General features: G+C 62.1%; 38 protein-coding genes (1 of these 38 cut by a window edge). 13 read left to right on the plus strand and 25 right to left on the minus strand.

What is annotated here, in order from left to right; translation table 11 throughout:
• On the plus strand, positions 1-595 hold the 3' portion of the coding sequence (locus AB3147_RS28090; protein ID WP_175124805.1) for a LysR substrate-binding domain-containing protein. Its footprint begins 281 nt before the window's first position; only the last 595 of its 876 coding nucleotides appear in the window; the start codon falls outside the window, past its left edge; it ends in the stop codon at positions 593-595.
• A 17-nt stretch (positions 596-612) separates the two neighbouring features.
• Here the strand turns inward: AB3147_RS28090 and AB3147_RS28095 are convergent, their stop codons facing one another.
• The 8 genes from AB3147_RS28095 to AB3147_RS28130 form a co-directional block, all read right to left on the minus strand.
• Entirely contained in the window at positions 613-1,617 is a 1,005-nt protein-coding gene (locus AB3147_RS28095) for an asparaginase (protein WP_367353486.1), read from the minus strand.
• Positions 1,610-2,527 carry a ParB/RepB/Spo0J family partition protein gene (locus tag AB3147_RS28100; RefSeq protein WP_367353487.1) on the minus strand — a complete coding sequence of 306 codons (918 nt, stop codon included), beginning with the start codon at positions 2,525-2,527 and terminating at the stop codon, positions 1,610-1,612. The genes AB3147_RS28095 and AB3147_RS28100 overlap by 8 nt, the downstream gene beginning before the upstream one ends.
• Positions 2,528-2,572: 45 nt before the next feature.
• Positions 2,573-3,394, minus strand: a complete 822-nt coding sequence (locus tag AB3147_RS28105; RefSeq protein WP_367353488.1) for a GNAT family N-acetyltransferase — start codon at positions 3,392-3,394, stop codon at positions 2,573-2,575.
• Between the two features lie 9 nt (positions 3,395-3,403).
• Entirely contained in the window at positions 3,404-4,204 is an 801-nt protein-coding gene (locus AB3147_RS28110) for a ParA family protein (protein WP_105241282.1), read from the minus strand.
• Entirely contained in the window at positions 4,201-4,890 is a 690-nt protein-coding gene (gene rsmG, locus AB3147_RS28115) for a 16S rRNA (guanine(527)-N(7))-methyltransferase RsmG (protein WP_367353489.1), read from the minus strand. The genes AB3147_RS28110 and rsmG overlap by 4 nt, the downstream gene beginning before the upstream one ends.
• Positions 4,887-6,806 (minus strand): tRNA uridine-5-carboxymethylaminomethyl(34) synthesis enzyme MnmG, encoded by a 1,920-nt coding sequence (gene mnmG, locus AB3147_RS28120; RefSeq protein ID WP_367353490.1) that lies wholly within the window; start codon positions 6,804-6,806, stop codon positions 4,887-4,889. The genes rsmG and mnmG overlap by 4 nt, the downstream gene beginning before the upstream one ends.
• A 3,355-nt stretch (positions 6,807-10,161) precedes the next feature.
• A complete protein-coding gene (locus tag AB3147_RS28125; RefSeq protein ID WP_056566091.1) occupies positions 10,162-10,368 on the minus strand; it encodes a cold-shock protein in 207 nt (68 codons plus the stop codon).
• 233 nt (positions 10,369-10,601) lie between these two features.
• Positions 10,602-11,627: an AbrB family transcriptional regulator gene (locus AB3147_RS28130; RefSeq protein WP_367353607.1), complete on the minus strand. Its 1,026-nt coding sequence runs from the start codon at positions 11,625-11,627 to the stop codon at positions 10,602-10,604.
• Between the two features lie 111 nt (positions 11,628-11,738).
• Here AB3147_RS28130 and AB3147_RS28135 point away from each other — a divergent pair, with 111 nt between their 5' ends.
• The gene (locus tag AB3147_RS28135; protein ID WP_175124809.1) at positions 11,739-12,905 is read left to right on the plus strand and encodes a pyridoxal phosphate-dependent aminotransferase; all 1,167 of its coding nucleotides are present in this window, start codon (positions 11,739-11,741) and stop codon (positions 12,903-12,905) included.
• Between the two features lie 154 nt (positions 12,906-13,059).
• Here the strand turns inward: AB3147_RS28135 and AB3147_RS28140 are convergent, their stop codons facing one another.
• The 5 genes from AB3147_RS28140 to AB3147_RS28160 form a co-directional block, all read right to left on the minus strand.
• Entirely contained in the window at positions 13,060-14,586 is a 1,527-nt protein-coding gene (locus AB3147_RS28140; protein WP_343738072.1) for a tripartite tricarboxylate transporter permease, read from the minus strand.
• Entirely contained in the window at positions 14,583-15,020 is a 438-nt protein-coding gene (locus tag AB3147_RS28145; RefSeq protein WP_175124811.1) for a tripartite tricarboxylate transporter TctB family protein, read from the minus strand. Before AB3147_RS28145 ends, AB3147_RS28140 begins: the two co-directional genes overlap by 4 nt.
• A 114-nt stretch (positions 15,021-15,134) precedes the next feature.
• Positions 15,135-16,100, minus strand: coding sequence for a Bug family tripartite tricarboxylate transporter substrate binding protein (locus AB3147_RS28150; protein ID WP_239215877.1), 966 nt, complete (start codon positions 16,098-16,100; stop codon positions 15,135-15,137).
• Positions 16,101-16,251: 151 nt separating this feature from the next.
• A complete protein-coding gene (locus tag AB3147_RS28155; protein ID WP_438861015.1) occupies positions 16,252-17,736 on the minus strand; it encodes a sensor histidine kinase N-terminal domain-containing protein in 1,485 nt (494 codons plus the stop codon).
• A complete protein-coding gene (locus AB3147_RS28160) occupies positions 17,726-18,403 on the minus strand; it encodes a response regulator (RefSeq protein WP_056566075.1) in 678 nt (225 codons plus the stop codon). The genes AB3147_RS28155 and AB3147_RS28160 overlap by 11 nt, the downstream gene beginning before the upstream one ends.
• Positions 18,404-18,937: 534 nt before the next feature.
• Here AB3147_RS28160 and AB3147_RS28165 point away from each other — a divergent pair.
• Entirely contained in the window at positions 18,938-20,272 is a 1,335-nt protein-coding gene (locus AB3147_RS28165) for a ClcB-like voltage-gated chloride channel protein (RefSeq protein WP_367353491.1), read from the plus strand.
• A 55-nt stretch (positions 20,273-20,327) separates the two neighbouring features.
• Here AB3147_RS28165 and AB3147_RS28170 read toward each other — a convergent pair whose 3' ends face one another.
• From AB3147_RS28170 to mnmE, 7 genes are all read right to left on the minus strand, one after another.
• Complete coding sequence (locus AB3147_RS28170) at positions 20,328-20,801, minus strand: GNAT family N-acetyltransferase (RefSeq protein ID WP_367353492.1); 474 nt, start codon at positions 20,799-20,801, stop codon at positions 20,328-20,330.
• A gap of 16 nt (positions 20,802-20,817) precedes the next feature.
• A complete protein-coding gene (locus AB3147_RS28175) occupies positions 20,818-21,597 on the minus strand; it encodes a DUF6708 domain-containing protein (protein ID WP_367353493.1) in 780 nt (259 codons plus the stop codon).
• Positions 21,598-21,818: 221 nt separating this feature from the next.
• Positions 21,819-22,541 (minus strand): DUF6708 domain-containing protein, encoded by a 723-nt coding sequence (locus tag AB3147_RS28180; RefSeq protein WP_343738593.1) that lies wholly within the window; start codon positions 22,539-22,541, stop codon positions 21,819-21,821.
• 83 nt (positions 22,542-22,624) lie between these two features.
• Entirely contained in the window at positions 22,625-25,900 is a 3,276-nt protein-coding gene (locus tag AB3147_RS28185) for a T6SS effector BTH_I2691 family protein (protein WP_367353494.1), read from the minus strand.
• Positions 25,897-26,844 (minus strand): hypothetical protein, encoded by a 948-nt coding sequence (locus AB3147_RS28190; RefSeq protein ID WP_367353495.1) that lies wholly within the window; start codon positions 26,842-26,844, stop codon positions 25,897-25,899. Before AB3147_RS28190 ends, AB3147_RS28185 begins: the two co-directional genes overlap by 4 nt.
• A complete protein-coding gene (locus AB3147_RS28195) occupies positions 26,841-28,913 on the minus strand; it encodes a type VI secretion system Vgr family protein (protein ID WP_367353496.1) in 2,073 nt (690 codons plus the stop codon). The genes AB3147_RS28190 and AB3147_RS28195 overlap by 4 nt, the downstream gene beginning before the upstream one ends.
• Before the next feature lie 179 nt (positions 28,914-29,092).
• Positions 29,093-30,445, minus strand: a complete 1,353-nt coding sequence (mnmE, locus tag AB3147_RS28200) for a tRNA uridine-5-carboxymethylaminomethyl(34) synthesis GTPase MnmE (RefSeq protein WP_367353497.1) — start codon at positions 30,443-30,445, stop codon at positions 29,093-29,095.
• A gap of 116 nt (positions 30,446-30,561) precedes the next feature.
• Here mnmE and AB3147_RS28205 point away from each other — a divergent pair, with 116 nt between their 5' ends.
• From AB3147_RS28205 to AB3147_RS28250, 10 genes are all read left to right on the plus strand, one after another.
• The gene (locus tag AB3147_RS28205; protein WP_218342480.1) at positions 30,562-32,148 is read left to right on the plus strand and encodes an ABC transporter substrate-binding protein; all 1,587 of its coding nucleotides are present in this window, start codon (positions 30,562-30,564) and stop codon (positions 32,146-32,148) included.
• 19 nt (positions 32,149-32,167) lie between these two features.
• Complete coding sequence (locus AB3147_RS28210) at positions 32,168-33,142, plus strand: ABC transporter permease (protein ID WP_367353498.1); 975 nt, start codon at positions 32,168-32,170, stop codon at positions 33,140-33,142.
• Positions 33,139-34,059: an ABC transporter permease gene (locus tag AB3147_RS28215; protein WP_367353499.1), complete on the plus strand. Its 921-nt coding sequence runs from the start codon at positions 33,139-33,141 to the stop codon at positions 34,057-34,059. Before AB3147_RS28210 ends, AB3147_RS28215 begins: the two co-directional genes overlap by 4 nt.
• Before the next feature lie 11 nt (positions 34,060-34,070).
• Positions 34,071-35,081, plus strand: coding sequence for an ABC transporter ATP-binding protein (locus tag AB3147_RS28220; RefSeq protein ID WP_218342478.1), 1,011 nt, complete (start codon positions 34,071-34,073; stop codon positions 35,079-35,081).
• Positions 35,078-36,094 carry an ABC transporter ATP-binding protein gene (locus AB3147_RS28225; RefSeq protein WP_175136951.1) on the plus strand — a complete coding sequence of 339 codons (1,017 nt, stop codon included), beginning with the start codon at positions 35,078-35,080 and terminating at the stop codon, positions 36,092-36,094. Before AB3147_RS28220 ends, AB3147_RS28225 begins: the two co-directional genes overlap by 4 nt.
• A 111-nt stretch (positions 36,095-36,205) precedes the next feature.
• The gene (locus tag AB3147_RS28230) at positions 36,206-37,405 is read left to right on the plus strand and encodes a M20 aminoacylase family protein (protein ID WP_367353500.1); all 1,200 of its coding nucleotides are present in this window, start codon (positions 36,206-36,208) and stop codon (positions 37,403-37,405) included.
• Positions 37,406-37,583: 178 nt separating this feature from the next.
• Positions 37,584-38,486, plus strand: a complete 903-nt coding sequence (locus AB3147_RS28235; RefSeq protein WP_175136953.1) for a TauD/TfdA dioxygenase family protein — start codon at positions 37,584-37,586, stop codon at positions 38,484-38,486.
• 43 nt (positions 38,487-38,529) lie between these two features.
• The gene (locus AB3147_RS28240) at positions 38,530-39,570 is read left to right on the plus strand and encodes an ABC transporter substrate-binding protein (protein ID WP_367353501.1); all 1,041 of its coding nucleotides are present in this window, start codon (positions 38,530-38,532) and stop codon (positions 39,568-39,570) included.
• 1 nt (position 39,571) lies between these two features.
• Positions 39,572-40,402 (plus strand): ABC transporter ATP-binding protein, encoded by an 831-nt coding sequence (locus AB3147_RS28245; RefSeq protein WP_175124828.1) that lies wholly within the window; start codon positions 39,572-39,574, stop codon positions 40,400-40,402.
• An 11-nt stretch (positions 40,403-40,413) separates the two neighbouring features.
• The gene (locus tag AB3147_RS28250) at positions 40,414-41,292 is read left to right on the plus strand and encodes an ABC transporter permease (RefSeq protein ID WP_175124829.1); all 879 of its coding nucleotides are present in this window, start codon (positions 40,414-40,416) and stop codon (positions 41,290-41,292) included.
• 138 nt (positions 41,293-41,430) lie between these two features.
• Here the strand turns inward: AB3147_RS28250 and AB3147_RS28255 are convergent, their stop codons facing one another.
• The 5 genes from AB3147_RS28255 to rpmH form a co-directional block, all read right to left on the minus strand.
• Positions 41,431-42,876: a catalase gene (locus AB3147_RS28255; protein ID WP_175124830.1), complete on the minus strand. Its 1,446-nt coding sequence runs from the start codon at positions 42,874-42,876 to the stop codon at positions 41,431-41,433.
• Between the two features lie 283 nt (positions 42,877-43,159).
• Positions 43,160-44,836 (minus strand): membrane protein insertase YidC, encoded by a 1,677-nt coding sequence (gene yidC / locus AB3147_RS28260; RefSeq protein ID WP_175124831.1) that lies wholly within the window; start codon positions 44,834-44,836, stop codon positions 43,160-43,162.
• A gap of 48 nt (positions 44,837-44,884) precedes the next feature.
• Positions 44,885-45,157, minus strand: coding sequence for a membrane protein insertion efficiency factor YidD (gene yidD, locus AB3147_RS28265; RefSeq protein WP_056566024.1), 273 nt, complete (start codon positions 45,155-45,157; stop codon positions 44,885-44,887).
• Positions 45,154-45,525, minus strand: coding sequence for a ribonuclease P protein component (locus AB3147_RS28270; RefSeq protein WP_239215855.1), 372 nt, complete (start codon positions 45,523-45,525; stop codon positions 45,154-45,156). Before AB3147_RS28270 ends, yidD begins: the two co-directional genes overlap by 4 nt.
• Before the next feature lie 107 nt (positions 45,526-45,632).
• Positions 45,633-45,767, minus strand: a complete 135-nt coding sequence (gene rpmH, locus AB3147_RS28275; protein ID WP_006228069.1) for a 50S ribosomal protein L34 — start codon at positions 45,765-45,767, stop codon at positions 45,633-45,635.
• Positions 45,768-46,204: the final 437 nt, after the last annotated feature.

Genomic DNA, 46,204 nt, shown 5'->3' on the forward strand with positions numbered 1-46,204 from the left:
GCGATTGGGTGCACCGCTGGACGTGGCGGACACGATCCTGCCGACGCTGCTGACGCACATCGCACGCGTCGCGCCCCGCGTGAAACTGGAGATCCGGGTGGATCGCAGCCCTTTCCTGATGGACGCGCTGCGCGCCGGTGAAATCGATCTGACTATCTCAACGCGCTTTGACCAGGACTTCGAGGGCGTGGCGTTGCGCACGTCGCCGACGGTATGGTTGGCGTCCGCAGATTACGTGCACGATGCCCACTCACCCGTACCCCTGGTGCTGGCGGACGAGCCCAGCATCTTCCGCCGGCTGGCGCTCAATGCACTGGAGCAGGCGCAGGTGCGCTGGCACACGAACTACGTGGCGCCGAATCTGGTGGGGATCAAGGCGGCGCTACGCGCGGGCCTGGGGGTGACGGCGCGCAGCGTGGAACTGCTGGGGCCGGAGATGCGGGTGCTGGGAGAAAAGGAAGGACTGCCACCGCTGCCGGATGTGACGTACTTCCTGTGGATAAGGCGTGATCTCATCAATCCGCTGACGCGGCAGGTGTACGACATGCTGCGGACCAACCTGGGGCTTGCGCAGCAAGGCGCCGCGACGGCCTAGCCGCCGCGGTCCATGGTTCAGTAACGGTCGAAGATCTGCTGCAGGGCAGTCGGATCGCGCGTGACCGTCAGGGCGAGCATCAGCAGGATGCACGCCTTCTGGGGGTTCAGGTCGCGCGCCGCGACAAAACCCAAGGCGGCGTCGTCGACTTCGACATCGCGCGCCACGAATCCGCTGCCGGTGCGGCTGGACCGCACGACCGCCACGCCATCGTCCGCCGCGCGGCGCAGGCCTTCGATGGCCAGGTCGGTGGCGTTGCCATCGCCCACTCCCGCCAGCACGATGCCGTCAGCCGCGCTGGCTAGAAAATCGATCAGATCGGCCTGCAGGTTGGCGTACGCGTAGACGATGTCGACACGCGGCCAGCCGGTCTTTTCCAGCAATGCGAGTGAAAACTCGCTTTGCTCGCCGAACGTGGTGGCGTTGCGCGAATAGAAATTGGGCACGCCGCCGTGCATGACGCCGGCGCGGCCGCGATTGGGCGACGAGAAGGCGCACAGACCCGCGCTGGCGATCTTCTGGATTTCGCGGGCGTAGTGGATGTCTTCGTTCATGACGACGAGCGGCCCGCGGCCGCGCGCGTCGGGGTGACGCGCCAGCGCCACCGCGTTATACAGGTTGGCCGGGCCTTCGGCGCCAAGCGCCGTGGCCGGACGCATCGCGCCGACCAACACGACGGCCTTGTCATGGCGGTTGACCAGGCTGAGGAAATACGCGGTTTCCTCGAGCGTGTCCGTGCCGTGGGTGATGACGATGCCGGCCACCGAGGGGTCCTGGCAAAGCGTGTCCACGCGCTGCGCCAGTGTGCGCCAGACGTCGTGCGTCATGTTCTGGCTGCCGACGTTGGCCACTTGTTCGGCGCGGATTTCGGCGATGCCGGCAAGCTGCGGCACCGCACCAAGCAGATCGTTCACGGAAAACGTGCCGGCCTTGTAGCCCGCGGACGTGGCGTCGGCCTGGGCCCCTGCGATCGTGCCGCCCGTTGCGAGCACCGCAATGACGGGCAATGCGCGTTCAGGCATCCACGGCTCCGGAAAGGCCTTGGCGTTCGAGGAGCGAGTTCAGGTGCTCCCAGCCGTGGAAATCGATGACGATCTGCCCCTTTTCCTTGGCACCCACTTTCAGCGCGACGCGCGTGCCCAGGTGGTCGGACAGTGCTTCTTCAAGACGCGTCAGGTCGCGCGACACGCCGTTGGTTTTCTTCTTGGGCGAGGCCGACGCTTCGGCCTCCTTGGCGGTCTTTGCGACGAGCTTTTCAGCTTCGCGCACCGACAGGCGGCGCGCGATGATGAGGTTGGCAAGCTGGATCTGCGTAGCCGCGTCAACGGCAAGCAGCGCGCGGGCATGGCCCATATCGACGTCGCCGGCCAGCAGCATGGTCTGCACGGGCGCGGCCAGGTTCAGCAGACGCAGCAGATTGCTGGTGGCGGAGCGCGATCGGCCGATGGCCTGCGCGGCCTGTTCGTGCGTCAGGCCGAACTCATCGAGCAGACGGCGCACGCCGTGCGCTTCTTCCAGCGGATTCAGGTCTTCGCGCTGGATGTTTTCGATCAGCGCCATGACGGCCGCGTTTTCGTCGGCGACCTCGCGCACCAGCACCGGCACTTCCTTCAGGCCGGCAAGCTGCGCGGCGCGAAAGCGCCGTTCACCCGCGATGATCTCGTAATACCCGGGCGCGTCGCCCAGCGCACGCACGAGAATCGGCTGCATGATGCCTTGCGTGCGAATTGATTCGGCCAGCTCGCCCAGGGCCCCCTCGTCCATGCGCGTGCGCGGCTGATACTTGCCGGCGCGCATCTTCGAGATGGGCAGGGTGGACGGCGGACCCTCGGGCTTGGCGACAGCCTTGCCGATGTTGTCGATGGCGGGCGCATCGGCGCCCAGCAAGGCGTCCAGTCCGCGACCCAATCCCTTGGGTTTCTTGGTGGCCATAATTAAATCCTCTTTCCTTCTGTCTTTGTATCCTGAGCGCCAGGCTCAGGTGTCCGCCTGCTCGGCGGGCAGGCGGTACCAATACGCGTAACAGTCTTTGAATCCGTAGCGGGCGTACAGCGTCCGCGCCGCGGTGTTTTCCGGCTCGACCTGCAGGTAGGCCGTCCTGGCGCCGCCGGCGGCCCCTTCGGCCAGCAAATGCTCCATCAGGACGGCGGCGTAGCCTTTGCGCCGATGTCCAGGATGGGTAACGATGTCGAACAGGCCGAGCAAGTCACCTTCGCGCACGGCCATGCCCGCGACAACCACCTGCCCTGCCGCGTCGGTGGCAAGCACCGGCTGCTTATCCACAGCCAGGCCTTGCAGGCGAGTCTGATGTTCTTCGATGTGCGCGGCTGACGAGCCGCGCAGCGCCCCGACCGCCGCTGCGAAGCGCTCGGCATCGACCATGCTGAAATGCAGATCGCTCCTGACGCTTGCGCGCGGAGCGAGCGGCGTGCTCATGACGCGAGTCTCACCGGTATAGATATAGCCGCGGGCCTCCAGGTCGGCGTCGAGCGAAAAATCGGGGCCGATGGAGGTGATGCGCAGCACCATGGGCAAACCCTGGCGCGCATACAACGATGAACAATACGCCAGCCGCTCATCCAAAGGACGTGTGGATAACCCCAGCACATTGACGCTGCGTACCCGCTTGGCCGGCGATTGGGCGAAACGCACCAGCCAGCCATCATAGATCACCTGCGCGCCGACGGCGGTGGCATTGAGCGCCGCGTCTTCCAGCCGCACGCGCAGCGCATCACGCACGTCGGCGGGCGGCGTGCAGAGGGCTGTCTGGGGCGGAAAAAAGAGCGCGGCGTCGGACATGGGGGACGGCTAGTTCAGGTCCTTCCTGACGCGCTCTATCATTTCGGCGCCGAATGAAATGTAGGCCTGCGCGCCGCGTGACGCACGGTCATACACGACGCCCGGCATCCCGTAACTGGGTGCTTCGGCCAGACGCACGTTGCGCGGCACGACGGTCTTGAAAACCTTGTCGCCGAAGTGCGATTCGAGTTGCGCGGACACCTGCTGTTGCAGCGTCATGCGCGGGTCGAACATCACGCGCAGCAAGCCGATGACGCGCAGGTCGTCGTTGATGTTTCGATGCACGCGCTTGATGGTGTTGACGAGGTCGGACAAGCCTTCGAGCGCGAAGTATTCGCACTGCATCGGAATGATGACGCCGTGCGCGGCAGCCAGACCGTTGAGGGTAAGCAGGGACAACGTGGGCGGGCAGTCGATGAGCACGAAGTCGTACTGGGTCGCGACGGTGTCGATGGCGGCCTTCAGTTGGCGCTCGCGCTGTTCCATCTGCACCAGATCGATCTCGGCGCCGGATAGTTCACGGTTGGCGGGCAGCACGTCGTAACCGCCGGACTCCGACTTCACGCGTGACTGTTCAATGGAGGATTCGCCGATCAACACCTGGTACAGGTTGGACTCCAGCGAATTCTTGTCGATGCCGCTACCCATCGTGGCATTGCCCTGCGGGTCCAGGTCCACCAGCAGCACGCGCTGATTGTGCGTGGCAAGGCCCGCCGCCAGATTGATGGCGGTCGTCGTCTTGCCCACTCCGCCCTTTTGATTGGCAATGCAGAAGACGCGGGCGGATGTGCTGGGGGGTATGTTCTTCATAGGGTTCCTTGACTGCGGCGCATCCAGATCAGGCAGCGTTCTGCTTGCAGCTCCGGGACCTGGAGCGGCTGAATATGGTCGACTTGCCATTCCCCGCGCGCGTGCAGCGCCTGGATTTCTTCTTCGGGGAGCTTGCCCTTCATGGCGACGAGGGTACCATTCTTGGCTACGTGGCGACCCGCGAGTTGCGCAAAATCATCCAATGATGCAAACGCTCGCGACGTCACGATGTTGCACTCGGCAGGATCGATCGTTTCGATGCGCGCATGCTGCGATTGCAGGTTGGGCAGACCCAACGCGCCGCTCATCTGACGCACGAACGCGGTCTTCTTTTCGACAGCGTCAACGCAGGTCACGGACCACTGGGGCCGCATGATGGCCAGAACGACGCCAGGCAGCCCGCCGCCCGAGCCGACGTCGTAGACCTTGGCCGGCGCATCGGGCGCAGCCAGCGCCTCGCTAAAGGGCTTTACGGCCGCAAGGCTATCGAACAGATGCTGCACAAGCATCTGCTGCGGATCGCGGATGGCGGTCAGGTTGTACGTGCGATTCCAGCGCTGCATCTGCGCCAGGTAATTGAGCAGTTTGGCGATGGCGCCGTCATCGGCGGTCACGCCCAGCTGCTCGCATGCGCGAGTGAGTCGGCCGGCCATGTCGATGCCGGCCTGATTGGCGGGCGCGCTCATGCCGCTTGCTTGCGCGAGCCGTAATGCAGGCGCTTCAGGTGAATGAGCAGGAGCGAAATGGCAGCCGGCGTGACACCGGAAATGCGCGCGGCCTGGCCGATCGTTTCCGGACGATGCGTCTTGAGTTTCTGGCGCACTTCGAAGGACAGGCTGGTCACGGCGTCGTAGTCGACGTCCGCCGGGATCGGCTGCTGTTCATGGGCGATGTGCTTTTGCACTTCGTCCTGCTGGCGCGCGATATAGCCGGCGTACTTGACCTGGATCTCGACCTGCTCCGAGAGCACGTCGTCGTCGACAACGCCCGGGCCGGCCAGCAACGTGCCGTCCGCGCTCTGGGCGGCCATCAAGGCTTCGTAGGTCACGTTCGGCCGTTTCAACAGATCTGCTAGTGAGTACTCACGTTCAATCGCCTTGCCAAGCAGCGGTTCAGCCACCTCGGCCGGCAGCAGACGCGGATTGACCCACGAAGACTTCAGGCGTTCGACTTCGGCAGCGACTGCGTCGCGCTTACGGTTGAACGCATCCCACCGCGCATTGTCGACAATACCGAGCTGGCGGCCGATTTCGGTCAGGCGCAGATCGGCATTATCTTCGCGCAGGCTGAGGCGGTATTCGGCGCGAGACGTGAACATGCGGTACGGCTCGGTAACGCCGCGCGTGACCAGATCATCGACGAGCACACCAAGGTACGCTTCGTCGCGGCGCGGTGTCCACTGCTCGCGGTCCTGAGACTTCAGTGCGGCATTGACGCCAGCCAGCAGCCCCTGGGCCGCGGCTTCTTCGTAGCCGGTGGTGCCGTTGATCTGCCCGGCGAAGTAAAGCCCTTCAATGGCCTTGGTTTCCAGCGTGCTCTTGAGTCCACGTGGATCAAAGTAGTCGTATTCGATGGCGTAGCCGGGCCGCATGATGTGCGCGTTTTCAAGGCCGGGCAGCGAATGAATCAGATCCAGCTGCACATCGAACGGCAGGCTGGTCGACACGCCGTTGGGATAGACCTCGTGCGTGTCCAGCCCTTCCGGTTCCAGGAAGACCTGGTGCGACTGCTTGTCGGCAAACCGATGGATCTTGTCCTCGATGGACGGGCAATAGCGAGGACCCACGCCCTCGATGACGCCGCTATACATCGGCGAGCGATCGAGGCCGCCACGGATGATGTCGTGGGTGCGCGCGTTCGTATGAGTGATCCAGCACGGCAGCTGGCGCGGGTGCATGGCCACGTGGCCCATGTACGAGAACACGGGGACCGGGTCCAAGTCGCCGGGCTGTTCTTCCAGGATGGCGTAATTGATCGTGCGTCCATCGATGCGCGGCGGCGTGCCGGTTTTGAGGCGGCCTTGGGGAAGCTGCAGTTCCTTCAAGCGCTGGCCCAACGAAATCGCGGGCGGATCACCAGCGCGACCACCCGAGTAGTTCTGCAGGCCCACGTGGATCAGACCATTCAAAAACGTACCGGCGGTCAGCACTACCGTCTTGGCACGGAACTTCAGCCCAACTTGCGTGACGGCGCCGACGACACGATCACCCTCCACCATCAAGTCTTCGACAGCCTGCTGGAACAACCAAAGGTTCGGTTGATTCTCGAGGCGTCCGCGGATGGCTTTGCGGTACAGGACACGATCAGCCTGCGCCCGCGTTGCGCGAACGGCCGGACCTTTCGATCCGTTCAAGATGCGGAACTGGATGCCGGCCTCGTCGGTTGCCAGAGCCATGGCCCCGCCCAGCGCGTCCACCTCTTTGACGAGGTGACCCTTGCCGATTCCGCCGATGGACGGATTGCAAGACATTTGGCCAAGGGTCTCGATGTTGTGCGTGAGCAGCAGCGTCTGCGCACCGGTACGGGCAGCAGCCAGTGCCGCCTCGGTGCCGGCGTGGCCGCCACCGACGACAATGACATCGAATTCGCGGGGATAGTCCATGATGGGGGGAGGTAAAGAAGAGAGCGATCGGCGCTCATTATAGAGGCAGGGGTTGCATGTTTCACGTGAAACATGCGGGCTGGTTGTTTTATGTGATGTTTGAAGCGCGGTGGCTCGGGGGGATTTGATCCTTAGCGTGGGGTAGCCAGGAATATCGGCATTTGCCGGTGTTTATCGGAGTGTTCCACGTGAAACACTTGGGTCGTTTGTCGACTGAGTACGAGGCTCCAGTCGGTAACACGTTTCACGTGGAACAGGGACGGCTATCGAGAGTAGCTGGACCGAGGCGCTCTGAACTGGGGAGCGAGCCGAGTGTGGTCTCTCTTATGATGTCGGCGGCGTTGGTAGTGGCCTAAGCAAGCTCGGCTGCCGTAGGTGTCGCCAAGCGCGAGCTTCGAAGGCCAATGAGGGTGACCTAGCCGATGTTTCACGTGAAACATCCCGGAGCACTAGAGGAATGACTCGGCCCGCCCTTCCCTGCTGCAACTGACCTGAATGATCGATAACAATTGAACATTCAATATTCGGCGGCCCGATACACCCTGGTCCAAGCAATCCCGCAAGTCCACCGCAGGGCCTGTCTGGCAAACGTATTGGCCCACACGTCGCAAGTTTTGCACATATCCAAACTCTGGTCGCTGCGAAGTTTCACGTGGAACATCGCACACCCAATTGGACCCCGCTACACGCGGCCGTCCCACACTGCGGATATCAGAGATCGCCGACGCGGGAGTATCGGACAGAGGCCGTTGCCAAGTGCGTCCGGCTATAGGCAGAACGCTCCCATCACTTGCCAGGTCCCGCGATTACGTTCTGTAAGGGGCATCCAAGTCCATTTGGCTGCCCTATTCCGTATCCTGCTCTAGGCGCGCGCAAGAGGTCCGCTTATGCACGGAACCCCGGGCAGCGACACTCCACCTGGTTAGACTGAGGAGAACGTCTCAGCGCGCGCGGGGAAATACTGTTAGCCCCTCTACCTTCATTCATCGGTTGTGGTTCCCTGCTCTCGCAGCCGACGGCCGCTCGATGTTTCACGTGAAACAACGACTTAGGTCGACTGCTACGTCGTTCAACCGTTCACCGGAACGTCAAACGTGCCATTCTCTGCAGTCGGCCGTCCGCTGAGAGCTGAAGACAGCGTATCGCGACGGGATGTACGCTGCATAAACTCGCTAAATCGTGCGAACGCGCTGGGCATGGGTGCGATAACGCGTGGCGAAGTCAGAGGAGAAAGGCTGTTTCACGTGGAACACTGCCCGGCCTGCAACATTGAGAAGGCATATCACTACCGGGATACGTCGAGTCTGGCGGTGAGCCACGCAGGCCGTCGCCTCTTCATTGGAGCCAAGGCCGTATCAACGCTTCTGACCTTTCCAGAAATGAACGCCGATATTGATAGCTATAAAGCGCCCGCTGCGCTCCAATGAACAACCCCAAAAGCCGATTCCCCCACGCGTCCTTGCTTCGTAGAGGATGTTCCACGTGAAACACATTGACGGGCATGAGGAAAAGTAGCGTCGGTGTTTCACGTGAAACACCCTCAGAGCGGTCCGGGCTTTAACCGTCTGAGTCGGGATCTCAGTTGCCGCAGGTGCCAGCCCGCATGCGGATAGCTGCCCACACGGCCCACCAACCATAATCGCGACTGATCGTCGATACCTGACGTCACCGCGGCGAAACGGTAAGAAAGATGAAAAATATCGATTTATTCCCCCCTTACCTACCCCTTACCCGAAAATTCATATTTTTTTAGTTCATGGCTCGCTGACTGTGAGCGATAGCCCAAACCAACGGCGGCAGGTCGCTTCTGAATTTGCATGTCGGCGCGTGCTCGCCGAAGTGTTAACCACAGCGTTGTCCACAAACCAGATCAAGCTGCCAACTGTCCTTCGTCCAAAGAGTACGGCGACGCGAGCAAAATTCGAGATGTCGGCCAGGTCCGGCTGTAATGCTCCCAATCAGACGTATGGTTTATCCACAGACGCCTAGCAACGACGGGACCCTATGAAAAGAATCGGATGACGAAGCGCAAAGCCAGGGTTACGCACATTCTTATCAACAGGCAAGCCCGCGAAATGACCAGGACGCAGCGACCGAATCACCACAGGAACACACAGGCGGGCCAGTCAGCCCCGAGAAGCCGGCCGCCCGAGTATCTTCCCTGACTCGCCCATTTCCTCTATTCAGAGAGAGATGTCTTATCCACAGCGTCGAAGGCAACGAGTTCAAGACGGCAATGCGGTGCACACCGATGCACGACAGCAATTCGTTGCCGACAGACCCAAAATCACGAAAGCAATTCCGCGTTAGAAATCAAAGACAAAGCCGAAAACCGAAACCTGAGGCCACTGCGGAAGCGGAGTTCAATAACCGCTGAACTCTTCCACGAGTGCACGGTCAAATCGCGCGGCCTGAACATCGGGGCGATTTATTCACAAAATTATCCCCACCCCAATATTGAATGATCGGTTCGCGGCCATCGGGCATGGTCACTGACCCGAAGCTAATCTTGCTCGCACTCCCGCTGCGCCGCCATCATCCATATGGGCGAGGCGCCTATGGCTTCATGTGAAACCTGTGGACAGGTCGCAAGGAGAATTCCGACGCGAAAACTAGATTGCCCAGCGCAGCGCGCAACCCCCCAACCGGTCAACCCGAGCCGCCGAATCATCCGCAATTCCTGTTCCCGCGACCTCACCCTTTCGGCGATATCCCCATTTCTATCCACAGGCGCAGACCGTCAATTTGGATAGTGAGTGGCGTAATTCTGTGCATAACCGGCATGGGGATATCTTTGTGAACAACAAACGCCAAACCACGAATTTACGCACGATGACCGACGCCAAAGTCGCATGTCAGACGCTCGGATTCGGGTAAACAAACCTCGCGAACACCCGGACAAAAGACGAGTTTCCCTATGAAAACGTTGATTAAACGGCTTCTAAGCACGCCTGACACAAGCAGGGAATCTATTCACGGGGAGCAAAAAGACATCGCCTGCATTAATGCAGAAATCTGTGCAAAACCCCGTTCACTGAAGCGCGATTGCTTCATAACTGATCACCCGCGAGCTCATGTCCGGAAATAATTATCCACAGAGTTATCCAGTGCTCGAGGATATGTTAGTGAACACTAACAGTGTGAAGATACACGCCAGGGTCGAGGGCTGCAGGGCACGTCGCGACGCGAGCGGTTCAGCGTTATTGAGCAGATAGAAACGAGCGCTGCAGAGCTGCAGCAAAATCACTTCACGAACCGAAATGGCTGCCCAAATGAAACAACGCCCCAGACCGGAAGGTCTTGGGGCGTTGTAGCCAGGCCTAGCCTGGCTGACGGGAAATTGGGATTTCCCGATTTAGAGCGGGCGAATTTCGGCCGCTTGAGGTCCTTTCGGACCATCTTTAACTTCGTATTCGACTTCCTGGCCTTCGTTCAGGCTGCGATAGCCGCGACCCTGGATGGCGGAAAAGTGTGCGAACACATCGGTGCCGCCCACGTCCGGCGTGATGAAACCGAAACCCTTGTCAGCGTTGAACCACTTGACTTTGCCCTTCTGAGCCATTTTCTCTAGCGTCCTGTAATTAAATCGAAATGCAATGAATCAAGGACGCCGTGCGAACTGAACGATCGGTGCAAAACCAGTGTTCCCGCTTGTCGCCAGAGCGGCAGAAACGAGTCTGCTCGCGCTTGAATCAACTGCGGAATCAGCATACTCATCCGGCATTACCGAGTCATATAGTTGTTTACCCCAATGTCGCTTTTTTTTCACTGAAACGGCAGTACCGCCAGGCGGAATTAGCCATGCCGACGCGCCAAAATCGTATAAATGGGACCCGTCACGATCACCACAAAAACCATGCGCGTGACGTGAAACGCTGTCACCACCGGAACGCCCAGCTGCAGCACCTTGGCGGTGATCGCCATCTCGGCAATACCGCCCGGCGTTGTGCCCAGAATCAAGGTGGGAATGGGCGCAGCAGACCACAGCGACAGCAAGGCGCCCACGCCGAAGGCCAGCGCCAATGCCAGCACCGTAAAGCCCGCCACTGCCGCCATGAAACGCGGCGCTGCGCGGAAAAAGTCTGGCCGGTACCGATCGCCAAGTGACCAGCCGATAAGCAGTTGCCCTGCTTTCGGCACATAGTCCGGCAATGCGGAAAGCTCGATGCTGGACGCGGTCAGCACCATTGCGACGAGCATGGGCCCAAGCACCCAGGGATTGGGCAACCGCAGCTTCGTAAACGTGGCACCGCCCATAATGGTCAGGGCCACCAACCCGGCCAGGCCAAGCGCATGCACGTCGCGCGGTCCCGGCACGGTGGGATCCAGGCCAGCCACGCCCCACCACTGGAATATGAAGGGCACCGTCACCACCACCAGCAATACGCGCACGCTGTGCGCGGTGGCAACGCGATCGATCCGCGCGCCATGGCGTTCGGCCAGGTTGGCCATTTCACTTGCGCCGCCGATGGCCGATGAGAACCACGCCGTCTTGAAGTCCACATCCGTGAAACGCCGAAGAATGGCGGTGCCCAGAAATGCGAGCGCCAGCGCGAACAGCATCCCCACGACAATAGGGCCTGCGTTGCTGCCAATGTGTCCTATAACCTGTGGCGTGAAATACAGCCCCAGCGATGCGCCGATGACCCATTGGCCCGCATTGCGCGCCGGCCGCGGACACGCAGTGCGCATGCCGGCAATCCGCGTGGCCGCAGTCAACAGCAGCGCGCCCAACATCCATGGCAGCGGCAGGTGGGCCCACACCGCAAGCAACGCGCCGGCCAGCGCAATACCAAACCCGCCCAGCACTCGCACCCGCATGTTCTGAACCACAATCCGATCCGCGTTAGAAGCTCATGAAAAATGAATTATGAGTTAGTGGGATACTTACGAAAACTTTCCTCGGCTACCCGTGTTCACTTCGCGTCCAACATGATCCGCTCCAAACTCCCCGACGTCGGCACCACCATATTCACCGTGATGAGCCGCCTGGCCATCGAGCACAAGGCCATCAACCTGGGCCAGGGCTTTCCTGACTTCGATCCGGACCCAGCGCTGTGTGCGCTGGTCACCAAGGCGATGGCCGACGGCCACAACCAATATCCATACATGCCGGGCGTCGCGCCGCTACGCGAAGCCATCGCGGCCAAGACGCGCGAACTCTACGGCCATGCCTACGATCCCGAAACCGAAATCACGGTGACCAGTGGCGCCACCGAGGCGTTGATGGCCACGGTATTGGCGGCGGTAGGCAGCGGCGACGAAGTGGTGGTGATCGAGCCCTGCTATGACTCGTACCTGCCGGCGATTCGCCTGGCCGGCGGCACCGCCGTCCCCGTGCCGCTGCGCGCGCCCACCGAAGCCGATCCGTACTACCGCATCGACTGGCAGCGTGTGCGCGACGCCATCACGTCCAAGACCCGTCTGTTGATGCTGAACTTTCCGCACAACCCCACCGGCGCGGTGCTTGACGAGAGCGACCTGGACGCGCTTGAAGCGATCGTCCGCGATACGGGCGTGCTGCTGGTCTCGGACGAGGTCTACGAGCACATCGTGTTCGACGGCAAACCTCATGCCAGTGTGGCGCGCCGCCCGCTGCTTGCCGAACATGCGTTCGTGATCTCGTCGTTCGGCAAGACCTATCACACCACCGGATGGAAGATCGGCTATTGCTGCGCACCGCGCCAACTGAGCGCCGAGCTGCGCAAGGTGCACCAGTTCATGGTGTTCACGGTGCCGTCGCCGATGCAGTTTGCGCTGGCGGAATTCATGCGTGATCCCAAGCCTTACCTGGATCTGCCGGCGTTCTATCAGGCCAAGCGGGACCGCTTGTCGCAAGGCCTGGCGCAGACGCGATTCCGGCCGCTGCCCAGTCCCGGCACGTTCTTCCTGCTGGCTGACTACAGCCAGATCTCCAAACAGAACGAAGCCGACTTCGCGCGCGACCTGACCGTCAACCATGGCGTGACCGTGATTCCGGTGTCCGCGTTCTATCGCCAGCCCGACGCGCCTGAATCGAATCATCGGATCGTGCGCTTCTGCTTTGCCAAGAAGGACGCAACGCTGGACGCGGCGCTGGAGCGTCTGAAGCAGGTCTGACGGCTCAATATCTGAGTAAAAGCTCACATGTGAAAATGCGGTCGAATCGACCTCATTATGTTTAAAAAAAAGGGGCGCCAAAAGGCGCCCCTAAGCATTTGCCGGTCCCGCAATGCGTCAGCCCGCGCACCGGCCGGTGCGCGGACCCGCTTCATCAGACCGGCCCAGCGGCAACCTTTCTTGCGGCGCGCACACGGCGCAAAATCTGCGGCACGATCACCACTGCCGCCGCGCCCACCCACAGGGCGACCGACACGGGGCTTGCGAACAGCACGCCCACGTCGCCGTCCGTCATCGACAGCGCACGGCGCAGGTTCTGTTCCATCATGTTGCCCAGCACGACACCCAGCACCAGGGGCGCCATCGGCACACCGAACTTGCGCAGGAAGTAGCCCAGCGTGCCGATAGCCGCAACCAGCAGCAGATCGAAGGTGCCCGCGTTGATTGCATAGACGCCGATGTAGCTGATACACAGGATGCCCGGCACCATCAGCCAACCCGGCACGGACAGCACTTTGGAGAAGAACCGCACCAGCGGCACGTTCATCACGAAGAGCAGCACGTTTGCGACGAACAACGATGCGATCAGGCCCCACACCAATTCGGGCTTGGTATCGAACAGGACCGGTCCCGGCGTGATGTTGTAGAGCGTCAGCGCACCCATCATCACCGCGGTGGTGCCGGAACCGGGCACGCCCAGCGTCAGCATCGGAACGAAAGAACCGATCGCCGACGCCGTGGCGGCGGCTTCCGGCGCGACGAGTCCACGCATGTCGCCCTTGCCGAACTTGGCCTCGGGATCCTTGGCTTCGATGATGCGCTTTTCCTGCGAGTACGCGACCGCCGCGGCCACACTGGCACCTGCGCCGGGCAGCACCCCCACGCCGAAGCCTACGAACGCACTGCGCACCACGCTCCACCACGTATAAGCCATCTCCTTCAGGTTGAAGAGCTTGCGGCCGCTGGGCTTGACCTCGACGCTGTGGCCGGCCATCACCTTCTCAAGCATCTCCAGCATCTCGCTGACCGCGAACAACGCGATGACGACCACGACAAAATCGATGCCGTCGGCCAGATGCACGGACTCGAAGGTATAGCGGTAAACGCCCGAATTCGAATCCACGCCCACCACCGAAATGGACAGGCCGATCATCGCCGCCAGCACGCCCTTGACCGGCTGCTTGCCGAGCAGGCTGGTCAGGCAGCAGAACGCAAAGATCATGAGCACGAAGTATTCGGCGGGGCCAAATGCGAGCGCCCATTTCGCCAGCAGCGGCGCGAGCAGGATGATGCCCACCACCGACACGATGGCGCCAAAGAATGCGGACCATGCAGACAAGGACAACGCCACGTTGGCCAGGCCCTGCCGCGCCAGCGGATAGCCGTCCAGCGTCGTCATGATGGCACTCGCTTCGCCCGGCACGTTCAGCAGGATCGCGGTGATGCGGCCGCCGTACTCCGCGCCCACATATACCGCGGCAAGCAGGATCAGCGCCGTTTCGGGCGGAAGATTCATGGCGAAGGCGATGGGGATCAACATCGCCACGCCATTGACGGGCCCCAGCCCCGGCAACACGCCCACCATGGTTCCGATGAAGGAGCCGATGGCAGCCACCAGCAGGTTCGTCAGCGAAAACGCGACGCCAAAGCCTATCGACAGATGATCGAGAATGCCGCTCATATCAGGTTCTCCAACAGTCCGCCGGGCAGGACGACGTCCAGCACCTTATCGAACAGCACGAAAAAGAAAATGCTCATGACGACGCCGCCGATCGCGCACTTGAGCCAACTGCCGCCAAACAGGCGGCCCACGAAGATCGTCATGAGCGACGTGGCGACAATGAAGCCCAGCCACTGGAAGAGAAACGCATAGGCGGTCACGAACACCACCATCAGCGCGATGCGCCCGTTGGCGCCGGCAGGGTTGCGCTCGACAGCATGGCCGCCTTTGTAGACGAGCCACAGCCCGCACAGGCCGATGATCAGCGCCAGCAGCAGCGGGAAGGCGCGTGGCCCGACGGGTTCGTAGGCGAAAGGCGCCTCGATGCTCCAGCCGGCGGCCGTCATGAAGACGGCCAGCGCCAGGGCGGCAATGCCCAGAATTCGATCGTTCATGGTCCAGGTTCCGTTCAAATCCGATCGCGCGGCGCAGCGGGACCTGCCGCCGGCCTGAAATGGCGGCAGGTGTGCCCTGGCGGGCGCGTTCGGGGGTCGGGCCTTGCGGCCGGCTTACTTTTTGATCAGGCCGAAGGTGTCGGCCAGTTCGCCGTACTGCTTGACCTGGTTTTTGACGTAGGCGTCCAGTTCGGGGCCGGTCTTGTTGAAGGGGAACAGGCCCTGCTGCTGGCGCAGCTTCTCGAACTCGGGTGCGGCCGTCGTCTTGTTGAACGCGTCCACCCAGAACTGGTAGTCGGCGTCAGACACCTTGGGACCCACGTAGAAGCCACGGATGATCGGCCAGACGATGTCGTAGCCCTGTTCCTTGGCGGTGGGCACGGAACCCAGCTTGCCCGGCAGGCGCTGGTCGTTGAAGACCGCAAGCACGCGAATCGGGGCGCCGCCTTCCAGCATCGTGAATGCTTCGGCCGCATCGCCCATGTAGGCCTGGATATGGCCGCCGCGCAGCGCCGTTACGGCCTCGCCGCCGCCTTCGAAGGCGACAAAGCGCATCTTCTTGAAGTCCACGCCGGCCGCCTTGGCCGTCAGCGCTGCCTTCATCCAGTCCTGGCTGCCCACGGTGCCACCCGCGCCCAGCACGATCTTGGTCGGATCCTGCTTGAAGGCGTCCATCAGGCTCTTCAGGTCGGTGTACGGCGAGTCGTTGCGCACCACGGCCACGCCGTAATCGGTGCCGATCGCGGCCAGCCAGCGCACGTCGTTGACGTTGTACTTGCCGAACTTGCCCTGCGCCAGGTTGAGCAGCGAGCCGCCGGAGAACGCAACGATGGTGCCCGGCTCATTCGGATGCTGGGCCACGATGTTGTTGTATGCCACCGCGCCAATGCCGCCCGGCATGTAGACGATGCGCATGGCGCTCTTGAGCGCCCCACTCTGCTTCAGGCCTTCGGTGGCCAGGCGGCACGTCAGGTCGAATCCGCCACCAGGCTGCGCCGGCGCAATGCACTCCGGGCGGCGGGGTTCATCGGCCGCATGGGCCGCGCCGAGGGACAGGGTGATGGCGCCAAGCGCCGCCATGGCTGCGATGCGCAGCTTCAGGGTCGTCTGCATTCTTGCGTCTCCAGGATTTATAGGTCTAGGTATCGCTGGCAGCGGCGCTACGGCGAATGATCGCGTCCAGCGGCTCCAGTGGACGCAACCGTACAAAACCGAAGCTTTCCATAAGCTTTCAATTCCGGCCGATTTCGTGACGCGGCGCAGCATCGGGTCCCATTTGCAGGGTAAACACCAACGCCGCGCGCAGGCCCGGCTGCCCCACCCGGTTCTCAAGCACGAGCCGGGCGCCCAGGATTTCAGCGATGGTGCCAACGATCGCCAGGCCCAGGCCGGCCCCGGTGGTGTTCTTGCCTGCCGCGCCTCGCCGGAAGCGTACGCACGCCCGGGCGATGTCCTCGTCCGACATGCCCGGTCCGTCGTCTTCCACCAGTAGCCGGGCCTGGTCTGTGCCGGTCTCGATCCGGACGGTGACCACACCACCGGCGCACGCATAGCGGATGGCGTTGTCGACCAGGTTGCTGACCGCTTCCCGCAACAGCCACTCCGCCCCGCCGACGACAACGGGCCTGCAGTCCGCCTCCAGGCCGATGTCCAACTGCCGGCCTCGGGCATTGGGTAATTGGGTACGGATCACCCCGTCCGCGAGGTCCACCAGGTCCACTGATTCGGGCGCCAAACCGCCTTCGGCCAGAGAAGCGTCTTTAGCGCGCGCCAGCGCGAGCATCTGGTTGGTGGTGCGTACGGCCCTGTCCAACCCCTCTTGCATCGCCAGAAGGGCTGTACGGACCTCCTGGGGGTCTGTTTCGCGCAGGGCATAGGCGGTCTGGGTCCGCAAAACGGACAAGGGCGTGCGCAATTGGTGCGACGCGTCGTCCAGGAACTGCGCCTGCACCCTCCCCAAGGCCGCAAATCGGGCCATATGGAGGTTTACGGCCGCCACCAGGGGCAGGACCTCCCCCGGCATGTCGGACGCGCTGACGGGGCTTAAATCGTCTGCAGAGCGGCCTTTGACTTCCTGGCGCAGCCGCTCCAGGGGGCGCAGGGCCATGAAAACGCCCAGGATGATCACCAGGACGCTGATGAGGATCACGGCAAGGTCCCGCTCCACCGACCGCACCAAAACCTTGTGGAGGAACGCCTGACGGCTTTCCAGACCCTCCGCGACCTGCACGATCACCCGGCCGCCCTGGTTCGCATACAGCGGCGGATCCATGGGCCGGGCCAATGCCGCCACCCGGACGGGCTGGCCCTGGTAGGTCGCATAGAAAAATCGCGGCTCGCCCGACACCAGGGGCTGCTCCGGCAGGGGCAGCCCAGGATGGCCGATTTCGGCCAGCCCGTCTTCGGTTGCCACCCGGTAGAACACGCTGCCATTGGCCGTCAGCTCGAAAAATTCAAGCATCAGGTAGGGCTGCTCCATGGCTAATCCACCGCTGGCTGTGGATATGTTGTGGTCGATCGCGCGAAGCGCTCCGGCGAGAGACCGGTCGTAGGCATTGTCGACCTGGTTGCGCAGCTGGTGGTTGGACAGCCAGAGCGCACCCATCATCACGAAGACGAGGGTCGGAATCAGCCACCAGAGCAACTGCGTTTTCAGCGTTCGGGCGCGTTTTTTCGCCGAAAAATCAACGCTGTTTTGCGGACTTCTAGTTGTCAACAAGGTTCTCCAGGCAGTAGCCCATGCCGCGCATGGTCACGATCTGCACACCGGTTTCCGCCAATTTTTTGCGCAATCGGTGAACCAGGACCTCGATGGCTTCCAGGTTGATGTCGGCATCGTCCGTGAGGATGCGGTCCAGGATCTGCTGCTTGTTGATGGGTTCGCCGCTTTTCTGGATCAGCACCCGAAGGACCGCATGTTCACGTGGGGATAACTGCAAAGGCTGTCCATTGACCGTGAATTTCTGCGCGGAAGTTTCAAAAACCAGGTTTCCCAGTGCGAGGCGCGGATGTTCGCGCCCGCGGCTGCGGCGAATCAGCGCAATCAATCGCGCTTCCAACTCTTCCACAACAAAGGGTTTCGGCAGGAAATCGTCCGCTCCCTCGTGAAGTGTTCCGATTCTCTCGGCCAGTGAATCGCGCGCGGTCAAGACCAGCACCGGCGTACGGTCGTCCCGCGCGCGAATCTTCGCCAGCAAAGTATGGCCATCCATGCCGGGAAGTCCGAGATCCAGGATGACCGCATCGAAATCTTCGACGGCCAGCCTTCTTTCGGCGACCAGTCCGTCATCAGCCCATTCCACGACAAAGCCGGCATGTCTGGCCAGGCTTCTGGACAGCCAGCGGGCAAGTTCAGCTTCATCTTCGATCAAGAGGATACGCATGGACGCAGTCCGGGGGGCGGTGGATGGGCGGAATGGGAAAGCATGTTTGGCTTTTCCTTTTTTTTTCTTTATATAAAGACTAATGATTAATAAGGGCTGTGGATAACTACCTTAACCTTGAAAACCTCTTTCTTTTCATTGCCTTGCGTCCGTTTTTGCTTGTGCAAGAACTCTGTGTGGGAAAAAAGCTGAAGTTGGACAAGATTTTGGACCGCGTCCGAAACCCCTGCTTGTTCAACTTGCCTCCACAACATGTGCACAAGCGCGCTACTTAGGAGTTATCCACAGGGCGTTTCTGGCAACTGGGTCCCGAGAAGCGCCCTTTTACCCCGGAAAACCGCCCTTCGCCTACCCGGATTTTTGCCCTTGCAGCGCCCCAAAACGGGCCGCTACGCGGTGATCGGAATCGGGTATTCGAGGGGTGACCTGGGCGGTTTGTTGACGGTGTGCTGAACAAAAAGTGAGCAGGATCCGCCGTAGAATCCGGCCATTGATAGCGACTTGAAACTGCGCCGACCGGCCGGGGCCAGGCGGTTGAAACGCGGACTTTTGGCGGAAAATTTAGCCTTGACGTTGTGTGCGGCCGCGTTGATTGGCGCCCTGGGTGCGCTGGCAACGGTGGTGTTTCGCGAACTGCTTGGCTGGATGCAATTGTTGGTAGGGGGCGGCGAGGTTCCCCACGGCATGGTGTCGCTGGCGCGTGGGCTGGACCCCTGGCAGCGCTTTCTGATGCCGGCGGCCGGGGGCGCGATCGCCGGCCTGATCCTGCAGGCTGCCACCCGATGGCTGCCCCGGCGGGGGGCAGCCGACTATATAGAAGCCATCTCGATCGGCCGTGGCGTCATCGGCTTTCGCCAGACGGTCGCGCGCAGCCTGTCCTCGATTTTTTCGATCGGATCGGGCGCATCGATCGGCCGCGAGGGACCGATGGTGCAACTGGCGGCAATGTGTGCATCATTGACGGGCCGCTATCTGGTCTTGCCGCCCCGCCATCTCCGGCTGCTGGTGGCCTGCGGCGCGACGGCGGGCATCACCGCGGCGTACAACGCGCCGATTGCCGGCGCGGTGTTCATTTCAGAGATTGTGTACGGCGTGATTTCAACCGCGACGCTGGTGCCGCTGGCCGTCGCCTCCGTGGTCGCCAACATCGTGACGCGCCAGGTGCTGCACTACGACGCGGTCTTTCAGATGCCGCACTTCGAGTTCGTGTCGGGGTGGGAAGTGATCAATTACCTGGGACTTGGCCTGATTGCAGGTCTGGCCGCGCCCCAATTCCTGCGATTCCTGGATTTGTCCCGCGCGGCGTTTCGCCGGTTGCCGTTTCCGATCTGGGCGAGGATGGCGGTAGGCGGGCTGGTTGTCGGCGCGCTGTCCGTGATCGATCCCGCGGTGTGGGGCAACGGTTACAGCGTGGTCAACAGCATGTTGCATACGGATTGGGCGTGGCAGGCGGTGGCCGCCCTGCTGTTGCTCAAGACATTGGCTACGGCGGCCAGTGTCGGGTCCGGCGCTCTAGGCGGAGTCTTCACGCCGACCTTGTTCGTGGGGGCGGCGCTGGGCGCCTTGTACGGGACTGCGCTGCAGGGCCTGTTTCCGACCGGCAGTTTGTCGGCGGTGTCCAGTTATGCCGTCGTGGGAATGGGCGCGCTGCTGGCGGCCACCACGCATGCGCCGCTGATGTCGATCTTGATGATATTCGAGATGACGTTGAGCTATGAAGTCATGTTGCCGTTGATGCTGGCGTGCATGACGGGGTACGTCATTGCGCAGCGCATCCGGCCGGAGTCCGTCTATTCGAAATCGCTGGCGAAAAACAGGATCGCCGCGCATTTGATGGCCAGAAAAGGCAGCCCGATAAATTATGAGTAAAAGCTCATATTTTCGAATCGGCTCTTTGGATATTTGAGAGTTTTGCGAGAGCCCATTAATCAAGGGGCTTTTGCATGAAGACGCGCTTCAGTCCAATCTCCGTGGCGCGATGCGTTTCCACATAGCCGCGCCGCGTGTAGATGGCGATGTTCTCGCTCATCACTTCCTGGGTGTAAAGCCGGATGCGTGAAAAGCCGGCGCGGCGCGCGGCGTCTTCGGCCCACTGCAGCAGTGTCCGGCCGTGGCCCTTGCCTTGCGCGGTTGGCGATACGGCGATGTTGTCCAGCAACATGCAGCTGTCGTCGGGTTCTGGAATCAGCACGATGAGGCCTTCGATGCCGACTTTCGATTCCAGGACGTGAACCACGCCTTGCGCGACGCGTGCCGGATAGTCGTCCAGCATGGGACCGGGCGTGGCGCCGTTGCGTGCGATGTAAGGGGTGTACGCATCGCGGACGATGCGCTCGATGCGGGCGACATCAGCAGGCTTTGCGACGCGGATATGAAAAGGGGTGGCATTCGTATTCATGACGACGCGCCTCTGGTTATCTTCCCGACGCCAAAGCGGTAGATGCAATCTGACCGGTCGAATCTAGCACGGAGTCCATGTCCGGCGCCGTACGAGATTCAAGATCCATCTCCGCGGGCCATTGGACTCTGGGAGCCAGGCGCAAAGCGATGTTGTAGGGAGCGACGTCATTGGCATCACGAGGTTCGACACGATCTGGGTCGAGGCCATTAATGCCGTTTTGCATGTAGGCACACACGTATGCCCAGAAATTGGAGGTGTTCGCAGCGTCGGTGTTCAATTGGAAGCGTGCCACGACGTTGCTCGTGCCCGGGTCCACCACCCCGATGGAGACGCCTTCTTTGATGATGAGCCCGCCGCCAGGCGTCGCGCCACGGACTTTCCATTCTTCCGCGCGCAGATTTTCCCAGTCATAGCTGGCGGTGGTCACGTATGCGCGCTCGAAGGGATTCCACCATACAGAATGGAAGTCATAGATGTATACCTTGCGGCGTAGTCGATTGAATCGAAGCGGAAGACCGCGGGGCGGGGAGACGTCGGCCCGATAGATAACCCATACTGCCCAGACACAGATGGCAATTGACATCGCAAAAAGCAGAAGAATGCCGACTTCAAGCACGCCCACTCCCGCCGATGTCAGCGCGTGGATAGTATTTGCGACCAGGCCTGAATGCTCGAGGAAGGACCAAGGGATAAGCAGTGAAAGAACGAAGGGAACACCGCGAATACTCGACGTATTCCGAGCAAATTCAACATACGTCTCATCCATATGAGCCGGCGCCTGCCAGAGCAGCATGGGAGCCTCATCTGGAGGATCATTGGGGCCTGGCAGATCGCGTTGCCAGCCGCCGCAGGGCGGGCTCAGTTGAGGTCTTGCCATCAGAGTTCCTTTGTGATTTCGATGGCGGAGAAGCTTGAGTTCACCAACGATTGCATCGGGGCTGTGGAGCCGCAGTAGGCCGGCTGGCGATCGGTCCCTTCTAGGAATCAAATCCAGTCTTTGGGCCTCGACTGCGTTTATGGCGCCGTTCTTGATTCAAGGTCCATATCCGCGGGCCACTCGACTCTAGCGGCCAAGCGCAAGGCGATGTTGTACGGAGCGATGTCGTTGGCGTCACGCGGTTCGGCACGATCGGGGTCGAGGCCTTCGATGCCGTTCTGCATGTAGGCGCACACGTAGGCCCAAAAATTGGAGGTGTTCGCGGCGTCCGTATTCAAGTGGAAGCGTGTCACGACTGTGTTGGTACCCGGTTCCACCACCGCGATGGAGACGCCTTCCTTGATGATGAGTCCTCCGCCCGGAATCGCGCCGCGAACTTTCCACTTTTCCGCGCGCAGATCGTCCCAGTCATAACTTGCCTTGGTTACGTGCCCGCGATCGAATGGATTCCACCAGACTGAATGGAAGTCATAGACGTAAACCTTGCGGCGTAGACGATTGAAACGAAGCGGGAGATCCCGGGGCGGGGACACCTCGGAACGGTAGATAACATGAGCAGCCCAAGCGTTCAGGGAGAGTGTGCTCACGTGCAGTAGGAAAATGCTTGCAACTTCAAGCGTGACATCCTCAGACGCCGCGCTTATCGCATAAATATCCCATCCAGCGAATACCAAGAGCAGGAGGAACATCAATCCGAGCAGCAGTGAAAGGAAAAAGCAAACACCGCGCAAACTCGACGTGTTCCGAGCGAACTCGACATACGTTTCATCCATGTGCGTTGGCGCCTGCCAGAGCAGCACGGGGGGCTCAATGAGTGGGTCATTGGGGCCGGGCAGATCACATTGCCATCCGGCGCAGGGGGGAGTTAGCTGTGGTCTCGCCATCAAAGTTTCTCCGTGATCTCGATGGCGGCGAAGCCGGTGTCGTCGTTTTTATCCGGCCAGAATGCGACGGCAAATGTTGCCGATTTGATCTTGTTGATGGGATCCAACCAGTATCGGCCGCTAAGAATTGGCCGCCCGGATGTTGGTTTCGTCTCGCTGACCAGCGTGTAATCCGGATGGTTCAGGGCAGAAGTTTGCATGGCATGGGCGGTATCGTTGACTTGCCCACATGCCATGACGTGAGAAGACAGAGTAGGCTTACGTATGTCGTCGTCGTGTGCGAGGCCAAAGCGCTCGGTGGTGAGGGTGAAGCGGTAGCGGGATCGTTCGGCATCGAAACCAGGTAATGTCACGCTGTAACCAAGCGCTTCTGTCGTCACGACTGCGCCGCGGTTCTTGAGTACTTCGATGTCTTCGGTGTAGAGCTCATCTATCGAGCTCGCTCGATCTTCATTGTAGAAGCGGAGGTCGACCTCCATGCCGAGCACTGCGGCGTTAAGCGCAGCAATGGCGACGTCCATATCGTCCGGATTGCGCCAGCGCTCATTCGCTTCTGTTCGGCCGAAGTAGCAACGCCGAGCCCACTTTTCCATCGCGTCCGATTCGAGGTTTTTCGCAATTTTCGTCACTACGAAGGCAATGAGTACGATAGCAATGCCGGCACCCAATCCCCCGAATAACGAGAGTGATCGCACTGCTCCCCAAAACACCACAAATCCTCCAGTAATTGATAACCCACCGGCAAATATGTGGTAACGGCGGGCATCTACATCTCCAGCCTTCGATAGGCGTATGGCCGCATTGAAACTCGCACCGGCATCCGCGATCCCCGCCAAAGCCGATATCGCTCCACCAACCATCACCATCCTCGAACCCAGCGCCACGACACGAGTGAACACAGGAGTTTTCTCCGCGCCCCAACGCAGCACGAAATCCTTGGCAGCGTCCGCCGGTATCTTGATCGCCAAGCCCGCCGCCTCAACACTCGCTCCTAGGAAGCCGAGCGAAACGCTGTAAAACGCCGCGACGGCCTCGGGATGCTGTGCTCCCACCTTCGCATCCAGGTCGGCAATCGCGCTTTTCAAACTGTCCCGTAGAAAGTACAGGCCGATAAAAGACAAGCCGCCATCCACGCTACCGACGGCCAGGCTCTTCAAGCTTGCAAAGGTGCTGCCGGCGACACGACGAGCTCCCGCTGCGCTCACCTTCATTTCATTCAGCACCGCGGCGGCAGCGGGCTCCAGATTCTTCAGGCCGGCGTTGACTTGACGTAAGACATGTTGGGCTTCCCTTTTGACCTCCTGTCCAAGTGCGCCGGCCGCCTGCTTGATGTCCTGCGCGCCCTCCTTGGCTTCTTTACTGAAATCCAGGATGCGCTTCTTGACCTCTTCGGCAGTTCCATGCGCCCATAGCGTGACGTTGATGAGCACATTGCGGACGTCGGCATTGGGGATGGTGATCAGACTGCCCAGCAGCATGGCGCGTGCGCGCTTGCCAGTTGCCTTCTGGGCCGAGTTGGCATGCTCGCGGATCTCGTTCGACAGCAGCTCGAAGCACTCTCCCACCGTGAGCTGGATCGTGACCTGGGTGAACTTGGCCTTACCGTACAGCCAGGCGGCGCCGGACTGAAGGTTGTCCAACGCCGCCTTGGCGCCGATGCTCAGGGTATTTTCGAGGCGGTTGCTCGCATCGTGTATGGCCGCCAACAGTTGATCTGCAGCTTCAACAACAAGCGCGCTGCGCCAATCGCTACCCTCCTTGCTGGTGGCGACCATTTTTATCGCGTCAAAGTACTTTTTGCCTGCCTCGGAGGGCATTGCGTCCGTGAACTGCGGTTCGAAGGCTTGCTGCAAGTCGGTGTGTTGCCCGTTGAGTGCGGTATAGGCCGGGCTACCACCGTCGGACAGAAGGTCTTGCCAAGCCTGACTGCTGGGACCCAACACTTCCGGAGTGGGCTTTTCGCTGGGTTTGCTCTCGTCAGCCGTTGTTGCCCGCTGGGGCGGGGCATCCGTGATGCCGCCCGCGAGACAGGCCGCGGCGGTGCTCAGTCGGCATTGCTGCGAACGCGCATCGGACTCCGCATAGTCCAGGGCCATGATCCGGCGCCAGCCAGCGCCAGTCACCACGTCGGCCCAGTCGCTTGCATAAGCGTCGATCTGCTTTTGAAAGTTCTCGTCTTCCTTGTCGTACGCATCCTGAAAGGTTTGCCGTCCTGCTGGGCCGGTTTCCCAGTAACGTTCTTCCAGCCGGGCCCTGCGACGCCTGGTCTCGCTATCGACCGCACGGGCGCGATCCTGTGCCGGGTCACTGTATACGGGCGGGACGCCGGATTCGCTGGAAGTCCAGTAGTCGCTGGCTGGCGGCGGCGGCGGGTGTGCAGCCTCGACTTGCTGAGCGATGTAAGCCTTGATGCCGAGCAGGCACTGAGAGGTGAGGTAGGCATACCGTCTTGTGGGTTCTTCACGCCATCGCTGACGCATCGTGTTGACGGAGAGCCGCAGGCTGTTGAGTTCTGCCGCCATGCCCACCGGGTCGGGTAGGATGAGGCCGGCTACCCCCTTTGGAAGCCCATGCTGCATTTCGAGCATGCGCAGTTGCGCCTGCATGGCTTCCAAGCGCGCATGACGGGGATGCCAATCATGGACGCTGCCGAAATCGCGGGTGCCGATCGCGTACTCGGCGACATGCTGGCGGAGATCATCGCCGTTCTCAAGGGCAAGCGCCTGGTTGCCACCAGTCGGATCTTGCTTGAGCGTCAAGAGGTTGACCACCCTGAACCGTTCACGATAATCAGCGGGCAGTGCCTTTCCATCAACGTATTTACCGGTGCGATAAGCATCGAGCGTCGCCTTCGGCCAAGGATCCTGTGAAAACGCGATCCAGGCCTGCTTATGCGTTGCGGTGTCGATATTGATGAATGCCGCGCGCAGATCATGGCCCGCGTCCACGCATGAGGTGGCTAGCGGCTCGGGCTTCGCCCGCGGCATGGAGAATGGATTGAACTGGCGTAAGTACCCTTCCGGGGTGACCTGATAGGCATGCCAGATTTCTTTGTCCAGCAAGACGTAGACATAACCTTGCCGCAGTACGCGCAATGCAGTCTGAATTGACCCGTGGTGCAGTTCGCCATGATGTTTGAGCCCGTCGGTAAGAGGCATGACTGCAAGCCGAAGCGGGAGGATCGGTATGCCCGTTCGTTCACAGGCGCTGCAATTACCGGTGGGATTGGGCGCCGCCTGACGGCGCGCCTGAGTCAGAGTCTTGCTGGTGCTCATGAATAGTTCGCCGCTGGAGATAACGATGCAACGATGCGCTTCCACGCATCGTCGTCGTAGGTTTCAAAACGCGCTTGCAACGTGGACCGGCCTGCGGCTGCGGCCGCGATATCGGCTTGAACTATTGGATGCAGTGGCAGGCCGGGATGAATGAACGCGCGATGTGTGCACAGGTCGAAGATGTCTGCGCTCAGGCGCAGTCCAAGGTGATGGGCGTTGCGGATCATGCGGAAGGCATGCACTGCGGCTTGCGGCGGCAGAATCGTGACGCCACGCCAGCGCATGGGGGCATACGTCATCGGAAGCGTTAACGCCAGGCGCCACACATCCAGGAAGTCGCCGACGAGCGGTGCTAGTTGTTGAGCCTGTCGAGCTAGCACGAGTTCTTCCGTGCCGGCCCCGGTGGGAGCACCGCGAAGCAAGGTGTAGGTGCCCCAACTTGTCGGGCAGAGCCAACGCTTTATTGGCCATACGAGCCCGGAAATGTCACGCCCGATTGATGCCGCCAGCAGTTCGAGTCGCAATGGTTCGAACCAGGGTATCGCGCGCATCCCGCCTACCGGCGTGGGGACATCCAGGCAGCGCGCCGTGATGTGCTCGGCGAGCGCAGCAAGGGGTTGATCACTGGTCAACCATCCGCAGACATAGCGCTTCTTCTGACTGGCGTCCTCACGCGCAGCACGTTCAGCGGCTGCGAGCACAGAAGTGTTCGCGATGTCGCCTGGCGCAGCCAGCTGTACAAGCGCCGGACATGCGTCAGGCGTATGCGCCAGGTCGGGCCGCATTACGGGCGCGATCGACTGAGCGCCCAACGCTTGGGTCAGCGATTGGATACTCAGGGAATCTGTTGGTGCGCACGGCGCTAGCAGGTCCAGCAAGAGGTAAAGATGGTCGTTGGATGCGCGCTCTGTTCGGGCGAATTCTTGTACGGCGCTCCGCTTCATCTGGCACGCTCCAGACAATCAGATAGTGCACCTTCTAGCACCGCGCTACCCAATGCAAGCTTGTTGCCGCCGCCGCCACCTTGCTTCTGGAGGGGGCCTTTGACCTGGATGGAGATAGCGTCAAGGGTTATGCCGGCGCCATCTATTCGAATGGTTCCACCAGGCCCTTTTATGACCAGCTCATCTCCGGCATACAGGGCATATTCCTTAGTCCGATGGCGGATACCCTGGCCGGCCTGCAGCTCGGCGTGGCCCTCGACGGTGTGTTCCTGATGCCCGCCAATACTCACCCAATGGTTCGCCGCGGTCTTGTCGCGGCGGTTATTGCCCACTTCCTCGGTACGGTCCTTGGTGGTGTAGGTCGTGTGATTGCGCCCTACGGTCAAAAAGTCATCCCGCCCGATATCCTGCCGCCGGTCCTGGCCGATGTTGACCTGTTCGTCGTTGCCCACCGTCTCTTTGCGGTCGTGGCCGATCGTGATGGTCTCGTCGTTCTCGACCTGTTCGCTGCGGTCGTGACCCACAAACGTCGACTCGTCGTTGTTGACGTGGACGTTCTGGTCCTTCTGCGCGTGGACGTAGATTTCTTCCTGATCCTTCTCATCCTCAAATCGCAGTTCGTTGTACCCCTCGCCTTTGTGGGTCTTGCTCTTGATCGTCATCCGCGTCTTGTGGCGCGGTAGCTCGTAAGGCGGCAATTGCAGGCGGTTGTAGACGCGGCCGGTGATCACGGGCTGGTCGGGGTCGCCGTCGAAGTAAGAGACCATGACCTCCTGTCCGATGCGCGGGATGGCCATGTGGCCCCAAGTGGCGCCGGCGATGTTCTGCGAGACGCGAATCCAGCACGAGCTGTACTCGTCCTCCTTACCGAGCCGGTCCCAGGAGAACTGGACCTTCACCCGGCCGTATTCGTCGGTATAGATCTCTTCATTGGGCGGGCCGACCACCACAGCGTTCTGCGGACCGTCGATGCGCGGCCTGGGTAGCGGTTCCGCGCGCCATTCGGCGTCGTCAGGAACCAGCTCCGCCTCGTAGCTGTAGTGCGTTCCCAGCTGGGCTTGTGCACTTTCCTCGGCCTGACTCGTGTGTTGGATGCCACGGTGGACGATGCGCACCGGGCGCCAGCCGCGGTTCAGGTCTTCGCGCGGATGCCCAGCAAGGGTGAACGAAATGCCCGGCTGCAGCCGCGGGTCATCGCCTTCAACAAAAGCGACGCGCGAATCGCGGCGATGGCCGCGCAGGCGGTTCTCCGCGAACGGTCTGCCGGCTTCGTCGAATTTTGCGCCGGCGGGGTAGTCATAGCGTTCGTAGCGGCGGCCCTGATGGTCCAGATCTCGTCCGTCGCGGCTGTGCTGGTGGGTGTAGCGCGGATGGTGAAAGGTGTAGTCGCGCTGGGTCTGGCGCGCGGTGCGCACGTTCTCGGTGTAGGAGAATCGCCGCAGCGCTGGCTGCGGCTGGTCGCCGCCCGGTGTGGGGTTGTATTGCACCGGCTCGTCGCCGACGCGGCCGTGAATGAACAGGCGGTCGCTGTGGATCAGCTTATGGCCTTCGGCACTATGTCGGAAAGAATAGAAGAAGCCCTCCTCGCGCATGATGCGTTCGACAAAGTCGTGGTCAGTGTCGCCCGCTTGCACGCAGTACTCGCGCGCCTGATGTTCGGTGGTGCCGCGAAGCTCGTAATCCTGAGTAAGACCATGCGCCTTGAGCACCGCCTCGGTGATCTGCGGGACGCTAAGCGACTGAAAGATGCGCCAGTCGGAACTAAGCTTTAGCCGCGCCAGGCGCGGCTCGACAATCGCCGAGTAGCGCGTACGCCGAAAACCCGTGTCGCCCTGAACGAACGACGAGACCGCGCCGTGCACGTAGCGCACGGGCGTGGCGCCGTGCCAGATCGTAAGCAACGCGGCGCGGTCCAGGACTACGCCGAAATCGATGGCGGGGTTGCCGCTGGTTAGGTCCACCTCCAGCAGAAAGGTCTCGGACAACCCTTCTTGCAGCGTAAATTTGATGACCTCAAACGATTCGTCGCCGACAGCGAACGTGAAACGCAGATCGGATTGGGTAGGCATGGCGAGCTTCCGGTTGCGACAGACCGCACGGGTCGTCCTTGGTGCCAAAGGGCACCACCGGTTTTAAAAGCCGCCGATATTTCGTGTAAATCAGAGGAGTCTTATTAATAAAGAAAACTGATCTGTTCACGCATGTTGAAGCAGTTCCGCAATGCTGCATTGCGGGCTGAAGTGCCCCCTCACTTCCCGATGCAGAAACTCGAAAAAATCTCCCCCAGCAGATCATCGCTGGTGAACTTGCCAGTGATGCTCGACAAGCTGTCATGCGCCAACCGCAGTTCCTCGGCAAACAAGTCCAACACCCGGTCATCCTGGCTGGCATGCGCGGCAGCCAGTTCCAGATGCTCCGCCGCCTCCTGCAACGCATGCAAATGACGTTCGCGCGCCAACCAAGGCGATTCCGCACCCGGATTCCAGCCCGCAATTTGCAGCAGCTCCGCGCGAAGCGCATCCAGGCCGGCGCCGCGTTTGGCCGAGATGCCCAGTTCGCCGGGGCCGGCGACGAAAGGCTCGGGTAACAGATCCACCTTGTTGAACACCTTCAGCACCGGCGTGCGCGGCGGCAGCCGCGCTGTGATCTGCGCGTCCAGCTCGTCGCCTGGCTGGGTGGCATCCTGCAAATGGAGGATGACGTCGGCGCGCTCGATCTCTTGCCAAGTGCGAGCAATCCCGATGCTTTCCACCGTGTCTTCGGTTTCGCGCAGGCCGGCCGTGTCGACAATGTGCAGCGGCACGCCATCAATATGGATTTCCTGCACCACTTTGTCGCGCGTGGTGCCGGCGATGGGCGTGACGATGGCGATGTCGTCGCCGGCCAGCGCGTTGAGCAGGCTCGACTTGCCTACGTTGGGCTGGCCGGCCAACACCACATGCAGGCCTTCGCGCAGGATGACGCCCTGCCGCGCCTGGGCAATCAATGCGGAAAGATCGCCCGCCAGCGCGTCCAACGTCGGACGGGCTTGATACTTTTCCAGGAAGTCGATTTCTTCTTCGGGGAAATCCAGGGTCGCCTCGACCAGCATGCGCAGATGAATGATGCGATCGGACAGGTCGTTCACACGCGCCGAGAATTCGCCTGACAACGACGCCATGGCGCCGCGCGCGGCCGCCACGGACGAGGCTTCGATCAGGTCGGCAACCGCCTCGGCCTGCGCCAAATCCATGCGGTCGTTCAGGAACGCACGGCGCGTGAATTCGCCGGGTTCGGCCAATCGCACGCCCAGATCTCGGCCGGCGACCAGACAGCTATCCAGCACACGTCGCAGCACGGCCGGGCCGCCGTGGCCCTGCAGTTCCAGCACGTCTTCGCCGGTGTAGGAATGAGGTCCACGAAAGTAGATGGCAATGCCTTCATCCAGCAGTTCGCCGTCCACCGTCTTGAAGGGAAGATAGTGCGCATGGCGGGGAGTGAGATCGCGCTGGAACAGGCGCCGCACCAATCCGGACAGGTCCGCACCAGAAATGCGCACGACGCCGATGCCGCCTCTTCCGGGGGCGGTGGCGATGGCGGCGATGGGGGCGTAGGCGGACATATCAGGGGCAGAAGGCAGGGCTAAACAATAGGGGAATATAACTGTTGCGCGGCGCGTTGTTTGCTGGTTACTGTGGCCCCGAGGTTCAAAACCCGAAACAACTCTGGGAGATCACGATGGCATCTCGGTTTTCGCGTGTCTTGGCCTGCGGCGCTGCCGCGGTGGTGATGGCCTGTGGCACATACAGTTCGGCCATGGCTCGCGACCTGGTGATCGGGTTGAAGACCGAGCCCTCGTCGATGGATCCGCAATACCACGCGTTGACCCCGAACACGCAGATCTCCCAAACCATTTTCGATACGCTCGTTGCCACGGACGCGCAACTCAAGCCGCAGCCTTCGCTGGCGGAATCGTGGACCGTGGATGGCAAGGTCTGGACTTTCAAGCTGCGGCCGAACGTGAAATTCTCGGATGGCACGCCGTTTACCGCCGAGGACGTCGTCTTTACGTATGACCGCGTCCCGAAGGTGCCGAACAGCCCGTCGCCGTTCACGCTGTATCTGGGGTCCGTCGCCAAGACCGAAGCGGTGGATCCGATGACCATCCGCATCACCACCAAGGAAGTTGCGCCGAACCTGCTGGTCAATCTGGCGCAGTTGCCCATCCTGTCGAAAAAGGCCGCGTCGGGCCCGGCTGCGGAAGGCAAGACGACGACCGAATTGAACAGCGGCGATGGCCTGATCGGAACCGGACCCTACAAGTTCGTGTCCTGGAAGCGCGGCGCGGAATTCGTGCTGGCGCGCAACGACAACTACTGGGGCAAGAAGCCCGAATGGGATCGCGTGGTCTACCGTCCGATCAGCAACGCGGCCGCGCGCGTGGCCGCGCTGTTGGCGGGAGACGTCGACATGATCGAAGATCCTCCCACCGATGACCTGCCCAAGCTCAAGTCCGACAAGAAGCTCTTTGTCGAGGAAACGCCGTCGGTGCGCGTGGTGTACGTGGCGCTGGACCAGTACGCGGAGCCGTCGCCCGGCGTGCAAGGCACCGACAAGAATCCGATGAAGGACAAGCGCGTGCGCGAAGCCTTGTCGCTGGCGATCAACCGCGATGCGCTGGTCGAACGCGTGATGGGCGGTGTCGCCCTGCCCGCGGGCAACCTGCTGCCGTATCCGATGTTTGGCGCCAGCAAGGAACACTCGAAGGCGCCCAAGGCCGATGTGGAAAAGGCCAAGGCGCTGCTCAAGGAAGCGGGCTATCCGAACGGCTTTTCGATCACGCTGGGTTCGCCGTCCGGCCGGTATGTCAACGATTCGAAGGTGGCGCAGGCCATTGCATCGATGTGGACGCGCATCGGCGTGAAGACCAGCGTGGACGCGATGGCGCCCCCGGTGTTCTTCAAGAACCGCGACAGCTATTCGTTCTCGGCGTATCTGGCGGGATGGTCGGTGACGAGCGGTGAAATGTCCAACGCGCTGACGTCGCTGCTGATGACGCGCAATCCGGAAGCCGGCCAGGGCACGACGAACCGCAGCCGCTATTCCAATCCCAAGATGGACGAGCTGGTGAAGCAGGCCTCGTCCACAATGGACGACGCCAAGCGGGCGGAACTGCTGTCGACGGCCAGCAATATCGCGATGGATGATTTCGCCATGCTGCCCGTGCATTTCGAGCTGTCGGTCTGGGCCATGAAGAACGACATCCGCTACCAGGGCCGTCCAGACCAGGTCACGCTGGCGCAGAACGCAACGCTGAAGAAGTAAGCGCGCCGGGCGATCTCTCGTGCTTGCAACCATTGTCAGAAGGCTGCTGCAGACCATCGTCGTCATGCTCGTCATGTCGGCGTTGGTCTTTGCCGGCATTTACATGGTCGGCGATCCCGTCTCGATGCTGGCCAGTCCCGAAGCGACCGAGGCGCAACGCGCCGCGATCAGCGCGTCGCTGGGACTGGACCAGCCGTTGTGGCGGCAGTACCTGATCTTCATGAGCCAGGCCGTGCGCGGCGATTTCGGGAGCAGTTTCCTGACCGGCGAGCCGGCCATGCATCTGATCCTGGAACGCATGCCCGCAACGGTGGAGCTGGCCTGTGTGGCGATGCTGCTGTCGGTGCTGATCGGCGTGCCGCTCGGCATTCTAGCCGGTCTGAAACCTGCAGCAGTGGGTTCGCGAGCGATCATGACGGGCTCGGTGCTGGGGTTCTCGTTGCCGAACTTCTGGGTGGGCCTGATGCTCATCATGGTGTTCGCGGTGATGCTGGGCTGGGTGCCGGCCGGCGGCCGTGGCGACACGGTCAGCATCGGCTCGCTGCAGTTGAGTGTGCTGACGTTCGATGGCTGGCTTAGCTTGGCGTTGCCTGCAGCGACCATTGCCTTCGCCAAGTGCGCGATGATCATTCGCGTAACGCGGGCCGCCACACGCGAAGCGCTGCCCATGGATTACATCAAGTTCGCGCGCGCCAAGGGCCTGTCCGAAAAGCGCGTGCTGGGCGTGCATCTGCTCAAGAACATCCTGATTCCGGTGGTGACGGTGGCGGGCCTGGAGTTCGGCCAGGTGATGGCGTTTGCCGTCGTGACCGAGACCGTGTTTTCGTGGCCGGGCATGGGCAAGCTGCTGATCGATTCCATCATCAACCTGGATCGTCCGGTGGTGGTGGCGTATCTGCTGCTGATTGTGTTCTTTTTGGTCATGTTGAATCTGGTGGTGGACATCATCTACACGGTGCTGGACCCCCGCGTACGTTTGGATAGCCGCCGATGAACTCGCCCGCCACCGTCGCCTCTCCCGCGGCCCCGACGAAAGAGCAGACGCCCTGGCGCCGCTTCGTGTCGGATTTCTTCGCCAGCAAGCTCGCCACGCTGGGGCTGGTGATGTTGATCGTGATCGTGGGGGCGGCGTTGCTGGCGCCCTGGATCGCGCCGCAGAATCCGTACGATCTGGCCAGCCTGGACATCATGGATTCAAAGCTCAAGCCTGGCAGCGAAAGCGGGGATGGTTCGATGCGCTACTTGCTAGGCACCGACGGCCAGGCGCGCGATCTCTTTTCCGCCATTCTGTACGGCATGCGCACCAGTTTGATGGTGGCCACGGTGTCGGTGCTGGCCGCCTTCGGCATTGGCGCGACGGTTGGGCTGATTGCCGCCTATTTTGGCGGACGCATCGATGCCCTGCTGATGCGGGTTGTGGATATCCAGTTGTCGTTCCCGGCGATCCTGGTCGCGCTGATGCTTCTTGCGATTCTGGGCAAGGGTGTGGATAAGGTGATCATCGCGCTCATCGTCGTGCAGTGGGCGTATTTTGCGCGGGCGGCACGCGGCGCGGCGCTGGTCGAGCGCGGCAAGGAATATGTGGAGGCGGCGCGCTGCATGTCGCTGTCGTGGTCACGCGTGCTGTTCCGACATGTGCTGCCGAATTGCATGCCGCCGCTCATCGTGATCGCCACGATCGACCTGGCGCACGCGATCGCGCTGGAAGCCACGCTGTCGTTTCTGGGTGTCGGCGTGCCGGTGACGGAACCGTCGCTCGGCATGCTGATCTACAACGGCTTTGAATACCTGCTGTCGGGCCAGTATTGGATTTCGTTCTTTCCCGGCATTGCGCTGGCACTGGCCATCATCGCCATCAATCTGGTGGGCGACCACCTGCGCGATGTGCTCAACCCGCGGCATGCGAATTGAGGACAGGAGCGATGCAGACACTTGCGGCGCAACGCCCCCTGCCTGACCGTTCCCCGGTGCTTGATGTGCATGGGCTGAAGACGCATTTCTTCACGCGCAACGGCGTGGTCAAGGCCGTGGACGGCGTGGACCTGACGCTGGCCGAGGGCGAAATCCTGGGCCTTGTCGGCGAGTCCGGATCGGGCAAGAGCATCACGGGTTTTTCCTTGATGGGCCTGTTGGATGAACCCGGCCGTATCGTCGAAGGCCAGGTGCTGCTCAACGGCGAGGACCTGCGCGCGGCCACGCCCGCGCGGTGGCGGCAGTTGCGGGGACAGGAGATCGCGATGATCTTCCAGGACCCGATGATGACGCTTAACCCGGTGCTGCGCGTGGATACGCAGATGATCGAAGCGGTGCAGGCGCACGCCAAGGTATCGCGCGACGCGGCGCGACAGCGCGCGCTGCAGACGCTTGCCATGGTTGGAATTCCGTCGCCCGAAGAGCGACTGCGGACGTATCCGCATCAGCTGTCGGGCGGCATGCGCCAGCGCGTGGCCATCGCCATTGCGCTGTTGAATTCTCCGCGCCTCATCATTGCGGACGAGCCCACGACGGCGCTGGATGTCACGATTCAAGGCCAGATCCTGTTCGAGGTGCAGAAACTCTGCCGCGAAACGGGGACCGGTCTCATCTGGATCACGCATGACCTGGCCGTGGTGGCGGGTCTGGCCGATCGCGTGTCGGTGATGTATGCGGGGCGCGTCGTGGAAACCGGCAGCACCGAGGCGGTCATCCGCCACCCGATGCATCCCTACACGCACGGGTTGATCGCGTCGATCCCGACGCCGCAGTCGCGCGGCAAGCCACTGGTGCCGATTCCCGGGATGACGCCGTCGCTGCTCAACCTGCCGCAGGGCTGTGCATTCCGAGGGCGGTGTCCGCGCGCGACGGACGCCTGTCTGGTCGAACCGCCGCCTGTCGAAGTCCGCCCGGCGCAATGGGTGCGCTGCTGGCATGCTGGAGCGCCGGACACGATATGAACGACGCCCTGAACAATCCCACGCCGATCCTCGCCCTGCGCGACGTCGAACTACGCTTCGTGCAGCCGGTGGACCTGGCCGGCCGCATCGCCAACCTGCTGGGCGCGGGACTGAAGACGCAGGTGGTGCATGCCGTGGCCGGTGTGGACTTGGCGGTCCGGCCGGGCGAAGTGATCGGCATCGTCGGTGAATCAGGCTGTGGAAAATCCACGCTGGGCCGCATCGTGTCGGGCATCCTGCCGCCGACCGCCGGGCAGGTGGACTATCAGGGCAAGCCCGTGCAAGCCATGAAGGGCCCGGAGCGGCGCGCGTACGAGCTGGGCGTGCAGATGATCTTCCAGGATCCGTACGCGTCCCTGAATCCGCGCATGCGTGTGCGCGAGATCATAGGCGAGGCGCCCGCGGCGCATGGCCTGATCCGGTCGCGGGACAAGCAGGAGTACGTGGCCGGTTTGATGCGCCAGGTGGGGCTTGATCCGAGCTTTGCACAGCGTTATCCCCATCAGTTTTCGGGCGGCCAGCGTCAGCGCATCGGCATTGCGCGGGCATTGGCGCTGAAACCATCGGTCATCGTCTGCGACGAGGCCGTGGCCGCGCTGGACGTGTCGATCCAGGCGCAGGTGCTGAATCTGTTCGAACGGCTGCGCGATGAGCTGGACCTGACGTATCTGTTCATCAGCCATAACCTCAGCGTGGTCAGCCATATCTCGGACCGCGTGGCGATCATGTATCTGGGACGCATCGTCGAGCTGGCCGATACCGATACGGTGTTCGCGCGCGCCAATCATCCGTACACGCAGGCGCTGCTCAAGGAACTGCCGACGCTGGTGCCCGGGCGGCGTGCGTATCAGCCCATCCGGGGCGAGCTGCCCTCGCCGCTGGATCCGCCCACGGGGTGCGCGTTTCACCCGCGGTGTCCCCATGCCATGCCGCGCTGCAAGGCCGAGCGCCCGCTCCTGCGCGAAATCGCGCCAGGCCAGTTCAGCGCCTGCCATTTGAACGATGCCGCCTGACCTGCGCCGAAAAAGGGCTGGACGCGGCACGCGGGGCGGCGCGAGAATTCCCCGACCAGCAGGCCTTTTGCGCGTGCGCCCTCCTTCAATCCAGACAGCTTATCCACAGCCATGAAAACCATTGCCGAAATCGAACGCGTACACGGGGATCTGACGGCCCTGCGACGCGACATCCATGCGCATCCGGAACTGGCGTTCCAGGAAACGCGCACGTCCAACCTGGTGGCCGAACGCCTGCGCGGCTGGGGACTCGAAGTCCACACGGGGCTGGGGAAAACCGGTGTGGTGGGCATTTTGCGCGCCGGCAGCGGCGGCAAGACCATCGGCCTGCGCGCCGATATGGATGCTTTGCCGATGCCGGAACACAACCGGTTTGCCCACAAGTCCACGATCAGCGGGCGCATGCACGGCTGCGGCCATGATGGGCACACGACGATGCTGCTGGGCGCCGCGCAATACCTGGCCACGCATCGCAATTTCGACGGCACGGTCGTGTTCATCTTCCAGCCGGCCGAGGAAGGCGGCAATGCCGGCGCGCGCGCCATGATGCAGGATGGGCTGTTCGACAAGTTTCCCTGCGATGCGGTGTTCGGCATCCACAACATGCCGGGCATGCCGGTCAATCAGTTCGGCTTCCGGTCGGGGCCGACGATGGCCTCAAGTAACCGCTGGGACATCGTGATCAAGGGCGTCGGTGGCCACGCGGCCCAGCCGCATTCGTCTGTTGACCCCATCATCGTGGCCGCCGACATGGTGCACGCGCTGCAGACGGTCATCTCGCGCAGCAAGAATCCGCTGGATCAGGCGGTGCTGTCGATCACGCAGATTCACGCGGGCGATGCCTACAACGTGATTCCCGGCGAGGCCGTGCTGCGCGGCACGGTGCGCACGTATTCCGTGGAGACGCTGGACAAGATCGAAGCCGACATGCGCCGCATCGCCACCACCCTGCCGCAGGTCTATGGCGGCACGGGCGAGCTGGATTTTGTGCGCGCGTACCCGCCGCTGGTGAACTGGGAAAACGAAACCGCCTTCGCAGCCAAGGTGGCCGAAGACACCTTTGGCGCGGAAAACGTGCTGCGCGACATGCCGCCGTTCATGGGCGCGGAGGATTTTTCGTTCTTCCTGGAATCCGTGCCGGGCTCGTATCTGTTCCTGGGCAACGGCGACGGCGATCACCGCATGGAGTCGTATCACGGCATGGGTCCGTGCCAGCTGCACAACCCCAACTACGACTTCAACGACGCGCTGCTGCCCGTGGGTGCGACGTACTGGGTAAAGCTGGTCGAGGCCTTCATGCCGGCCAAGTAAGGACCAATACGCTATTTGCTTATATGCGAATGGCCATGAAGCCGCGGGGGCGCCCCGCGGCTTTTTGCTATATGACGTAAAGCTTTGATCAAACGCCGATATCTTCGTTTGAGATACATGGCGCGGTTTCCATAATCGGTCGTTCCAGCCATGCCGCAAGGCGAATTCGGAGCGATCGATGTCCCAGAGCAATGCCTTGCGGCGCGAAGCGCACGCCGCCCCCCAGCCGCAGTCCTTTGACGTGCGCCCCCTGCCCGGTCCCCTTGGCGCGGAGATCATCGGCCTGGACCTGTCGCAGGAACTGGCGCCCGCCGATTTTGCGCGCGTGCACAAGGCGCATCTGGACCATCACCTGCTGGTGTTCCGCGACCAGCGCATCACGCCCCAGCAGCACATCGATTTCAGCCGCCGCTTCGGCCGCCTGATGATCCACGTGCTGCACCAATTCCACCTGCCGGGCCATCCCGAGATCCTGACTGTCTCGAACATTCTGGAAGACGGCAAGCCCATCGGATTGGGCGACGCGGGCAAGTACTGGCACTCGGACATCTCGTACAAGGAACTGCCCAGCCTGGGGTCGCTGCTGCATGCGCAGGAATTGCCTGCCGAAGGCGGCGACACCCTGTTCGCGAACATGCACCTGGCCTACGACACCTTGCCGCAGGCGCTGAAGGACGCGATCGACGGCAAGCGCGGCGTGCATTCCTACCTGGCCCAATACGGGCAACTGCAGAAGGAAGGCAACTGGCGCCCGAATCTGAGCGCGCAACAGATTGCGCAGGTGCAGGAGGTGGTGCATCCGGTGGTGCGCACGCATCCGGAGAACGGCCGCCGCGCGCTGTTCGTGAGCGAAGGCTTCACGACGCGCATCGAAGGACTGCCCGAAGACGAGAGCCGCGCGCTCCTCGCCGAGCTGTTCGCCCACAGCGTGCGGCCGGAACACATCTACCGCCACAAATGGCAGCCGCATGACCTGGTGTTCTGGGACAACCGCTCGCTGATCCACCTGGCGGGCGGCACGCCGGATCACCTGCGCCGCAAGCTCTACCGCACCACGATCGAAGGCGATGTGCCGTTCTGACGCGCGCATGTCGGCCTTAAACCACTTATCCACAAGGAACGCCATGCGTTTGACCTCCACGCTACGGGATCGACTGGTCCAGACCGCCACGGGCGCGGGCCTCGCGCTGATACTTGCCGTGCTGGCGCTGGCTTCGCCGACGCCGGCCATGGCCGAAGGGCGCATCCGCATTGCCGAACAGTACGGCATAGTCTATCTGCTGCTGAACGTGGCGCGAGACCAGCAACTCATCGAAAAGCACGGCAAGGCCGAAGGTGTGGATATCTCGGTCGAGTGGGCCAAGCTGTCCGGCGGCTCGGCGGTGAATGACGCGCTGCTGTCGGGGGCTGTGGATATCGCGGGGGCGGGCGTGGGACCGCTCTTGACGATCTGGGATCGCACGCACGGCAAGCAGAACGTGAAGGGCGTGGCGTCGCTGGGCAACTTTCCGTACTACCTGGTCACCAACAACCCGAACGTGAAGACGATCGCCGACTTCACGGACAAGGACCGCATCGCCGTGCCCGCCGTGGGCGTGTCGGTGCAATCGCGCGTGCTGCAGCTGGCGTCGGCCAAGCTGTGGGGCGACGCGCAGTACAACAAGCTGGACAAGATCTCGGTGGCGCTGCCGCACCCGGACGCCGCGGCGGCCATCATCGCCGGCGGCACGGAAATCACCGGCCACTTCGGCAACCCGCCTTTCCAGGAGCAGGAGCTGGCCGAGAACCCCAAGGCGCGCATCGTGCTCAATTCGTATGACGTGCTGGGCGGTCCCAGTTCGTCGACGGTGCTGTTCGCCACCGAGAAATTCCGCCGCGACAATCCCAAGACCTACAAGGCCCAGGAAGCGCTGAAGGAAGCCGCCAGTTTTGCCGCCGCCAATCCGGAGAAGGCCGCGGACATCTACCTGCGCGTCACCGGCGCCAAGCAGGATCGCGACTTCCTCATCAAGGTCATCAAGAATCCCGACGTGCAGTTCAAGCTGCAGCCGCAGAACACGTTCGCGCTGGCGCAGTTCATGCACAAGGTCGGCGCGATCAAGAACGAACCGGCAAGCTGGCGCGACTATTTCTTCGACGATCCCGTCACGGCGCAGGGCAGCTGACATGGCTGTGAGCCCCGCCGCCCCTGTGGATAACGTTCAACGGCCCACGCCTTTGCTGGCTGTGGATAAGGTGTCGATCGAATATAAGACGCGCGAACGGCGTGTGCGCGCGACGCATCAGGTCAGTTTTGACGTGCACGGCGCCGAGCGTTTCATTCTGCTCGGGCCGTCCGGCTGCGGGAAATCGACGCTGCTCAAGGCGGTTGCGGGCTTCATCGAACCCACTGAGGGACGGATCGCGATCGACGGCAAGACCGTGCAAGGGCCTGGCCCGGACCGCATCGTGGTGTTCCAGGAATTCGACCAGTTGCCGCCCTGGAAGACGCTGCGCCAGAACGTGGCGTTTCCGCTGCTGGCCTCGCGCAAGCTCAACCGGCGCGAGGCCGATGAACGGGCGATGCATTACCTGGACAAGGTGGGGCTGGCGGCCTTTGCCGATGCCTATCCGCATACGCTGTCGGGCGGCATGAAGCAGCGCGTGGCCATTGCGCGGGCGCTGGCCATGCAGCCGCGCGTGTTGCTGATGGACGAGCCCTTCGCGGCGCTGGATGCGCTGACGCGGCGGCGCATGCAGGAAGAACTGATGGCGCTGTGGGACGACGTGCGGTTCACGCTGCTGTTCGTAACGCACTCGATCGAAGAGGCGCTGGTGCTGGGCAGCCGCATCCTGTTGCTGTCCCCGCATCCGGGCCGCGTGCGCGCCGAACTGAATGCGCACGGCTTTGACCTGCACAGCCAGGGATCAGCGGCGTTTCAGGCGGCGTCGCGCCGCATTCACGACTTGTTGTTCGAAACCGCCCCGCTGGCTCAGGCCGAGCGCGCGGCGGCCTGAAAGGAGCGCGCATGAGCATCAGCCATGCCGGATCGGCGTTCATTCGCCCCGAGGTGGAATACGACCTGCCGCCCCTGCCCCCGCAGGCCGCCGAAGCGCCGCTGCCGTGGCACGAGCGGCTGTGGCAGCACGCCGCCCTGCGCAAGGGCGTGATCCTTGTCCTGTTGGCGGCGGTGTGGGAGCTGGCGGCGCGTTATACCGACAATGATCTGCTGTTGCCCGGCGCATGGCAGACCGCGCAGGCCTTTGTCGATGGCGTGACCAGCGGCGAGCTGCTGGCGCGCGCCGGACAGTCGATGCGCGTGCTGGTGCAGGGCTACCTGGCGGGTGTCGTGCTTGCCTTTGTGCTGACGACGCTGGCGGTGTCCACGCGGTTCGGCCGTGATCTGCTGTCCACCCTGACGGCGATGTTCAACCCGCTGCCGGCGATTGCCCTGCTGCCGCTGGCGCTGCTGTGGTTCGGGCTGGGCGAAGGCAGTCTGGTGTTCGTGCTGATCCACTCCGTACTGTGGGCGCTGGCGCTGAACATGTATGCGGGCTTTCTGGGGGTGTCTGACACCCTGCGGATGGCGGGGCGCAATTACGGGCTGACCGGGTTGCGGTACGTCCTGCAGATTCTGGTGCCGGCTGCCCTGCCCGCCATCCTGGCCGGATTGAAGATCGGCTGGGCGTTTGCGTGGCGCACGCTGATTGCCGCCGAACTGGTGTTTGGCGCGTCCAGCGGCAAGGGCGGGCTGGGCTGGTACATCTTTCAGAACCGCAACGAGTTATACACAGACCGGGTGTTCGCGGGCCTGGCCGCGGTGGTCATCATTGGCCTGCTTGTGGAAAACCTGGCGTTCGATACGCTGGAGCGGCTGACGGTGCGGCGGTGGGGGATGCAGCGGTGATTGACGTGCGGCTCGCGGCGGATGCCGCGGGATGATTACGGTGATTGTTGCAGCGATTGTTGCAGCGATCGTGCGATCAGAATGAAAAAGTGGGGCGGCCATGATGCCGCCCCCCTTCTCATGGATGGTGCGAAGCGCTTACAGCTTCAGCCCCAACGCCTTGGCGACGCCTTCGGCATAGGCCGGATCGGCCTTCCGGAAGTGATCCAGCTGGCGGCGCTGGATGACTTCCGGCACGCTCGCCATGTGGCGGCCGATGTTGCCGAACAGCAATTCCTGCTGGGCCGGCGTCATCAGGCGGAACAAGGCGCCCGGCTGCGAGTAATAGTCGTCGTCGACGCGATGGTTCCAGCGGGCTGCGGCCTGGCCGTCCAGCGCCAGCGGCGGTTCGGCCGCCGAGGGCGTTTCCTTCCATTCGCCCGCGCTGTTGGGCTCGTAGTTGATCGTGGCGCCGGCATTGCCGTCCACCCGGCCAGCCCCGTCGCGATGGAAGCTGTGGAACGGGCACTTGGGCGCATTCACCGGGATCTGGTGATGGTTGATGCCCAGGCGATAGCGGTGCGTGTCGCCATACGAGAACAGGCGGCCCTGCAGCATCTTGTCCGGCGAGAAGCCGATGCCCGGGACCACGTTTGCCGGCGTGAAGGCGGCCTGCTCGACCTCGGCGAAGTAGTTTTCGGGGTTGCGGTTCAGCTCCAGCACGCCGACCTCGATCAGCGGGTAGTCGCCATGCGGCCAGACCTTGGTCAGGTCGAACGGGTTGATGTGATACGTCGCCGCTTCGGCCTCGGGCATGATCTGCACCTTCAGCGTCCACTTCGGGAAATTGCCCTCCTCGATGTTCTGGAACAGGTCACGCTGCGAGCTTTCGCGGTCGTGGGCGACGACCTGCGCGGCCTCTTCATCGGTCAGACAGGCGATGCCCTGCTGCGACTTGAAGTGGAACTTCACATAGAAGCGTTCGTTATTGGCGTTGATGAAGCTGAACGTGTGCGAGCCAAAGCCGTGCTGCTGGCGCAGGTTGGCGGGGATGCCGCGATCGCTCATCAGCGTGGTGACCTGGTGCAGCGATTCGGGGTTGAGCGACCAGAAATCCCACGCCGCGGTGGCGTTGCGCAGGTTGGTCTTGGGATCGCGCTTCTGGGTGTGGATAAAGTCGGGGAACTTCAGCGGGTCGCGGATGAAGAAGACGGGCGTGTTGTTGCCGACCAGATCCCAGTTGCCTTCGTCGGTGTAGAACTTGATGGCAAAGCCGCGCACGTCGCGCTCGGCATCGGCCGCGCCGCGTTCGCCGGCGACGGTCGAAAAGCGCAGGAAGAGCGGCGTCTCTTTGCCGACTTTGGAAAAGATGTTGGCGCGGGTGTAGCGGGTGATGTCGTGGGTGACGGTGAACTTGCCGTAGGCGCCGGAGCCCTTGGCGTGGACGACGCGCTCGGGAATGCGTTCGCGGTCGAAGTGGGCAAGTTTTTCAATCAGCCAGAAATCTTCCAGCAGGGCCGGGCCGCGGGGGCCGGCGGTCAGGGTGTTGTTGTTGTCCGGTACTGGGGCGCCCGAGGCGGTAGTCAGAGGCTTCTTGTCGGTCATGGCACACTCCCTAGATCATTTCTGGATGACGCGGATCCGCTTGGCGGGCCGCGCGCGTTGCAGCAAAAACTCCGGCGGGCGGGACGCCGGAGGGCAAATTCAGAGCCATCATAGGTGTCATGGTTGACGGTGTGAAGTTGATTGATCCTGCTTTGCCGATAAGTAATACCTATGTATAGGCCTCATGGGCATAGAAAATGCTGAGTGTGCCTTTCGCGTTTCATTGGCAACGGGCGTAAAAAAACCGGCCTCGAAAGGCCGGTTTCTTGTGTCGGGAAGGCGATCAGCGGTTGGCTGCCGCTTCCGACTTTTTCTGGATGGCGCGGGTAATGGACCACTGCTGCGCGATCGACAGGATGTTGTTGACGCACCAGTACAGCACCAGGCCGGCCGGGAAGAAGAACATCATCCCGCCGAACACCAGCGGCATGATCATCATGACCTTGGCCTGGATGGGATCCGGGGGCGTCGGGTTCAGTTTGATCTGCAGGAACATGGTGGCCATCATGATGGCGGGCAGAATGAAGAACGGATCGCGGACCGACAGGTCGTGCACCCACAGGATCCACGGCGCGCCGCGCATTTCCACGCTGGCCAGCAGCACCCAGTACAGCGAGATGAACACCGGAATCTGAACCAGCATCGGCAGGCAGCCGCCCAGCGGGTTGATCTTCTCGGTGCGGTACATCTCCATCATGGCCGCATTGAGCTTCTGCTTGTCGTCGCCGTACTTTTCCTTCAGGGCCTGCAGGCGCGGAGCGACCTGCTTCATGCGGGCCATGGAGCGGTAGCTGGCGGCGGCCAGGGGGTAGAACACGGCCTTGATCAGCACGGTCAGCGCCACGATCGTCCAACCCCAGTTGCCCAGGATGGAATGCAGCCAGGTCATCAGGGTGAACAGCGGCTTGGCGATGATGGTCAGCCAGCCATAGTCGACCACCAGTTCCAGGCCGGGGGCGAGCGCCGCCATGGCCTTCTGGTCTTGCGGACCGACCCACAGGTGCGAATCGACGCGCGCGGCAGCGCCCGGGGCGATGTCGCCGACGGCTTCGATGCTGCGGCCGGCGTACAGGTTCGGCTGGACTTCAAGCAGTTCGTTGGTGCGCGGCTTGCCTTGCGGGGGCACCCAGGCCGTGGCGAAGTAGTGCTGGACGACGGCGATCCAGCCGTTGTCCGCCTGCTTGATGTAGCTGGCCTTCTTCTTCTGGATGTCGCTGAACGTGCTCTTCTGGAACTTGTCCTGGTCCGAGTAGACGGCAAAGCCCGTGAACGTGTGATAGAAGCTGGACGTGTCGGCCGGGTCGTTGCCGTCGCGCTCGATCTGCAGGTACAGCGAGGGCGTGACGGGGGCGGTGCCGACGTTGGCCAGGTCATGGCGCACGTCGATGTCGTAGCGGCCACGGTGCAGGGTGAACGTCTTGGTGACCTTCACGCCGCCGGATTCGCCTTCGAACGTGACGACCAGGTTGTCGCCGGTCAGTTCGCGTTCCTGGGAGACCAGACGGAAAGGCGTCTGGTGCGTGGGGAAGCTTTGGCCGCTGGGGGCGCCGACAACGCCGGTCTGCACCACGTAGTTCAGGCCCGCCGAGCGGTCCAGCAGAACCGTGGGCTTGTCGGCCTGGCCGGTGGCCGGGTACTTCAGCAGTTCGGCGCGCACCAGCTGGGCGCCCATCGTGTCGAAGGTCAGGCGCAGCACGTCGGTGGTGATGACGACTTCTTCGGAGCGCGTGGGAACGGGCGTGGCGGCGCCAGGCACCGTGGAGGCCGGGGCCGCGGTGGCAGCCGGGGCGCTGGGCACGGACGGCGTCGCGTTGTTGGCCGCAGCCGGCGCTTCGCTCGTGCTGGCCGCGGGCGGGGCCCCGAACAGCGACGGCTTGCCGTTATGGATTTGCCAGTTGTTCCAAAGGAGCAACAGCGAAAAGGAAAAAATCATCCAGAGGACGGTTCGTCGGATATCCATGGTGCCTACTGAAGTGAATACGGGCCAGCAAAGCCCGCCAGTTTAGCGTCAATCGTGCTCGATGCGGTGGCTGTGGGAGCAGCACCGGGCGTCGTTGGTTCCCTTGGCCGGTGGAACCGGATCCAGGCCACCGGGCGACCAGGGGTGGCACCGGCCGATGCGCCGGACTCCCATCCAGAAGCCGCGCCATGCACCGTGGCGCTCGATCGCTTCGATCGCGTACGCCGAGCAGGTCGGAGTAAAACGGCACTGCCGGCCGATCCAGGGACTCAGGAAGAACCTGTAGAACCGGATCGGGGCAATGAGTAGTGCCTTGATCATCGTGCGATCCGATCAAAGTGAGCGTCCACTTCGGCTCGGGCAGCGCGTTTCAGCGCAGTGAGCGTGGCGGGCGCAACCTTGCTATGCAGGCGCACGACGTAATCTTTTGCCGGCAGCGCCAGGCGCCGATGGCGGAACGCTTCGCGGATGACCCGCTTCAAGGCGTTGCGCGTGGAGGCGTGGGCGGCAAACCGCTTGGCGATGATGAGCCCCAAACGAGCACAGGCGTCCTGGCCGGGAGGCAGATCATTGGGAGCGGCGCTCACAATGAAGAATGCCCCTCGGGCAAGACGCCGGCCTTTAAGGGCGGCGGCAAACTCGGAGGGGCGATGCAGCCGCGCCTCCGGGGGAAGCGTGGAGCGCGGCATGGACTGCGGATCAGGCGGTTGCGCGGAACCGGAACAGGATTGCGAGAGATCTTGCAATATGGTCGGTCCGTGCAAAAGTCAGTTTCCGGAAAACCGGAAAACTGGACTTAGACGGCCAGACGCTTGCGGCCCTTGGCGCGGCGGGCGCTCAGGATGGCGCGGCCAGCGCGGGTTTTCATGCGCACGCGAAAGCCATGGGTGCGCTTGCGACGGGTAACGGAAGGTTGGTAGGTGCGTTTCATGGACGATCCACAAAAAGAACAAAGTCAGAAGGGACCTGCCCGGAGGGTTCCACGTCGCGCCAAGCAGAAGCGGGTATCCAGAGAGCGTTTTTGCAACGGGTTTTGCATGGGTTTTGCATCCGGCGCAAAAAACAACTCTTAGACGGGGCTCTGTACCGAGAATTTCATCTCGGGCGACCTATTCAGCAAAGCTAAAAACCGGACAAATTGCTCTTGTAGGGGCAATTGCGCTTTTGGCAATTTGCCCTTGCGGGAGCGTGTCCGGCCAAGCTTTCTGCGAAACCTTCTGACAGACAGAATTCGGAAAAGCCCACCATTTCAGCAAGTTTTCCCTGTCTTGTCAAACAGTTAAGGGGGCGCCATATAGACGCTTATGCCCCTCCCTGTGGATAACCCCCGCCCGGGCAAGGTAGAATCGAGGTTTGAATAAGAGCGAC

This window comes from Achromobacter animicus, from assembly GCF_040775605.1.
Lineage (GTDB): Bacteria > Pseudomonadota > Gammaproteobacteria > Burkholderiales > Burkholderiaceae_B > Achromobacter > Achromobacter animicus.

Excerpts from the sequence above, each read along its gene's own strand:
- AB3147_RS28190 (WP_367353495.1), bottom strand. The coding sequence starts at position 26,844 with ATGAAGCGGAGCGCCGTACAAGAATTCGCCCGAACAGAGCGCGCATCC.
- AB3147_RS28270 (WP_239215855.1), bottom strand. The coding sequence starts at position 45,525 with ATGCCGCGCTCCACGCTTCCCCCGGAGGCGCGGCTGCATCGCCCCTCC.
- AB3147_RS28150 (WP_239215877.1), bottom strand. The coding sequence starts at position 16,100 with ATGGCGGCGCTTGGCGCCATCACCCTGTCCCTCGGCGCGGCCCATGCG.
- AB3147_RS28175 (WP_367353493.1), bottom strand. The coding sequence starts at position 21,597 with ATGCTGCTCTGGCAGGCGCCGGCTCATATGGATGAGACGTATGTTGAA.
- AB3147_RS28195 (WP_367353496.1), bottom strand. The coding sequence starts at position 28,913 with ATGCCTACCCAATCCGATCTGCGTTTCACGTTCGCTGTCGGCGACGAA.
- AB3147_RS28145 (WP_175124811.1), bottom strand. The coding sequence starts at position 15,020 with ATGAACGATCGAATTCTGGGCATTGCCGCCCTGGCGCTGGCCGTCTTC.
- mnmE (WP_367353497.1), bottom strand. The coding sequence starts at position 30,445 with ATGTCCGCCTACGCCCCCATCGCCGCCATCGCCACCGCCCCCGGAAGA.
- AB3147_RS28110 (WP_105241282.1), bottom strand. The coding sequence starts at position 4,204 with ATGAAGAACATACCCCCCAGCACATCCGCCCGCGTCTTCTGCATTGCC.
- AB3147_RS28220 (WP_218342478.1), top strand. The coding sequence starts at position 34,071 with ATGCAGACACTTGCGGCGCAACGCCCCCTGCCTGACCGTTCCCCGGTG.
- yidD (WP_056566024.1), bottom strand. The coding sequence starts at position 45,157 with ATGATCAAGGCACTACTCATTGCCCCGATCCGGTTCTACAGGTTCTTC.
- AB3147_RS28230 (WP_367353500.1), top strand. The coding sequence starts at position 36,206 with ATGAAAACCATTGCCGAAATCGAACGCGTACACGGGGATCTGACGGCC.
- AB3147_RS28130 (WP_367353607.1), bottom strand. The coding sequence starts at position 11,627 with ATGCGGGTGCGAGTGCTGGGCGGGTTTGGTATTGCGCTGGCCGGCGCG.
- AB3147_RS28185 (WP_367353494.1), bottom strand. The coding sequence starts at position 25,900 with ATGAGCACCAGCAAGACTCTGACTCAGGCGCGCCGTCAGGCGGCGCCC.
- AB3147_RS28255 (WP_175124830.1), bottom strand. The coding sequence starts at position 42,876 with ATGACCGACAAGAAGCCTCTGACTACCGCCTCGGGCGCCCCAGTACCG.
- rpmH (WP_006228069.1), bottom strand. The coding sequence starts at position 45,767 with ATGAAACGCACCTACCAACCTTCCGTTACCCGTCGCAAGCGCACCCAT.
- AB3147_RS28225 (WP_175136951.1), top strand. The coding sequence starts at position 35,078 with ATGAACGACGCCCTGAACAATCCCACGCCGATCCTCGCCCTGCGCGAC.
- AB3147_RS28205 (WP_218342480.1), top strand. The coding sequence starts at position 30,562 with ATGGCATCTCGGTTTTCGCGTGTCTTGGCCTGCGGCGCTGCCGCGGTG.
- mnmG (WP_367353490.1), bottom strand. The coding sequence starts at position 6,806 with ATGGACTATCCCCGCGAATTCGATGTCATTGTCGTCGGTGGCGGCCAC.
- yidC (WP_175124831.1), bottom strand. The coding sequence starts at position 44,836 with ATGGATATCCGACGAACCGTCCTCTGGATGATTTTTTCCTTTTCGCTG.
- AB3147_RS28250 (WP_175124829.1), top strand. The coding sequence starts at position 40,414 with ATGAGCATCAGCCATGCCGGATCGGCGTTCATTCGCCCCGAGGTGGAA.
- AB3147_RS28215 (WP_367353499.1), top strand. The coding sequence starts at position 33,139 with ATGAACTCGCCCGCCACCGTCGCCTCTCCCGCGGCCCCGACGAAAGAG.
- rsmG (WP_367353489.1), bottom strand. The coding sequence starts at position 4,890 with ATGAGCGCGCCCGCCAATCAGGCCGGCATCGACATGGCCGGCCGACTC.
- AB3147_RS28245 (WP_175124828.1), top strand. The coding sequence starts at position 39,572 with ATGGCTGTGAGCCCCGCCGCCCCTGTGGATAACGTTCAACGGCCCACG.
- AB3147_RS28170 (WP_367353492.1), bottom strand. The coding sequence starts at position 20,801 with ATGAATACGAATGCCACCCCTTTTCATATCCGCGTCGCAAAGCCTGCT.
- AB3147_RS28100 (WP_367353487.1), bottom strand. The coding sequence starts at position 2,527 with ATGGCCACCAAGAAACCCAAGGGATTGGGTCGCGGACTGGACGCCTTG.
- AB3147_RS28135 (WP_175124809.1), top strand. The coding sequence starts at position 11,739 with ATGATCCGCTCCAAACTCCCCGACGTCGGCACCACCATATTCACCGTG.
- AB3147_RS28235 (WP_175136953.1), top strand. The coding sequence starts at position 37,584 with ATGTCCCAGAGCAATGCCTTGCGGCGCGAAGCGCACGCCGCCCCCCAG.
- AB3147_RS28095 (WP_367353486.1), bottom strand. The coding sequence starts at position 1,617 with ATGCCTGAACGCGCATTGCCCGTCATTGCGGTGCTCGCAACGGGCGGC.
- AB3147_RS28140 (WP_343738072.1), bottom strand. The coding sequence starts at position 14,586 with ATGAGCGGCATTCTCGATCATCTGTCGATAGGCTTTGGCGTCGCGTTT.
- AB3147_RS28160 (WP_056566075.1), bottom strand. The coding sequence starts at position 18,403 with ATGCGTATCCTCTTGATCGAAGATGAAGCTGAACTTGCCCGCTGGCTG.
- AB3147_RS28240 (WP_367353501.1), top strand. The coding sequence starts at position 38,530 with ATGCGTTTGACCTCCACGCTACGGGATCGACTGGTCCAGACCGCCACG.
- AB3147_RS28105 (WP_367353488.1), bottom strand. The coding sequence starts at position 3,394 with ATGTCCGACGCCGCGCTCTTTTTTCCGCCCCAGACAGCCCTCTGCACG.
- AB3147_RS28125 (WP_056566091.1), bottom strand. The coding sequence starts at position 10,368 with ATGGCTCAGAAGGGCAAAGTCAAGTGGTTCAACGCTGACAAGGGTTTC.